The organism is Paenibacillus sp. VTT E-133291 (assembly GCF_002264395.1).
GTDB classification, from domain to species: domain Bacteria; phylum Bacillota; class Bacilli; order Paenibacillales; family Paenibacillaceae; genus Paenibacillus_AQ; species Paenibacillus_AQ nitricinens.
On sequence record NZ_NFVA01000041.1, the window covers coordinates 1 to 57,671 of the forward strand.

Below are 57,671 nucleotides of genomic sequence, written 5' to 3' on the forward strand. Positions count from 1 at the left end.
TCACATAAACGCTACCGTCCTTATAAGGACACCGAAGGCGTATTAGTTTGTTGGCTTCTATGGAGTTAAATGGGTAGACCTATCCTGAGTCCTCTGCACATGGGCAGAGCTTTAGCGCTATTCAATTAGCCGCGCAAAGTTCTAACTCGGATAAAATCTATCACACGTAACCCTCCGTTCATAAAAAGTTAAGTCGAGTTTACCACATCCTTTATTTGGTGGCAAATCTGTATTTTATATCTGTTTAGCACTTCTCTATTTTAATATCATCCAAGAATTCTAAAAATTGATTGCATAGCATATAGATATAATTTGATATGAATAGGAGGTGTGAAGACATTGCCTGTCCTCTCTACAAGCACAATCATTAATTTACCTGTCGACGGTACCCGTCCAATAGATCAAGTTGTGATCGAAGTAGTTAACAATGGATCAGCTGGAGCGGCTTGTTATTTAACGGGTTTAGCCAATAGTGCAAGTCCTCAGACAGTCTTTATTGAAGAATTATTTGAGCTGCAATATCGGGAAACGTTAAGTAAGACCTACCCTATTGTAGAGGATTTATTTCAATTTAATTTTGTGTATTCACAGGAGCAATTAAAGATTCAGGTTTTTCTTGTGGATGTGAACGGTGTCTGGACGGCTGTTAATCTGGATGTGTTTCAAGTAAGCCGTATAACCTCGGAAATACGTGATAACGTATCGGTTACATCGACTGACTTCGCAGCGATCAGCTTTATGAGGAGTCCTGCCTTTACTATTCCACAAGGTCTTGCGGCTGAAATTAGACCGGCTGCTTTAGATATTCTATCCAAGAGACCTGTGCGTTATATGGTCGTTGCAGGTGGAACTCTGGATGGGACATTTGAAAATTTCCCTACACCAACTACGGATATTCCTGTCACGGACACAGCACTGCTTGTCAATTACACCTGCACTACGGTCACGGGTGGAAAGGTGATTATGCAAGGTACAGGATCAGGGATCTCTGGTGCGTATGCGAATTTGGCCGTTAACTTGCTTAACGAGCGGCTCTCTTACGAGCTTCAGGATGAGCCGGTTACTTTGGTAGTTAACTCACTCTCAGGTGATGATGATCTCGCCGTCACTTTTAAGATGTCCGAGCAATGGTGAGCGTTCTACACTTAGATACCGCGATAGGGATACCCAAGGAACGAAAATCATATTGTAAAAAGTTTACTTATGATATAAGTTATAGGAAGTTGAATCGCAATAAACGGGTGCTTGATGAAGTCAGGCTGAGATAGCGGCCTTATGCCGCTGACCGTCAATCTGATCTGGGTAATGCCAGCGTAGAGACGTTATTGTCGAGCATCCTTTTTTTTGATGCCATGCGCAAGCCTACCCATGAATGGGTAGGCTTTTTAAAATTACTCACATCATGCGAGCAACGAATCCAAGAACCTAGAAGGGAAGTTGTTGAAGCATGGAACAAGCTAAGCAAGGACAAAGGCAAGGACAACAAGACAAAGGGACGAGGTCACGGGGATTGAAGCTGACTGATATTCTGGTAACCATCGTGATCGCGGTCGTATTCGGAATTATCTATAAAATCTGGGGACCGATGTACGACGTGGTCAAACCGCTGGGTACCCATGCGGAGCAAACGATATACGGCATGTGGTTCATTGCCGGGACGTTCGCGTTTCTCATCATCCGCAAGCCGGGAGTGGCGCTTCTGGCTGAGATTGCGGCGGCTTCCGTTAGTGCGCTATTGGGCAGTGAATGGGGGCTTTCGACCTTGTATTACGGCGCGTTGCAGGGATTGGGCGCGGAGTTAGTCTTCGCGATTTTCCTCTATCGCAACGCGAACGTCTGGGTCACGTCGCTGGCCGCGCTCGCGGCGGCGGCGGGTTCGTTGGTGCTGGATTTCGGCTACGGTTACATTGAATCGTTGTCCGCTTGGAACTATACGCTGCTGATCGGACTGAGGGGACTCGGAAGTATCGTCATCGCCGGTATCTTCGCCTTCGGACTGTCCAAAGCGCTTGAGCTCACAGGCGTAACCAAAGTGTTGAGACCGGCGTCCAAGGCGGACTATGACGCATTGACACGACTATGACGCCTGGAGTCTCCATAGCTGCGAGAGTTAAGAACCTAAAGCTTAAGTTTGCCGGAGAGGACTCCTTGTTGTTCAAGGGCATTTCCCTTTCTTTCCACCAGGGGGAGAAGACGCTGCTGCTCGGCCCGAGCGGATGCGGGAAGTCGACGCTGCTGCAGGTGTTGAGCGGTTTGATTCCCGGTTCGATCGAAGTTCCGATGATCGCTGAAGAGACATTTGTTCCCGAGCGATGGGGATACGTATTCCAAGATCCGGATACGCAGTTCTGTATGCCATATGTGGACGAGGAGATGGCTTTCGTTCTCGAGAACATGCGCGTCCCCCGCGAAGAAATGGCAGGTCTGATCCGCCTTTATCTCGCTCAAGTCGGCTTGAAAATTCCTGATATCCATATCGCAATCCAATCGTTATCGCAAGGGATGAAACAGCGATTAGCCATAGCTTCCGTTCTGGCTATGGAGCCAGAAGTGATTTTCCTGGACGAACCGACAGCGCTGTTGGATAGCGAGGGTACGGAGCTGGTATGGTCTGCGATCAGAAGCCTGTCCGAAGGCATTACCTTGATCGTCATTGAACATAAGATCGAAGGCGTAATCGACTTTTTCGATCGGATCGTCGTGTTATCCCGTGAAGGAGTAGTTATCGCTGACGGATCGCCGACGGAAATCTTTTCAGCTAAAAGGAGAGAGCTACAAGAATACGGAATTTGGTATCCGGGCGTCTGGGAGGACTATATCGAGAATAAATCCCGGAGGTCAGACTGCATTACTCGTTATTCAAACGCAAACGATCGGGAAGATGTCTATCTGGAAATGGACAGGTTTCGCGGGAAACGAGGGAACAGGGCGGTCATCGAAGTAGGGAGGGCAATCGTCACCCCTGGTCAATGGATCGGGATCATCGGCCATAACGGAGCGGGTAAGAGCTCCTTGCTGCTCTCGATCATGCGACTGATTAAGACCGAAGGGATATGCAAGATAGCAGGCCGGGAAGCGGAGCATGTTGCGCAAGCGGCCGAGCATATCGCATTCGTTTTTCAAAACCCCGAATTTCAATTTGTAACACATTCGGTACGGGAAGAGATCGAGTATTCGTTGTTGCTGGATGGCGTTCATTGCGAAATTCGGCGTGCGAAGGCGTATAAGCTAATGGAAGAACTTTATTTAGAGGACGTTGCCTCGCGGCATCCGTATCAGCTGTCGATGGGGCAGAAGAGACGATTAAGCGTCGCGACGGCGATCGTAAAAGGGCAACACATATTGCTGCTAGACGAGCCGACCTTTGGGCTGGACGCACGGAATACGTTCTCTTTGCTCGAGAAGCTTGAGCGGCTGCTTTCGGCGGGAGCCTCGATTATTATGGTCACGCATGATGCGCGGATCGTAGAAAATTTCTGCACAGCGTCATGGAGAATCGAAGACGGGAGACTTACTGATGTTATTGACCTTTCCCCACCGGGAAACCTGGCTACACCGCGTCAATCCTACGCTTAAGATCGTTCTGTTCTCTCTCTGGTTCGCGGCAATTATTCTCATCCACGACTTTAACGTCATGGTGAACGTAGCCATCGGCTCGATGCTGCTGCTTCCGTGGTCCGGGCACCCATTGCGCAGATTGCTGTTATACACCTCCCCTTTCTTGCTGATGTTCGTGTCTACATCTACGGGGATGATGTTCTTCGGCAAGGGAGAGACAGAGTGGGTCCGATGGGGATTAGTGAACATTACGGAAGAAAGCTTCTACAGAGGGCTGCATCTGGGGTTCAGGGCACTGAGCATGGCGTCGGTCGGGCTTCTGTTCGGTCTGACGACGAGGCCGGTAAACCTCTTCTACTCCTTAATGCAGCAGGGGAGATTACCGGCTAAGTATGCTTACAGCTTCTTGGCCGCGATGCGGCTGGTGCCTATTCTCGCAGAAGAATTCCAGACCTTGCACCACGCATTGAAAGTCAGGGGAATACGCAAACGAGGGAGGATATTTAACTTCTACCAGCTGTTGCAACGATACGCGATCCCTTTGCTTGCCCAAAGCATACGACGCGCCCATAGAATCGCGGTGGCTATGGAGGCGAAGCGGTTTTCCGGGCAGGCCAAGAGAACTTATTATTATGTTATTGGCTTTACGTACCGCGACGTCCTATTCACCGCATATGCGGTCGGCGTATTCTGGTTGGCATTCCTGGCCGGAATCGAATGGCCTTACGCGGACATTACCGATGTTCGTTAAGCCGTAAAGGATGACATGCACAGATTCGTTGGTGGTTAGAGAATGATTCTGATCTTATGCCATCGTTCAGTAACAAAAAAAGCAGAAACTCGGATATAAAGAGTTTCTGCCTTTTTATTGGATTAAACAAATCTTTCGCTACACTATCCAGCATCTTCTTGAGTATCTGAAAGCGGCAGGATTAGTCTGTTAAGCCTCGCCGCAATGTAAATAGGTCTGTCAAAGCCTCAGTAGACAGCTCGGTAATCCAGCCTTCGGAGCTGGAGATGACATTATCGCTTAGCTGCTGCTTACTCTCCAGCATCTCATCAATTTTTTCTTCGAGCGTCCCGAGGGCGATGAATTTATGCACCTGTACATCGCGCGTCTGGCCCATCCGATAGGCGCGGTCCGTCGCCTGGTTCTCAACGGCCGGATTCCACCAGCGATCGAAGTGGAATACGTGGTTGGCTGCGGTTAGATTCAGACCGACACCTCCAGCTTTAAGTGAAAGGATGAACACATTCGGCTGATCAGTCGGTGGTGCATCTGGACGACTGGATCCTTCGTCCACAGAAGGTATAGGCGTCTGGAATCGCTCAATCATTCGGTCACGCGCCTGTTTGGAGGTACTGCCGTTCAAATAAAGGACGGGCTCTCCCAGCTCCTGCTGTAGAACAGCCTGAAGCATTTTTCCCATCCCGACATATTGCGTAAAAATGAGACAGCGCTCATCCTCTGCACGAAGTTCCTTCACCATATCCAGCAGTCTTTCAAGTTTAGAGGAACGGTTAATGAGTGGACTGGTATCCAGTTTATTGTCCGAATCGGTTTCAGGGAGGGCCTCCTTGGTCAGAAGCATCGGGTGATCACATAGCTGCTTAAGTCCGGTCAAAGCCCCAAGAATGGCGCCCTTACGCTCAATACCTTCCAACTTCTGCATACGTTCGAGCAGTCCGTTTACGGTCTGGTCATAGAGCGCAGCTTGTTCAGCTGTGAGATGAACGTAGGTCTTCATCTCATTTTTATCTGGAAGATCGAGTTGGATGTTAGGATCCTTCTTCTTACGGCGTAGCATGAACGGCTTCACGAGATTTTGTAGGTCCGCTGTACGTTTCTCGTCACGTTCCTTCTCAATGGCATTACTGAATCGATCGTTAAAGGCTTTGGCACTACCCAGATAACCTGGGGTTATAAAATCATAAATGGACCACAGCTCAGATAATCTGTTCTCTATAGGTGTTCCTGTCAGCGCAATCCGGTGTAAAGCCGGGAAGCTACGTACAGCTACCGACTGCTTCGTTTGAGCATTCTTGATATTCTGTGCTTCGTCCAGGCAAATTGCCGCCCAAGTGAATTCCTTCAGCAACTCCTGATCAAGCGCTGCAGTCGCATAAGAGGTGAGTACCACGTCAGCTTGCGAAGCAGCGCCATAGAAGAAGCCTGCGTCCAAACGGCGGCTTCCGTAGTGCAGCATCACATTCAAAGAAGGCGCGAAGCGCTGCAATTCCTTCTGCCAGTTGCCCAACACGGAGGTAGGGCAGATGATCAGAGCAGGCCAACCCGGTGGGTCGGTCTGGCGGCGGGATGAGCTAGGATCGGTATTTTCTTTGATATGAAGTAAATATGCGATGAGTTGGACGGTTTTACCAAGCCCCATATCATCGGCTAGACAAGCCCCCAAACCAAATTGACGCAGGAAAGTCAGCCAAGCATATCCCTCATGCTGATAGGTGCGTAGCTCTGCCTGGAGTCCTGCGGGTACTGGGGGCTTCGGCCACTGTGAGCGCTGGCCGAGCTGACCAATGAGGCTGATTAAATGCTCGTTTAGTTCTACCTCGAGCCGCAGGCGCGCCGCATCCTCTTGAAGCTGCTCTTCTGTAGCCTCAGCATCTGCATCCTCACTCGCTTGTAGCAAATGAAGCTGAAGCACATCTTGGAAAGACAAGCCTTGCGACTTGTCCATACCTGCCATGGCTCTTTGAATTTGCGCCAGCAGTGCGGGATCGAGCGAGACCCATTTGCCCTTGAAGCGGACGAGCCGTTCTCCTCTTGCGACCAGCTCGGCAAATTCAGCTTCGGTGAGGTCGACGTCGCCGATGGAGATTCGCCAATCGAAATCGATGATCGAATCCAGACCGAAGAGCGACTCGCCGCCGCTGCGTTTGTCCTCGCCGGAGCTGATCTTGGCGCGCAGGCGCGGTTTTTTCCGGCTGGCGGCTTCCCACCACGCCGGCAGCAGCACTTGCCAGCCTGCTTCCAGCAGCCGCTGGCTCTCGGCGGTTAAGAACCGCCAAGCGATGGCATCGCTGAGCGGTTCAGCCAGCACGTCGCCGCCCGCCGCGAAGCGCTCGGGCGGCAGACTGCCGCGGAGGCGCTCCAGCCATCCCGCGGCGCGTTCATGCACGTGGGCCGACCATGCTGTCGGCCACAAGCCGTGCGGCTCGCCATCATCGGCGAGCCTGATGGGAACAAGCGCGGATTCATCGCGCTTGTCCTGAAGGATCAGCTGCAGCCGCCAAGGGGATTCATCCCCTTCCGGATCCAGCAGCTGAAGTGCAGGCCGGAAAGGCGCGGTATCCGCCTTCCAGCCAATGGCGATAAGCCATGCAGCGGTATCCATGCCCGCTGCAAGGGCCCCGCTTCTATCGAATAGAAGCGGGAATTCGCTCCGGAGGTCGCCTGCCTCGGCCTCCGTGCTGTAAAACCTCTGCGATACGGCGGCGGAGAACGCCGCGCGTAATCCGCGGCTAAACTCGCTGCCGTCATTTAGCGCCTCAAGGGCCCCTTTGGCAGTGTCATTCTCCACTGCCACCTGCGCAAAAGCCTCCTCATCCCAGGTCCATTGCAACCTCCCGGCGCGATAAGCGGAGATATCGGGAATATACTGTTTATTCTCCAGACATATAGCCAGAAGTGGGGCCAGTTCAGTGAGATGGGCGGCATCGCCCTCCCAGTTCCATTCGATATGCGCCAGCAGCTTCTGCTCTGCAAAGAAAGGGAGGACCTGCTCCGCAGGTAGAATCACTAGCTCCATACCTTCGCCAGTTGGTTGAACCGTTAACTCCGTACCATAAAAAGATGCCTCATGCCAGGCGAATAACCGCTGCTTAAGCTGCAAGCCGGGCACGAGATCTTCTCTTTCATTCATTCCATATATTAAAGCATCGCCATACTGGCTTAATGCAAGCCGGATGGTCAGCGTGCGCAAATGCATGTTCATGGTATTAGCTTTCCTTTCCGAAGCTCCTCTTGCAACGCACGGAGTCTGCTGTGCTTTGTGGTGAAGGCAATGAGGAACTCTTCCCACCGTTCTTCTTGTTTCATTTTTTTATACAGCTTGGATAATCGCTTCAATAGTTTCACAGCCGCTTTGTAGCTATGTCTATTCTTATCCAGCACAAATCTTTCGACGGCCTGGTGGTAGAAGGGAAGCAGAACTCCGGGTGCGTTTTTCTCCATAGGCTGGAGGTCTGTAACACGAAATTCGGAAGGCAGCTTACCGATGGACAGTTGATAATCCATCCATGTCTGCCATTTTTCATAGGTAATTAACTTCTCTTCGTATACTTCTCCAGAGATAGGTAACATGGCGGCTAATGTATTCCACATCTGAGGCTCAGCTTCAGGAAGATGGCGAACGGCCTCTTCCCATCTGTTCGAATAGGTATTCAGATTATAGAGTCTGCTGCTCAGCAGTGGACCGGTCTGAACAAGCCAGCCCACCAATCGTGACCATTCACCTGCATCCAGAAGCGGGGAGGTGAAGCTCATCAGCTCATCAGGATGGAGACCTGGGCGCTCGGCAGCCGTATTCAATAATTCCCAAGCCTTCGGGTCATCCTTCAGATAAAAATACATGCGGCTCTGGGCTAACAGCCAAGCATGGCGTGACAGGGAAGCTCCTAACTCACTCTCTGCCTGCTGAAGCTGTTTGATTTCATCAAGGTAAAGCTTAGTTCCACCTGTATTCGGATAAATCCAGTTTCTCCACAGCAGGTCATAGCATAGTGAAAAAGAGGGCTGATCCCGCAAGCGATCGCGCGACTCCGTCAACATCTCGCGCCGCAAGTAGGTGAGGGTCTCGACAATATGCGGCCACAGATCATATTCCTGCTCCTGCTCGGAAGACAGCGGGAGTGTGCTTTTTAACAGACGTGTAATTGCTTCCTGTAGCTCTGATACCGCTACTTGCGTGTAATAGCCGAGTGATGAGGTGAAGGCGACCTGACCGGGTAGATTAGCGGAAGGCTTAGCCAGCTTTTCTAGAAGAAAAAGATGGGCATGCAGAGTAAATAGCTTGTCCTTTTCCGGTGATAACTTCGGCTTAAATTTAGTAATGGAGGATAATGCTCGATCCACATATTCAGGATTCCGAGTGGTATGTGCCAGAGGCGTGATGCAGGACGCAAAATACTCGCGCCACTCCGTGATGCCTCCGTCAGCGATGCGGCTGGCATGTTCTTTTAGCTGCTGCTGGTGCTTTCCATCGGCTCCGGCTGGTGAACTACTTGATGTTTTTGGAAGAAAAGCTGCGGCCTTGGCGTTAGCTAGAACTTGTACAGACCTATTCTGTTGTTCAGCATAATGGAGCAGCACAGCTGCCATATGCTTACAATGACCTGAAACAGGGCAGTTACAATGACATCGAGTGAAGCTGTCCAGATCAATCGTAACGCGGTAATCCTCTCTACCCTCAACAAGGGCGCTGATCTTAGATGGCTCCATCATAGTGAACGAACGAATACGGCTTTGCTTATAATATTGGAACCCTCGTTTGAGGGTGAGATCATCGAAATAATAGGCGACATTCTGGATGAGTTTAGTCCACTGCGTATCATCCATAGTATAAGTTGGTTGCATACAATTGGTCTCCTGTAAGAAAAATGGTCGTTATTTGACTTTCATTATATCATTTCTTTTTGAGTAGGATGTTTTGGGGTTGTAATGAATGCGAAATTTGCGGGCTTGTATGGAATGTGGGGCCTAAACATATAATAATCGTGCTGTATTGTGAAGTATAGATCAAACAAAGGTCAAAATTGGTCAAATAAATAAAAGGAACTAATTTAGTCGTCTTAAATCAGCTAATTTACCTGAATTTGAGCAATAATCGCCTTAAATCGGTTTTGTTATTCCTCTAATAGGGGACTATAATAAGGTCATAGGTCAAATAAAGTCAAAGTTAATGAGAGGAGAATGGATCATGTTTGATTTGGTTCCTTTTGGTAAACGTAGAGAGGATGCTTTTGGTATGCTGGCTAAGTCTTTGAATGATGTTTTTAATGATGATTTTTTTGCGCCGATCAAGAGCTCCACGATGTCCTTCAGAACGGATATTCGCGAGAGTGAGCAGGCTTACCTGATTGAAGCTGAACTTCCTGGCTTTAAAAAAGAAGAAATCGACATTGATTATGCCAGTCCTTACTTGACGATTAAAGCGGTGCGGAAGGAAGAGAATGCGGAGGAGAACAAGGAGCATCAAATTGTACGTAGAGAACGTCGATATGGTGAATATGTTCGCAGATTCTATGTTCAGGATATTGCAGTGGAAGAGATTCGCGCGTCTTTAAAAGACGGATTACTGAAGCTGGAGGTTCCAAAACAGCAAAAACCGCAAGGGAAACGCATTGAGATTCAAGATGGAGATTCTAGCGCTTCGCAGTCTGAATAAGCATAATTTAGACGGAATTAGTTTCCGTTCAGCATCTTAGAGATAGGCAGCGAGCTTTAATATAGTGTTATGCATAGAAGGCGCATTGTAGTGGAGGATTCCGGCTATGGTGCGTCTTTTCTCGGAAACATACGATGAGTTGTATTTAATAAGCGTTGAAAGGAGGAATCCGAGTGGCTAACAACAGCTATTATGATGCTTTGGGCGTGAGCAAAACAGCAACTAAACAGGAAATTAAAAAGGCTTATCAAAAGCTGGCCAAGAAGTGGCATCCCGATGTGAACAAAGCCCCTGAGGCAGAGGCGAAATTCAAAGAAGCAGCTGAAGCCTATGAAGTGCTGAGCAATGAGGAGAAACGCAAGCTTTACGATGAGGAGCTGCTTTATGGGGCTCAGCGTGGCAGAGGTGGTGGAGGTGCGTCGAGCGGAGCCTCTTCGTGGGATTCAAACTTTGGTGGAAGCTGGGGCGGCGGAACTTATTCTGCAGGAGGTTCTGGTATTTCGGAGGAAGATTTGTTCGGAATGTTTTTTGGGAATCGGGGATCGGCGGATCGCGCTGGCTTTGATTTCTTTTCTAGTAGTGGTAGTGGGCGTTCGAACAGCAATCCATGGGGTGAGGCGCGCAGTAGGGCGCAGGCGCAGCTGGATATTACATTGGAGCAGGCCTATAAGGGAGCAACTGTAAGAGTGCAGATCGGTGATAAAACTGTGGACGTTCAAGTTCCGGCGGGATCTAGTGAAGGCACAATTTTAAAAATCGCAGGTAACACTCAGAATGGCATAGCTCCCGGTGGCGATATACTGCTGGCACTTCATATTCTTTCTCATGATATATACGAGCTTCGAGCTGGCGACTTATACGGCACGGTTGAAGTTGCTCCATGGCAAGCGGTATTAGGTGGAGAGGTGAAGGTTCCATTACCGGGTGGTAGTGCCGTGAAATTGAAGATTCCTGCAGGAATTCAAAGTGGTAAAACGCTGCGCATCCCGGGTAAAGGTTTGAAGCGAGAAAATGGTACGAACGGTGATATTTTATTTGGAATTGAGATTGTTGTCCCTGAGCCAATCAGCGAAGCGGAGAAGAACTTGTACCGTAAACTAGCCGAATCCAGCCTTTTCGAGGCTAGAGCTAAACGTCAAAGCGCTAGTGCGCAGCGTGAGAAGGCTAAAGTGGGTAATTAATTAGGTAGGTAAAGAGGTAGAAGTAAAGGTGATTTCGCGTGTTGGAGGTCAACTCTGGCTGGTGAATAGGGGAAATGGAATGCTAGTTGTAGAAAAGTAACTTGATTAGAAACTAACTATAGAAGAGACTTATGCTGAAACGAGTAGTGAAGGCACGTCGGGTAAAACAAAGGTAAAAATACCTTGGATCGCGTGGATTTCGGCTCGGTGAGCGAAAAGAAGAGCAAAAAAGCCTCGGATTGCACTAAATGTGGCTCAATGAGCGAAAAGAAGAGCAAAAAAGCCACGGATTGCGCCAAATGCGGCCGATTCGCCCAAATGTACGGGATTAATCCCGCTAATCAAACCGATCCCGGTCCAAACGGCCGATCCCATATATCATTCTTAAATAGAAAGGTGAGAGAGCTATGGATTTCAATAAACTTACTCAAAAGCTGCAGGAAGCAGTGGCTGCGGCGCAGTCGCTTGCTTCAGACAGCGGTCATCAGGAGATCGATAATCTCCATCTGTTAAAAGCGTTACTCCAGCAGCAAGAAGGCTTACTGCCAAGACTACTGCAAAAGATGAATGTACCCGTAGCTGAGATGCTGCGAAGCACGGATGAACTGCTTCAGCGTAAGCCAAGCATAAGCGGATCAGGGGCAAGCACGGTACGGCGTTATGCCTCGCAATCGCTGATTCATCTGCTGGAACAGGCGGAGAAAGAAGCAGCGAAAATGCAAGATGAGTTTGTTTCGGTAGAGCATGCAGTGCTGGCCATGGTGTCGGATTCGAGCAGGGAGAATCGAGAGCTGCGTGATCTTTTTGTCAGTCGTGGATTAACACGCGAGAAGCTGATGTCTATCCTTGCTGAGATTCGTGGGCATCAGCGTGTGACGAGTCGGGAGCCGGAGGCTACTTATGAGGTACTTGAGAAATACGGGCGTGATCTTGTAGCAGAGGTTCGCGCGGGCAAGATCGATCCCGTTATCGGACGAGACGCAGAGATACGCCGTGTGATCCGTATTCTGTCCCGTAAAACGAAGAATAACCCTGTCCTCATCGGTGAGCCAGGTGTAGGGAAAACTGCGATTGTAGAAGGCTTGGCTCACCGGATTGTACGCAAGGACGTGCCAGAGGGACTGAAGGATAAGACGATTTTCTCACTGGATATGAGTTCCCTTGTAGCAGGCGCGAAGTTCCGTGGTGAATTTGAAGAACGTCTGCAGGCGGTACTGAGGGAAGTTCGTGAAAGTAACGGCCGTATTATTCTGTTTATTGATGAGCTGCACACGATTGTAGGCGCAGGTAAAACCGAAGGCTCGATGGACGCGGGCAATATGCTGAAGCCGATGCTGGCCCGGGGTGAACTGCACTGTATCGGTGCCACAACGCTTGATGAATACCGCAAGTATATAGAGAAGGACCCTGCGCTGGAGCGCCGTTTCCAACAGGTGCTGGTCAGCGAACCGGATGTTGAGGATACGATCTCAATTCTGCGTGGGTTGAAGGAACGTTTCGAAGTCCATCACGGGGTCAAAATCCATGACAGCGCCCTTGTTGCTGCTGGCGTTCTGTCTAACCGCTACATTACGGATCGTTTTTTGCCGGACAAAGCGATCGACTTAGTGGATGAAGCCTGCGCCATGATCCGGACGGAGATTGACTCCATGCCAGGTGAGATGGATGAAGTGACCCGCCGTCTGATGCAGATGGAGATTGAAGAAGCAGCGCTCAAAAAAGAAACGGATGACGCCAGCAAACGCCGTCTGGAAATCTTACAACGTGAACTCGCTGATCTCAAGGAGAAGCAGCTTGGGATGACTGCACGTTGGGAGAAGGAAAAATCAGCGATTCAAGGCATCCGCGACCTCAAAAAACGGTTGGAGCAAGCCCGCAAGGATTTGGTCGATGCACAGGAGGAATACGATCTTAATAAATCGGCGGAACTTAGCTATGGCATCATTCCTGATCTGGAGCGGCAATTGAAAGCAGCAGAAGAAGCGGCACAGCAGGATCAGGATACAAGATTATTGCGTGAAGCTGTAACCGAGGAGGAGATTGCAGATATTGTATCGCGTTGGACGGGCGTTCCAGTTAGCCGACTGGTCGAAGGCGAACGGGATAAGCTGCTGCGTCTGGAAGATACGCTGCATGAACGGGTTGTGGGCCAAGATGAAGCGGTCAGCTTAGTGGCCGATGCTGTGCTCCGGGCTAGAGCAGGGATCAAAGATCCGAATCGGCCAATCGGTTCCTTCCTGTTCCTCGGCCCGACTGGCGTAGGGAAGACGGAGCTGGCTAAATCGCTTGCAGTCTCTCTGTTTGATCGCGAAGATGGCATGATTCGTATTGATATGTCGGAGTATATGGAGAAGCACAGTGTTTCTCGCTTGGTCGGTGCACCTCCGGGATATGTCGGGTATGAGGAAGGTGGACAGCTCACAGAAGCCGTGCGGCGTCAGCCTTATACGGTTGTTCTGCTCGATGAAGTGGAGAAGGCGCACCCCGATGTATTTAATATTCTACTGCAGCTGCTTGATGATGGACGGCTGACCGATTCACAGGGCCGGATGGTCGACTTCAAGAACACGATCATTATCATGACCTCAAATATCGGTTCACCACATCTGATTCAAGGCACCGATGAGAAGGGTCAGCTTACGGAGGCTGCTAAGGACAGAGTGATGAAGGAACTGAGTGGTCAATTCCGTCCTGAGTTTCTGAACCGGGTTGACGATATTGTGATGTTCAAGCCGTTGACCCTGGGCGAGATCGAGAAAATCGTGGACAAACTGGTAGATGGATTACGTTTGCGCCTTGCTGAACGGGAGATTGGTCTTGAGTTAACTGAGCCGGCGGTACGTTTTATCGCTAAGGAAGGTTTTGATCCAGTGTATGGGGCGAGACCGCTGAAACGCTTCATCCAGCGTAGTCTGGAGACCCGTGTGGCACGTGCGATCATTGCTGGTGAAGCCGCAGAAGGTACAGTGATTCAAGTAGACGAATCCGGCGGCGAGCTGACGGTGAGCATAATCAAACCAGATGTCGATGAACCACAGCGTACTGAATAAGAGGAAGTTAGCAAAACGGATTGTACTATGTGAAAATAAATGACGTCCACAAAGCCATTAAGGTTTTGTGGACGTCATTTTTATGATTACACTCACTCCACCCAAGGTATTAAATGAGGGTGTTCATCCAGAATGGACAGGTATTGCTCCTTCCAGCCGTATTGGCCATCGGGATCAAGGAGCATGTAACGCAGATATTTTTCTAAGCGGAACTCTGCCTTCGACCAACCGAGATGCTTGAGTCGCAAGTTGCTTAGCTGGTGGGGAAGCTCGAAGACATTCTCCGGGAATCGCCCACAGTGCTGTGGAGATTCGTTCCATACATAGTTGAAGTCTTCTTTATAACGAAGCAGAAAAGGACGATAGTTCATATGAGAGCGCCAGTAAATATCTTCTCTGTAATGAGTGGCGTTCCATAAATCGTAGAGACGGAAACAGAATAGATCGACCTCGTCAGCGTACAGCAAGGGTTCGATATTTGCCGCGAAACTTGCTTCAAAGATTTCGTCTGCATCCAGACTTAGAATCCACTCGGGCTTCGTCTTCAGAACCTCTTCCCATTGCTGCTTTCGCAGCTCGATTTCATTGCTGAATTTGGATATGGTATTGTGCACCAGATGAACGGGGATGCCTTCAAGTACCTCCAGGCAGATCGCTGCTGAATTATCGGTGCTGCCATCATCGATAATGACGGCCTCGTCGATGTATTTGCGATGCTCCTCCAGAACCTGTCGCAGAAAACGTCCACTTTCATTTTTCACAACCATGGTCAGGGTTAGCTTGGGCCGCTTTCTGGCTGGGGGGATTGTCTCTTTGGAGCTTTCGTTGTTTGGATTGTCTGTGGTGGGTGTCTGCATTACTGATTCAGGTACTTCGTCCGTAGATGAATTGTTCCCAGTATCAGTGGCTTCAGCTTTGGGCTCCGTAGTTTCTTTGATGAAAGCCTCAACTTTACTCAAATCACTGTCTCTATACAAGTGTAGCGCCGGATAATGGGTATCGACGAACAAGGGGATGCCAAGGGCTGCGGCACGAATGCAGAAATGACGGTCTTCCCCCCAGTATGAAATGTTGCGAATTTGATTATAGCTAACGCCGGCTTTTATCGCATGCTGACTAATCAATGTACAAGCCCCGAGTCCGCCTACCTCATAGATTCCTGGAATCCGCATCTTTGCTATGAATTCATGAAATCTGCGATTAATCTCCTCTGGTTGCAGTTTTTCACCGGGCAGTAGCTCCCATTGATTGTATTCGTCGTGCATCCATACCTGCGGCTGAAACATAGTCTCTGGCTGCCACTGCGTCCAGAACACCTCTGAAATAATATCCTTGTTCGTACCTATTAGATGTCTGAGGGTATCAGGATGGAGAATGAGATCAGAGTCAATAAGGAATAAATAATCATAGTTCAAGGTTTGAGCGCGGTTGATCATGAGATTCTTAAAATTGGCTACTTTCCAGACTAAATCGGTATTCCAGAAGTGGGTAGTATCATTGCGAATATACGCATCGTGAAAGCCGGAGCTCTGAAGATAAATATGATCACCCATACTTTTGAATTCCTGGAGCAGCCGACTAGATTCCTGATCATCATTATCATCAATTAGATGGAAATCCAGCTCGATATTGGCTACGTTCAGACGAAGCAGGGAATTCAGGAATTCTTTTAAAACCGTAGGCTTCTGGTGAATTGGACTGCCGATCAATACGCGAATCTTGTTTTCCGTCATTGCCGCCTCCTTGGGGAACGCCCCTCTTTCCTTGGATGATCCTTATGTTCTCAATATATTTACAGGAGAGCGGCAATAATCCTTATTTTTCAAAGTTCTGTAAAGTAAATGAGTGTTAGATATATTAATTCGTAACGATCTGCTGTACAATAACCGAATAATTAGATACAGATGACCAAATGAACAGCAAAGGATGAGCGCTATGGATAAATCACTGATCGATTCCCTCAATATTACATTAATGTGAAATGCTATCCATTGTAATTCCTAGTATTCCGATATACAATATAAAAAACACAAGCAACGCAGAACATAGAATACGGGGGAGAAACTTATGCGTAAAGGATTATCTGGAGTTATTACTTTGGTTTTGTTAACATTTTTGATTAGCGCGTGCTCCGGAGGGAATAACGCTGCTTCCACAAATACAAATCAGACGCCTACGGCTACTGAAGGAACGACGGCAAGCACTGAACCTAAAGATGGCGGTAACTTGATTATTGGAGTCGCTGCTGATCCTGTTATTCTAAATCCGAACTATGCGGGTGACCGTGTCAGTCTTACAATTGACCAAGCACTCTATGCTCCACTGTTCCAAGTAAATGATGGTAAGAAGACCTTCTACTTGGCAGACAGCCTGACACTGTCAGAAGATAACCTGACTTATACTTTGAAGCTTAAAGATGGTCTTACATGGCATGACGGAGAAAAGCTTACTGCTGACGATGTCGTGTTCACGATTGATAGCATCCTCGATGAGAAGCAAAACAGCATGTTGAGAGCAAACTTATTCATCGGTGATAAACCCGTTAAGGCAGTTAAGGTGGATGATCTGACTGTAGAGTTCAAGCTTCCGCAGGTCAGCCCAGCTTTTGAAGCTACACTAGTGCAAGTATTTCCGATTCCAAAGCATATCTTTGAGAATGAGACGGATCTAGAGAAAAGCACCAAGAATGCTAATCCTGTTGGATCTGGACCATTTAAATTTAAAGAATATAAAGCGGGCGAATATGTTACACTCGAGAGATTTGATAACTACTTCGGCGGCAAGCCACATCTTGATTCTGTAACGTACCGGATTGCTAAAGATACGAATGCTGCGAATCTCGCACTTCAGAGTGGTGAGATCAACATTAAATATCTAGATCCGCAGGATGTTGGAACGATTGAAGCTTCGAACAATTTCGAGATCCTTCCTTATAGTGAAGGCCGATTGTCCTACCTGTTGTTTAATGCGAACAGCGATAGAGGCGCTCTTGCGAAAAAAGAAGTTCGTCAAGCCTTGTCTCTAGCACTAAACCGTGATGAAATCATTCAGGCTGCTTATACCTCTAGCGAATATGCTGACCCGGCGAAGTCATTCTTGACTCCGGATGCATTGTTCTATACTAATGACGTACCTTCTTTCGATAATGATGTGGAAAAAGCGAAGGAGCTTCTGAAGTCAGCTGGAGTTAGCGATCTGAAATTGAGATTGATTGTATCGAGCGGAAATAAAGCTCAGGAAGCCATTTCACTATACGTGCAGCAAAAGCTAAAGGCCATTGGCGCTGAAGTTGAACTGCAAAATATGGATGCCTCGGCATATGGTCAGAAGTTCAGTGATATGAATTCAACAGATTTTGAACTTGCAATTGCAGGTTATATTATGGGTTACGATCCTGACGCTTACAGAATTTTGTATACTTCTACTGCTGATTCCAACTACTCGCATTATAATAATGCTGAGGTTGATAAGTTGTTCAATGAAGGTGCAGGAGAAGCAGATGTGACTAAACGTGGTGAGATCTATAAGAAGATCCAAGAAATCATTGCAGACGATGCACCGATTTATCCAATCGCTAATACTAAGACTATTGTAGCTGTCTCCAAGAACTACGGCGGTCTTGAAGAAGCAGTCTTGAAGCCTGTCGTTATTTTTGAAGATTTATCGAAAATCTACCTTAAATAAAAACGGGAAAAAGTAAGCTGGGTTATCCAGCTTACTTTTTTACCGATATAGAACTGGGAGAATAAACGTATGAGACAACTTATCGTCCGAAGATTACTGCAAACCCTGCCGATGTTGTTTTTTGTTTCGGTTGTGTGCTTTGCGATGATTAAGCTGGCTCCGGGGGATCCGGTATTATCCTTCGTTACGCCGAATATGCACGCGGATGATATTGAACGCATCCGGCATAACCTTGGGCTGGATAAGCCAGCCTACATTCAATATTTTATATGGATCAAAGAAGTACTGCAGGGGAATTTCGGTTATTCCCTTGTGAATCATCAGCCCGTATTAGATCAAATTCTAGAACGTCTTCCTGCAACAGCAGGTTTGATGGGTTCGGCAATTGCGCTTGCTGTCTTGCTGGCGATCCCGATGGGACTGCTTGCTGGAGCAAATCGGAATCGTTGGGTGGATAAGCTGATTAATTTTATTTCCTATATCGGAATTTCTGTGCCTTTGTTCTGGCTCGCGATTTTATTGATGTATTTATTCGCAATTAAGCTGCACTTGTTGCCCATTATGGGGATGCGTACGATTGGTGTAGAATCGGCGGTTGATGTGTTAAAGCATGGGATTTTGCCTTGTACGGTCCTTGCCTTTGGATTCTTGGCTAGCTATGTACGATATATCCGTTCCAGTACGATTGGACAGCTTAAAGAGGAATATGTACAAATTCAGTATGCCTTTGGATCGAACAAAATCACCATCTTGTTCCGTCATGTAATGAAGCATGTGCTGCTTCCGGTGATTACATTGCTCGGGATGTCTATGGGCGATCTAGTAGCGGGTGCAATCGTGACGGAGACCGTATTTTCTTGGCCGGGAATTGGGTCCTTGGGGATGACTGCGGTTAAAGGGATGGATTACCCGGTAATTATGGGGATTACGCTGTTCTCTTCTTTAATGCTGATCATCGGCAACTTGGTCGCAGATATTCTATATAGCTTCGTGGACCCACGAATTAAATTAACGAGGTGACCTCATGAATCGCAGTAAATGGAAAAGTGTTGGAGATGAGCTATTTACGAACAAATTAGGCGCCCTTGCCCTCATTACTTTAATCATCTTCACACTAGGCTCTATATTCGCTTTTTTATCTGGACATGATCCGAATGCAATGGATGTTCTGGCACGTCTGAAAGCACCGGGAGCCGATCACTGGTTCGGGACGGATGACTATGGCCGGGATTATTTTGCCCGCGCATTGTATGGTGGCCGGGTATCTCTATTAGTTGGTTTTGCTTCAATGATCATTGCTACTGGCATTGGTGTGACGGTGGGGGTAATCAGTGGATATTTTGGCGGGTGGATTGATAATCTATTGATGCGGATGCTTGATGTAGTAATGTCCATTCCGTCTTTCCTGGTTCTGCTGCTGCTCAGCGTATTTCTGAAGCCAAGTGTAGGAAACATCATTATCATCATTGCACTATTAATGTGGATGAACATTTCCCGTGTGATTCGAGCGGAGACGATGACGATTAAAGAACGGGAATATGTACTTTATGCAAAAGCCTCCGGCCAGAGCAATTTCGGAATTATCTGGCGTCATATTCTTCCGGGGCTAGTGCCTGTTGTGATTGTAGGGGCGACGAATAGCATCGCTTCGGCGATTATGATGGAGTCCTCCTTAAGTTTCCTTGGGTTCGGGGTGCAGCCGCCGAATGCTACATGGGGCAGTATGCTAAATAACGCGCAGGGCTATATTGCTCAAGCGCCTTATCTGGCTTTATTCCCTGGGTTATTGATTCTATTAACGGTATTGAGCTTTAATGTTCTGGGCGATATTTTGCGGGTTGGCTTTGAACCAAAGCTGATCCGAAGATAGGAGTGTGAAGACATCATGACAGAACGGCTATTGTCTGTTGAGGATTTGAAGGTTTCCTTCCAAACCCGAGACGGAGAGAATCAAGCAGTTCGTGGCGTTAGCTTTCATATAGATGCTGGAGAAACCGTAGGGATTGTTGGTGAATCCGGAAGCGGGAAGAGTGTAACTGCGAAGGCGATTATGTCGTTAATTACACCTCCAGGTAAAATTATCGGTGGAAATATTCAATTTCGTGGTGAGAATTTATCTAATCTTTCGGAAAAAGAGTGGAGAAAGCTGCGCGGTAACCGCATAGCAATGGTGTTTCAGGACCCTATGACCTCTCTTAATCCTGTAAAAAAAATCGGCCAGCAGCTTACGGAAGTCATCCGTCGGCATCGGGGTTTAAATAAGCAAGAAGCGCTTAAAGAGGCGGCAAGCATCCTGCGTCAGGTAGGGATTAATAATCCTGAACAGCGTCTACAGCAATATCCGCATGAATTCAGCGGCGGGATGCGCCAGCGGGTCATGATCGCCATGGCTCTTTCTTGTAAGCCAGAGCTATTGATTGCGGATGAGCCGACGACTGCGCTCGATGTAACGATACAGGCGCAAATTCTCGATCTTTTTAAAGAGTTGAAAAATAATACTAGTACAGCCGTAGCGCTGATTACCCATGACTTGGGTGTGGTCGCTCAGGTATGTACACGGGTTATCGTAATGTATGGTGGACTCGTGATGGAGGAAGGTACGGTAGAGGATATCTTTTATCGCCCACAGCATCCTTACACGAAAGGTCTGCTACGTTCGATTCCAAAACGCGAAGGCAAATCGCGGGAACGTCTGATTCCTATCGAAGGTACACCTCCGGATTTGTTGAATCCTCCTTCGGGCTGCCCATTTATGGAACGTTGCCCTAATGCTTTTGCCCATTGCAGTGAACGTCCTCCGGTTATCGAATTATCGCCCGGTCACCGTTCAATGTGCTGGCTAGCAGACGGTATGCAGGAGACTCCAGCCGTAGCTGGTGTTGAAGGGAGCGGTTCGGTTGAGTGAGAATAAGATTCTAGTGGACGTAAATAATCTGAAAAAACATTTCTCCAAAGGCAAGGATATGTGGGGACGCGATACCTCTGTGCTTAAGGCGGTAGATGGCGTAAGCTTTCAGATACGCCAAGGTGAAACCTTTGGGCTGGTTGGAGAGTCAGGAAGCGGAAAGTCCACAGTTGGGCGCTGCTTGCTGCGATTATATGATTATACAGATGGTGAAGTGTCTTTTGACGGGCAGCCGCTCAGCAAGCTTGGAGAGAAGCAGCTAAAGCCTTTTCGCAGACGCATTCAGTCGATCTTTCAAGATCCCTATTCATCACTCAATCCAAGTCTGAATGTACTTGATCTGATCAGTGAGCCTATGAAGATCCACGGCATCCACGAAGGTGACGAACGAAAAGAGGCTGTTGCGGCACTGCTGGAGAAGGTGGGTTTGAAAAGAGAACATCTGTACCGTTTCCCGCATGAATTCAGCGGCGGGCAACGCCAGCGGATTTCGATTGCCAGAGCCTTGTCTGTAAAACCGGAATTTGTCGTATGTGATGAACCGATTTCAGCACTGGACGTCTCTGTTCAGGCTCAGGTAGTAAATATGCTGGAGGATTTGCAGTCCGAATTCGGGTTGACCTATCTTTTTGTCGCACATGATCTATCGATGGTACGGCATATTTCAGACCGGATCGGTGTGATGTATGGCGGTCGTCTAGTAGAGGTAGCTGAAAGTGATGAACTGTACGAGAATCCTATTCATCCTTATACGAAGGCACTGCTGTCTTCGATTTTGGAGACGGACCCTAGACGCGCTAATCAAAGAATTATTCTAGATGGATATTCGCAAGAGTACGGCAGGGCTGAGACTTCTACACTTCAGGAAATAAGTCCGGGCCATTATGTTGCTTATGATTTCATGGAATAAGTAGACTCTATATACAGGTAGGGGAGGAATCAGGATGTCAGACAATTTGAACACAGTAAAGTTATCCCAGTGGGATGCTTTATTAATAGAATCACTTCGCGCCTTGGGCTGGTCCAATGAGGATATTATTCGTAAAGTAGCGGAGGGCGACTTGCCCGTTGACGAGAGTGAATACGAGTTTGATTATAAACAGCTGAGCACATTGCAGTCGGAGCAGCCGGAGCTGTTCGAGCAAGCGGTGAAGACAGGCTACCAGATCAAATACAACACGATTCGTGGCATTCGCAGCTGGATTTGGGTAGCTCTGGGCAAAGAGGCAGTTCTGGAGCTTGAAGAGGGCAAGGAAGCGGTTGAGGCGACTTTGACCGTGGCTGAAAAGGGACGTTTGGCATCGGTGTTATCCTTTGGTTGGCAGATCGAAGGCGAGACGAATGCTGCAGATGAAGATATAGCGGTTTACCGGGTTGCCCCGATTGGACGCTAAGCTAAATAACTACAGCAAAAAAACGATTGATGCGTGGGAGGACTCCTTGTGCACAATCGTTTTTTTATTGAAAATTATATTACGTTTACCGCTGGATAAGCTACCTCATATTGTGCAGCTTCAATCCAGGTTCCTGTTTTGAAATCTCTGCCCCGGACAAGCACTTTATCTCTATACACTTCCACATAAAAGCCTTGGCTGCCTGTCTTATGCTTATCTTCATTCGTCCAAAGGTAGGCGACAGAAGCAGCATTAAACATCGTGGCGATTTCTCCTTGGCCAGGGAACATAGTGTTGTCCACCTCCAGCTCCCAATGGGTATGTCCAGTGAATAACAGGGCCTGAGGGTATCTTGAAAGAATCGCTTTTAATTCCTTATCTTGTGTAACCCCGTACCAATCTTGTGATTCCAGCGATCCAGCTACGGTGTCTTTGAGTGGTTGGTGCAGGAATAGAAAGATCGGTTGATCGGGCGAAGATTGCTCTTCGAGCTTATGATCCAGCCAATCCAGCTGTGCAGAGGAAAGATCACAGAATTTGAGCAAGCCTTGTTCTGTCCCTAGAAAAATAAAGTGATAACCATTGATCCAGTGATCATGATAAGGCCCAGACATGCCAGTCTGCGAAGTATACATCCCTAAGCGTGACTCCCAATTTCCAAGGGCTACATCATGGTTCCCTAAGGTAAAGGTAATATTGGGCAAGTCAGCTTTGTACGGATGGAGAATACGAAGCATTTCTTCGTATTCCGCAGGGAATCCGTGGTCTGTGACATCACCGATATGCATAATCCCGCTACTGCCTTCTCCATGCGCTGCTATATCACGGAGTGCCAGCTCAAAGTTAAGATTGTACTCATGATTTCGGTCAGCGGTGACATGGGTATCCGTGATGATTTGAAAAGTGACAACAGGTTTTTCCTCAGGTGTGATGTTCGTACTCATGTTTAGGCATCCTCCTTGATCTATGAACCTATGAAATATTGTTGCTGTTCGCTAATGTGTCTTGCCGCTAATGTTCAGCCCTATGATCCCGGTAATGATAACGGCTATCCATAGCAGGGAGGATAGGGTTAGCTTTTCATCGAAAAAGAGGGCCCCTATGAAGGATATAAGGATAATTCCCGCCCCTGACCATATCGCATAAGCAACGCCTACCTTAATAGAGGTAAGGGCATAATTCAGAGAGGTGAAGCTGGCTCCATAGAACAGGAACATGAGCACGGAAGGCCAGAGCTGCGTGAACCCTTGAGATATTTTCATCGAGATGGTCCCTGAGAGCTCGAACACAATAGCTAGCGTCAGAAACATCCATGCCCATATTCCTTCTATTTTCACTAGGGAGTAACCTCGATTCTAAGCTCGGCATAAGATCTCACAATGAGATCTGCATCCGGGAGAATATGCGACGAAGCAATAATGTCTTCATTTTCAGAGATTCCTATGGCTAACTGTACGCCCGCTACTTTAGCCATTCGCATATCCCCATTAGTATCACCGATAACTGCTGTGTGCGCAGGTTCTACGGCCAACCTTTCGCAGGCCAGTCGCACCATGTCAGGGAAAGGTTTACCCTGATCCACGAGGTCTGTTCCAATGACCTCAGAGAAATAGTGCCTTATACCGAGCCATTGAAGATGTTTCTCTGCGGCATCTGTTTCATCAGCGGTCACCACAGCGAGAGGGATGCCTGCACTCACACACTCATCAAGAAAACGATGAAGTCCGGGAAGCGAGTGAACAGGGCGTTTCTCTTCCAGCATAACATCCGCTTCCAGACGGCACTGATGAACAAGCTCCATGGACTCCGCCCAAGATAAACCTTGCAGATAACCTTGCCAAGACAGGATGGCATAGAGATCACTCATAGTTCCCATAGCCAGCGGTCCGTTGCGATCATAATCGGTAATGCTCCCCTGGGTATTGTGTACCGTTCCCATTAGTGCAGGGAGCTGTTCTTCTGTAATCTTTAGTCCTTTTTGCTTCATATACGCTGTGAATCTCTCTAAAAAATATTCGCCCCAGCTGCCCCAGAGGGATACGAACTGGAGCAGCGTACCATCCTTATCGAATAGAATAGCGGCTACAGCGTATCTGCCTTGTGGAGTGATGAGCTCAGACATAAGGTCCACCGCCCTTTATTTTAATTTATCAAGTGCTGCTTGCGCCGTTTCTTGCGCTTCCTTTAGTGCTTGTGCGGCAGGGATATTCTCAATTTGTACCTTATCTGCGGCGATTTTCAGTGCATCGTTGATTTTGCCGCCAGTTGGGTCTTGGAAGGGTGCAGAACCATGAGACGCTTGCATCAACGGAACCTTAATCTGTGGATTGCTTTCGCTGAACGACACAAACGCCGGGTCTTGCAAAGCGGATTGGCGTACCGAAATATAACCCGTATTAATCGACCAGAAGGCAGTATTCTCAGCACCCGTGAAATAGGTTAGCCATTTCATAGCAGCTTCCTTCTCGCTGTCGCTAGCTTTGGATAAAATTCCGGCCATCAATGCTTGGGCTACCGGTTTTCCCTCGCCAACCCCTGCCCAGCCTGGCTGCTCCATAGCTGATACAATGCTGAAGTCCAAGTCGCCCTGATCGCCACTGGAGCCGGTGTAACCTGCGGATTGACCCTTCATAACATCGTCAATTGTCTTGTACCAATACTCCCAGCCTTGGCCCCCAGAATGAATCCGCATGATCTTATCCTCGTGAATCCACTTGCGGAACAAATCCCAGGTTTCGATCCACTCTTTGGAGTCGATCATGACCTGTTTCCCATCCTCACTAAGGATAGTACCTCCTTTGCTAAGCGCGGCATCAATCATGTTCCCTGAACCCCACATAGGCTCCCAACCGAAGAAGGTGGTTTTACCGCCGTCCTTCACGGTCATTTTCTCAGCTGCAGCAGCTAGGTCTTCCCAAGTCTTTAGAGTGCTCGCATCAATGCCATTCTTCTCAAAAGTATCTTTACGATAGTACATAACCTGCGTCGTTCCATACATCGGCAGGAAATATTGCTTGCCATCGATTTGGCCCTGATTTAGAAAGGTTTGGACAAAATCCTCTTTATTAAAATCTGGCTGCAATGCCATAAGCTCATCTATCGGAGCGAAATATCCTTTGCGGGCCCAATCTACATTGGAGGAGAGAGCAGCAGCGGGCACTTTTCCTGTAGCAATCGCCGCTTGCAGCTTCTGCTCGGTTTCAGTGTAGTCTGCCTGCGCGATACCTTTGACAATGACCTCTTGCTGAGAGGCGTTGAATTTCTGAATCAGTGCCTCCATATTCTCACCAAGCTTGCCGCCGAGACCATACCAGAATTCGATTGTTACCGGTGCCTTTTGTGTGGGTGAAGCCTCTGTGGAGGGGGCGGAAGAAGCTCCATTCGCCGCTGTAACATTGTCCGTATTCGTATTCCCTCCGCAAGCTGTTAACATTGTAAATCCGGCAACCAAAGATAGGGCGGACAGTCTCTTCAATACGTTCATCATCATTCTCCTCTTATAAAATAGAATTGTTAACTTATCCTTTGCTGGAACCAGCGGTCATGTTGACGCTTTGCATGATCGTTTTCTGAGCTAATAGAAATACAAGCAGCAACGGGGCGATGGTGAATGCACTAGCGGCCATGATCAGCGGCCATTTCAATCCGTAAGCACCTCCTTGAGTGAAGAAACTACGCAGACCGGCCGAGACCAGCTGTAGATTAGGATCTTTGGTGATGAGCATTGGCCAGAAATAGTTATTGTACTGATCAATGAAGGTGATCAGGGCTAGCACTGCAAAGGAAGAACGTGTAATGGGGACAAGAATGGTCCAGAGAATCCGCATATGCGAGGAACCATCTACTTCTCCAGCCTCCACCAGCTCATGGGGAACCTGAAGGAAGGCTTGCCGAATTAGAAAGATGGAGAAGACACTTACACAGTTAGATAGAATCAACCCGGCATATGAATCCAGTAAGTGAAGCTGGGATAATACCAAATATCCGGGAAGATAAACGGCGGTGGCAGGAACCATATAGCCGAAAAGGATAACCCCAGCGAACAGCCCTCTGAAGCGGAATTTCATATGCGTAAGCGCATAAGCCATCATCCCGGAATTTATCACCTGCAAAATAACAATCGACACGGCGACAAATACGCTATTGCCCATATATCTGAAGAAAGGGGCTTCGTGCCAGGCGGCTGAAAAGTTACTCCACAGCGGCTCTTTCGGCCAGATCGTGGGTGGAGACTGCCAGATTTCATCATTGGTTTTTAAGGCGCTGGTGACCATCCAATAGAAGGGGAAGGCCATGATCAGTGCAATAGCTGCAAAAAATAGATGGCGGGCCAGTGTGCCCACGCGTACGATCGTTGCATTCATCAGTCGTTCTCCTTTCAGCAGTTGTTATTGATAATGGGTTGTCCGTTTACTAACCTCTAGTGAGACTACGGAGAGCAGCATGCATATAAATACCAGAACCATTGCGACACTTGAGGCTTCTCCAATCTGAAAAGCTTCAAAGGCAGACTGATAATACATATAGAGTAAAGTGCGTGTTGAACCCGACGGTCCGCCTTGTGTGAGTACGTTAATCTGGTCGTAAGCCTGTAATGCCCCGATGATCTGTACGATGAACAGAAACAGTGTCGTTGGCGAGATTAGCGGTAAAATAATGCGAATGAATTTCTGAACAACATTTGCTCCATCCAGTTCAGCAGCTTCCAGCAGATCAGAAGGAACATTACGGAGTGCCACCAAGTAAAAAATCATTGCCCAACCGACCGATTTCCATATGGTCACGAGCAGAACGCCGAGCAGCGCCCATTTCGGGTCTTGAAGCCAACCGATTTTTTCTAGACCTAAGAAATCAAGTACGGTATTGGCCAAGCCAATTTCCGGTTCATAAATCCAGGACCAAACAATCGATACCGCCACTGTCGGCGTGACCCAAGGGGAGAAAAGCAGCACCTGATAGAGAGTGGAGCCTTTCAGTTTCCCATTCATCAGGAGTGCTAGTCCTAGTCCGATCAGAATAACGGGCAGTACACTTCCCGCACAGAATAACAGGGTTACTCTTAGTGCTTTATAGAAGGCAGGGTTGCTGAACAGATCCAGGTAGTTGGTTAGTCCGACAAAGGTTTTCTCAGGGCTCATGAAGTCCCATTCATTAAAGCTGAGATAAAATACATAAAGTAATGGCGCAAGCCAAAATACAACGAATGGAATCATTGCCGGCAAGGTAAAGAGCACCGGTTTCAACTCACCTATAAATCTTGAGCGTTTCATATTTCTGTCGATACCCCATTCCATCTTCTGTTTTTTGCGGTATAATTCTGAGGAAAGCTCCTCCGTTCAAAAAAAATTGTACACTCATATGGCGGCTACGTGGTCAAGCGGGCGTAAAGATCGATGCGAGATTATGTAAAAATTTAAGAGATTAGCGAAAGTACTTGCTATTTTGTGTAAAATAAAAGGACAGATTCTAAGTGGAATGAAGGTGCAGCTATGAAACAGGTAGCCTATGGTGAAGAGAATAGAGACTTATCTCCACGTGAGCAGCTACTGCGTCCGATGATCGATGCGATTGCTCAGACGATGGACTTATATGGTGCCAATTACTCATTTGGGCAGCTTTATGGGATTATGTTCTTTGAAGACCGGCCGATGACGCTTGAAGAAATGAAGAAAGTGATGAATATGAGCAAGAGTAATATGAGCTATGGAGTTCGTTCTTTGATGGCTTCCAAGATGGTCACCAAGCTGGAGGAGAAGCAGGATCGAAAGGATCTATATGCAGTGGAAACGGATTTCTTTCAGACTTTTAAGAACTTTTTCGGGATGAAGCTGCAGCGGGAGATTGATGTCATGAGGCATGCTTTGGATATGGTTATTCCTGAGCTGGAGGGATTGGTTCAAGCTGTGGATACATCGGAGGAAGAGCGGCAATTCTGTCTGAAGGATCTGGAAAAGCTGGAGCATGCCGTTCAGTATTATCATTGGCTGCAGCAGTTTGTGGACGAGCTTGGCGAAGAGAATTACTTTGCAGATAAGAATAGGCCTTAGACTGTCTATAATTACATATAGATGTATATAATTATTTATAGATCTCCATTTGCAGGAGGTGTTCCTCAAGCCAGTTCGGGCTTAAGGTTCGCCTCCTATTTTTATTGTATGAACCCAAATAAAAAGAAAATGTAACCAAAAGTAGGTGGAACTGTCACCGAATATGTAGTTACATAGTGAATAAGAAATCATTTTAAGGAGATTCAAAGAGTGCATACGAAAAAATATATGATTCTTTTAGTCATCGTTCTGCTAATAAGCCTCGCTGCTATTATCAACAATCAACGTGAGTCTTCTGCAGTTACTATAAATGTGAACGGTCAAATCATTAAGACGGTAGCTACATACCCGGCCTCGCCTGATGAGCTTATGATTCCCAAGGCTGTTGCCGAACAGGCGCTTAATATGCGTATCGACTGGCAGAAGCAGGGACCACTTCCGAAAGGCATTTACTACAGAGACAATGTAGTTGTGCTGATGTACCATCATCTTTCAGAGAAGCCGATGCCACAGTTTCCCTGGATATTATCGGTTGATCGGTTTGAGGATCAAATGAAGCTGCTAAAGGAAGAAGGCTTTCATGTGATTACGATGGAACAATATCGAGCATTTATGCTGAATAATGGCTCGATTCCAGATAATGCGGTGCTGCTGACTTTTGATGATGGATATGAGAGCTTCTATGAGTTTGCCTTTCCTATCTTAAAAAAATATGGTTATACGGCAGTTAATTTTGTTATCGTGTCTACGATCGATCACCCCAATCCGAACAGTGTGCCGAAGCTTACCTGGGAACAGATGCGGGAAATGAAGCGGGACGGGATGGGATTCTATAGTCACACGTATGACTTACACCATTATGGTATCGTGGATGCTGAAGGTGGGGAGCGGCCAGCGGCCAGTGCCTTATTATATATCGACGATGAGAACAGAAACGAAATGAATACGGAGTACTACAGCAGAGTTACTCGTGATTTGGCCAAGGCAGAGCAAAGGCTGAAGGAAGAGCTGGGGAATACCGATTCAGCGATTGCCTTTCCTTATGGATCTTACAATGACCGATTGCTATCCGCCTGTGACTCACTCGGAATTACGCTGACTTTTAAAATTCAGGATGGGATCAATGCGAGAACAGACCGGAACGCCTCTCGAATCAACGGGGGAAGTCAGAATCTAACCGCAATTCAAACCCTTGAGCAGATCAAACATGTAGATTCGCCCATGGAATTAACCCTGAATAACCAAAGAGTAGCTCTGATAGGAAGTGCGCCCGAAATGAGGAAAGGGACCTTGATGGTTCCATTTATACAATTATGCAAAGATCTACATATTGATCTCAACTATGATCAGAAGAGTCGGATCGTTAATTTATTACACACCACTGGGGGAATATAAAAGGCTGAGGAACTGTATGGAATGGATGTCATCTACCCTTATGTTCCTTAGGAGTTTACAAAAAGTGAGAAATTTCGCCAATTTAGGCGAATCACTAGTTGCTATAAGTGAATTCCTTACTGTAGACTATAAAAGAGTACTAATTGGTAGGCGAATGGAGAGAACTGATGGAAGTATTTAAGCGTTATTACGCGAATTTAACGGTCCGGCGTTTTTTTATTTTGGGTCTTGTTGCCCTGCTGCTATTCAGTATTAGAGATATGCTCAATTTAGTACTGTTAACATTTTTGATTGCTTATGTAATGAATAGCTTTCAAGTGCTGCTTACGAAGCGGATCAATAAATATGTGGCAGTCAACAGTAAGGTCATTATTGTTATTCTGTATTTAGCTCTGATTGCGCTGATCGTAGTGACCTTAGTGAATTATTTACCGAAGGTCTTTACGCAGATTAAGCAGTTAACAAATTTTCTAACCAGTTTAACCCCTGCAAATATTCCGCAGAACGATATTGTGCAGTATTTATTTGCGCAGCTTAAGGATTTGAACTACCAGTCTTATGTGAAAGATGGTCTTGAATACGTCCTGAAAATAAGTAATTGGGGCACCAGCTTCGTATTATCTACTATTCTGAGCTTTGTCTTTATTCTTGAGAAGAACAGAATTGTCAATTTTACTACACGTCTTAAAGATAGCAAGATCTCCTGGTTCTATGTTGAGCTTGAGTATTTCGGTAGAAAATTCATCTCATCTTTTGGTAAAGTGATCGAAGCGCAAATACTGATCGCGCTGTTTAATACATGCTTTACGGTGATTGGACTCTGGATCTTAGGTTTTCCTTATCTATTCGCCTTGTCGATCATGATCTTCCTGCTTAGTCTGATACCGGTGGTAGGCTTTGTAATTTCACTAATTCCGCTGTGTATTATTGGCTACAATATTGGTGGTCTGGCTATGACGATCTATGTACTCGTTATGATTGCTGTACTACATTTTGTTGAAGGCTACTTCTTGAATCCTAAGCTGATGTCATCCAAAATGAACCTGCCGATGTTCTATACCTTTATCGTTCTGTTATTCTCTGAGCATTATTTGGGTGTATGGGGTCTAATTCTCGGTATTCCAATTTTTGTGTTCTTCCTGGATATACTGGAGATCAATAGAGACAGCAAGATAGAAATTAAGAATTCAATTAAATAGCTCTGAATATAAGAAGAGGGTGATCCGATAGCCATTTAATGGCTATCGGATCACCCTCTTTATGGTTGGCGCGGAGCAATGTTGTACGGCCACTGTATGTATCTTTGTTAGCCGAAAGAAGTGAGAACGCTCTCCGTAACGATGTCCCTCAGCTCGGCTGTATGTGCTGCATACTGCTCGGCTGTAATGCTTCCGGAAGCTAGCCTTGAATCTAGCTGTTCTGTTAGCTGTGCTACCTGTAGATTGATCACATCTTCAATATCTGTGTTTTGCTCTGAGGCAATATCTTGAAGTGACTTGCCATCATATAAGGCATCGTACAGATCTTCATCTGTAGGTTGGTTAAGGGCTTTCAATAATAATTCGTCTGGATCTGCAGCTTTTACAGTGGACCATTGGGCAGGCGAACTCGCGCTTGCAGTAAGGCTACTCCAAGCATTTCCGAAAGACATCACTATAACTACGGTTCCTACTATAATCACTCTTTTTATATCCATTAGAGTCCTCTTTTCTTATTTTACAAATAACGTTTTATGGTTTTCTGTTGAATGTGTTTGTGATGGTTGTGATTTAACCTATTTCTATTGTAACCCGCAAACCTGAGTCCAAGCTTAAGCAATATTTAAGATAACCTAAAGATTTAACATTGAAATGATATAGCGATAATATATCCTTAGTATACTTTCCAGATGATCTTCAATGCATATTTATGCACTGGGTCACAACTAAACAAATGGGGAGTGTTCGGAGTTTTGAGAATAACAGCAAAAGCTAAACGTTTTCTATCCAGCGTAATTGCAAGTAGTCTGATGTTGGGGATAATGGTTCCAGCAGGATATGCTGAAGAACAGCAGCTGGACACAGAGCAGACCTCTTCCGAATTAGGAGCACATTTTGACGAGCAGGTTGAGCTCGATACGCTTTTAAATCAACCGACAGTAGTGGCAGATGTGTATGCGACACCTGCTCATCCAGGAGCATTACTTATTACAGAGGTTGTTCCAGATACTAAAAATGTCAAAGGTGCGGATGGATCCTCTGTTGATGGTTATGAATTTGTTGAGGTCTATAATAATACGGATGAGCCAGTAAACTTTAAGGATTATTATTTTTACTATTATAACAGAGATAAATGGATAACCAACGGCGATGCTGTAATCCCGGCGCATGGAAATATCGTCTTCTGGATTATGAACGGCAATAATCTGAATGTTCCTGCCGAGGATTTCATCAAAAATTTTAATCCTTCAGCATCCTTGAAAGAAGGCGTAAACCTGTTCCGTATCAACGGTGGCGGTGGTATGGCTAACACTGATACGCGTAGCTTACAAATTAAAAGCAAAGCAGGAGATGCCCTAATTATCTCTTCTTCTTATGGAAAAGAACAGGTGAAGGAAAACAACGGGATTTTCTATCAATTTTCACAAGCTGACAGCTCTACGATGAGTCTCATGGCGATTTCGGGAAAGGCTGCGGCGACACCTGGAACCGTAGAACCCGAACAACTTCCTATACCAGTGCCTGGAGACAAACAGCCGTTGATTGAACACCATACGCAGAGCAGTGTAGATCCAGCTGATCTTCCTATCACCGCGAAGATTACGAACCTAGAGATTGGCCCAGATGGAGCATTGCCGGTAGTGAAGCTGCAATACGGCTCTCCTTCCCAGGCAAAAGATACGGTAATCACTATGACATCAAAGGGGGATAATCAGTTCACTGCGTTGATTCCTGCGGCTGCGCTGGAAGAGCCGGAACTGCACTACAGCATCCGTGTAAACAATGTTACGGAGCATTATTCTGTTCAAGTGAACCTGCCTGCGTTTGATTCGAACAATGTGCCGCCGCTGTTAGTTACTGAGCTGCTGCCGAATTCGACGAATGTAAAAGGAACGAGCACCGATGCTTTTGAATTCATTGAGGTGTATAACAATACGGATGCACCGGTTGATTTTAAGAACTATAAGATCTATTATCGCTATCCTGATAAAGGCAACGCTTCTGATGTGAAGTGGCCCTCTACGAAAGAGAGTTTCGTCATTCCTGCACAGCAGTCTGTGGTGTTCTGGATTATGAATAGTGCTAACAGTACATACACTGCTGATGATTTTAATACAGAATTCAATACGAATCTGATCGATGGCACGAACCTCTTTTTAATTAAAAGTGATGGGATGGCGAACTCTGGCCGCCGGGCAGTCGTAATCAAGAGCAACACGGAGAAAGAAATTTCCTCTGCGTATTATGATGCTGACCTCACCTATGAGGGTGGAGCTAAAGGTGACGACACCAAAGAAAATAAAGCGCTTCTATACAAGTATCCTGTGAATGGGCAAAGTAAAATGCTTAAGATTAGCACAGGATCAGCCGTTCCGTCACCAGGGCAAGTGGATGTAGGATTGGTTCCTAGTACACCGATCCATGTAGAGCCGGATACTGAAAATCCGACGGTGAATGATCTGACTGCTGTGACGGAGATTGATCAGTCGATGAGTTTGGATTTGAAAGCTTTCGCTGATGACAATAAAGCCATTACATCTGTAGAAGTAAGGGTAGCGTCGGACAAGCAGCCTGATTTTGTCAGCCATAATCTATCCCAAGACTTCAACGATAGCTTGTATCATTATAAGTTATCATCGGCTGATTTGATTGGCAGAAATGAAATACAGTATTATTTCGTCGTTTCCGATGGCACCAATGAGGTCGAATCTCCGGTAATGAAAGTGAAAATTACGGGAGGGCCTGATCAATCAGCGCTTCGTTTGAATGTGAAGGATGGGCAGTTCATCCATGGTTCTATGACGGTAAAAGGAACCTCTGCCACCGCAAAGGCTGATGCAGTGGACCTGAGCATCGATAATAAGGTACTCAGCAATCATGAGGCATATGCCGCGCTTGAGAATGATGCTTACTTTGTATTTGAAGCTAAAAATGTGGATTATTATTTTAAAAACGGCATCACAATGGGACCAGAAGAATTAGGGGATGCGAGCATTCTATACACCTTTATGGACCCGATTACTTCATATACGACATTGACCTTCCCGATCTCCTCTGCCGCTTTACAGGTGGGCACGGATAATGTGATCTACATTCGGGCGGGCTCTAAATCATCACCTTTTGACCCACGTCCCGAGGAGAATAAAGATGATTTCGAAGTGAAAAATGTACGCCTACTACTTGCAGACGGCACTGAAATTTGGGACCCTGCTTATGCAGAACGTGATAAAGAAATTAAGATGGGGGACAGCGCAGGTAAGCATGAATCTATCGGTTTCCGGTTCGATTTGAAATCGGATTTGTTCCGTTCGAAAGCGTATGACTGGAATACTAAAGAAGCCGCTGATGGAGAACATAAAGTAACACTGACTGAAGGTGGATCTAAGGTATCGTCAAGTGTAATTGTAGACAACACGCCGCCATCCATCAAAGCATCGATTGAAGATGGAAAGACTTATCGTGGTAATTTCGAAATTGCTGCTCAGATTACGGATACTTACGCAGGTGTAGACAAGGTCAGCGTGAAGCTCGATGGCAAAGGTATTGAACTTCCATATGCTACTTCCTCCGGAAAGCTAACGGCTGGAGAGCATACGCTTTCTATCACTGCCTTGGACAAGATCGGCAATCAGGCAGAGAAAGTAGTTATCTTCGATGTGCCGAATGAGAATCCATTTGCACCCCAGCTTATTTCTCCTACGAACTGGGAGACAGGTGTAGGTACTAATCCGACTTTGAGGGTTAAGGTTGAAGATCCTAACCAAGATAAGATGAATGTTACTTTCTTTAGAGGATTTAAGTATGATGCTAACCATCCTGAGCAAGGTTTCGCTGGGTTTATAAATGCATCCGATACAGAGCCGCCGAAACAATCCGTACCTGCGGGTGAAACAGCACTTAGCGGTGATGATTACAGTAAAATAAGCGCGGTGGACGGACAGTATTTAATCAACGATGCTGTAGAGCAATTCCCGTATCAGCGTTATGAAATTAAGCTTGATGATTCCGTTAAGGCGACAGATCGTGTGGATATTGAATGGAAGGGGAATTCACTTCCAGGTCGTAAAGTAAGTCTCTATGCTTGGAGTCCTGCTGAAGAGAAGTGGGTGCAGCTGGATCATTTGATCGCCGGAACAGAGGATTTTGAGCTGAAATCGACGGTGACCGTAGGACAATTTGCTAATGCACATAGCATTGCTGTTATGGTTCAGGATGAGATTGCGTCTGTGGCTAAGACTGCACCCACAGTAACGCAAGACACCTATGATTTCTCTTTTGTATGGATGTCGGATACACAATATTATTCCCAAAGCTACCCTTACATTTATCGTAAGAACGTGAAGTGGATAGCCGACAACAAGGATAATTTGAACCTGAAATATGTAATTCATACAGGGGATGTAGTGGATAAATCCTATCAAGAGTACGAGTGGAAGGAAGCGGACCAGAACATGAAGGTTCTGGAGGATGCAGGTATTCCTTATGGTGTGCTTGCGGGCAACCATGACGTAGGTCATCAAACCGGGGATTATACGAAGTTCTGGGAGTATTTTGGAGAGTGGAGATTCAAGAATATGCCGACCTTCGGTGGCTCTTATGATAACAACCGGGGCCATTATGATTTGGTTTCTGCAAATGGAAATGATTTTATTATCGTATATATGGGCTGGGGATTGGCTGAAGAAGAGATTCAATGGATGAATGAGATCGTTGCCCGTTATCCAGAGCGCAAAGCGATTCTTTGCCTCCATGAATACTTGCTGGTTTCTAATAACCGCGCACCTATTGCGGATAAGATTTTTGAGATGGTTGTAAAACCTAACAAGAACGTAATCGCAGCGTTATCCGGTCATTATCATGATGCTGAGCTGAAGATCGACGAGCTGGATGATAACGGTGACGGTATTCCGGATCGCAGTGTGTATCAAATGCTGGCAGACTATCAAGGTGCCGAAGAGGGTGGGCTTGGTTATATTAGACTGCTTCAGTTCGATGTTGCTAACAATAAGCTGCGTGTGAAGACTTATTCGCCTTATCTAGACGATTATAATTATTATGATGAAAATGAATTCCCAGGCAAAGATGAGTTCGTATTAGATCTGGATCTACAGCCTGTGACAAAACGTGTAGCTACCGATTATATCGGCGTTAAGGTCTACAGCGATCAGAAAATCGCAGCCAATCAGCAAGTAGAGAGCGGTGCGGAGACTCAGGTTACTTGGAGCAAACGGAATCCGGATAGTTACTACCAATGGTATACAAAGGTCGAGGATGATCACTCCGGCAGTGTGCTTTCAGATATTTGGGGCTTTTACACTGGAAAAGAGGATGTAACACCGACGCCAACACCGACGCCAACACCGACGCCGACGCCAGAGGTATCGCCATCGCCTGAAGTGACACCGGCACCTCCAGTAGGTTCATCAGTGCCCACAGTGTCTCCGAGTCCTACAGCTACACCTGTAGCGGAAAAAGGAAGCGTTGAACTGACCCTCGGAAGTGACGGTATGTATATTGCTAATTCTGCAGCATTAAAGAAGCTGATAGAGGAAGCTGCGACAGGTGGAAATATCAAGATTAGCTTAGGCAAAGGCGCTTTGACCCAAGATCAGATTAAACTTGCACTTGACGCAGCGAGCATCCAACAGGCTGCCGACAAGAAGCTGAGTCTGAATATTGTATCTTCCAGCATTACATTAAGCGTACCAACAAGCTCTTTACCAGCGATCCCAGCCGGAAGCGATATGCTGCTGCTGAGTGTTGATACAAGTACGATATCTGTACCAACCAATGTCGCTGGAATGAGTCCATCCAGAGCTGCCGTTACGCTGAACCTTAGTATCACAGCAGGCGGCAAAGAAACGGCTATTCACCAGTTTAAAGGTGCTGTTACCATTACATTGACGCTGACGAAGGAACAGCTTGCTAAGATCGATACTGATTTTGCAGGCGTCTATTATGTAAATGGCAGTACCTTGACATATTTGGGTGGCGTTTTTAAAGGTAATGCCGTTACCTTTACAACAGATCATTTCTCTTCCTTCGCGGTACTGGAATACCAGAAGCAATTTAGTGATACCGCTGGTCACTGGGCAGAGTCGTACATTTCCAAGCTGACGGCTAAGCATGTGATTATGGGTATCGACGATACACATTATGGTCCACAAGCTAATGTAACCCGTGCGGATTTTGTTACACTAGCCATTCGTTCACTTGGATTGGATGAGGCTAGTGGAACTATCGCACAAAGTACTTTTGCAGATGTATCTGAGGATGCATATTATGCCTCATCGATAGACAAGGCGGTCCAGCTTGGGCTCATTCAAGGCAGTGATGGCAAGTTCCGGCCTAAAGATGCGATAACTCGTGAAGAAGCGGCTGTAGTCCTCCAGAAATTGATACAGTACAAAGCTGGTTCAGACTCTTCTGGTGCTGCTACTGCAAGCTTTAAGGATATGAACAGCGTATCGGACTGGGCGAAGCAAGCGGTAAGTGAATTGAAAGCCAAGGGAATCCTTGACGGCAAGGGTGACAATAACTTTGATCCTCGTGGCAAAGTAACCCGGGCTGAAATTGCAAAACTGTTATATGGAATAATCAATTTATAAGGATAGTTTGGCAAAGGCAGACAGAGGGAACTCTGGTCTGCTTTTGTCATTTTTTATCCCTTTTCTTCTATGAAAGTAGGAAATTCTTACTATTTATATGATTTTTCATATATAATATTTTTGAATAAATTTTTAATAGATAATCTAACTTCCTGCTGACAGTCCTAATGATTTCTTTCGTAATTACACTTGTCATTCGCGATGATTCGGCAGTTATTCTCCTGGTTAAAGCACTTCTTCTAATTGGCACAGGAATGGGTATTCAACCATGGGTACTTGTATTCCTTATTGTTTTATCCACTGATCCCATCTTCTTTGCTTATCAATTACCAACGTATTTAAACGCTTATTATAGTGCTGGCTCGGACTCATCCTATAATACATAGATTGGAGAAACGAACCTTGAGAGTAAAGCTAGCACATATTTTACTTCTGCTAACTGTAATTTTTGCGATTCTACTGTATAGAGGGAGTCTCGACTCCATTGATCATCTGTTACAAGATCGCGTGATGCAGCACGAGCGCACAGTGGACACTACCATTGCGATTATCGGGATAGACGATCAGAGCTTGGAGGACTTCGGCAGCTGGCCGTGGAGCAGAAATGTTCATGCACAGCTGCTAGATACACTTTCCGAGGGACATCCAGCCGTAATTGGGTTTGACCTGACGTTCCCGGTGGGTTCGGAGGATCCCGAGGTGGATGCCGAGTTCGCTGCGGCTGTCGCTCGGGCGGGAAATGTTATTCTGCCCATATATGGTACCTTTGCACCTAATACCGAGCAAGGAAAGATTGAAGCACTGGAGCTGACTGAGCCGTTTGAGGCCTTGAGGGAGGCTGCCGCTGCAACCGCCCATATTAATACCATTACCGACACCGACCGTGTGGTACGTAAGGCGCTTTATTCTTTTGACTATAAAGGAAAGCCAATTCATAGTTTGTCATGGACAGTCTTTCAGAAATATCAAGAGGTGATGGGGGGCACTGCTGATCCACAGAAGCTCCCGCTAGATGACTTTGGACGTTTCTATATCCCCTATTCAGGCAGTAAAGGAGCCTTTGAGGAGATTCCTTATTCGGCAGTGCTTAACGGAGAAGTACCGCCATCTTATTTTGAGAATAGAATTGTACTTATTGGGCCATATGCTACAGGGTTTAAGGATGACTTCCTAACACCAATTAGCGGAAAAAACACATTATATGGTGTGGAAATTCATGCGAATATCATTCAATCTTTGCTGGACGATAATTATAAACGGGTACTGGACTGGAAGTGGAATGAGGCAGTATTGCTTTTTGTTGCGCTCCTAGCCTATCTACTATTCCGTAAGGTGAAGATGTTATATTCCTATGTGGTCATTGTGGTCATCATTGCCCTACTTATCTTTGCGGGTCGTTATTTTTATGACCATGGAACGGTAATTTCACTAGGTTACGTGATTCCTTTTCTAATCGTTAGCTGCATTATCGTGATAGCCTTTCAATATTTAGAAGAATTGATGGAGAAGCGTAGAGTTACGGATATTTTTGGCCGATATGTTGCCCCGCAGGTAGTGGATCAAATTCTCAAGAACGGTCAGGAAGGGCTGAAGCTTGGAGGAAGCCGCAGAGAGTTGAGCTTGCTATTCGTCGATATTCGCGGATTCACCCTGTTGTCGGAGGCTGCTGAACCGGAGGAGATTGTTGAGATTCTGAATGAGTATCTGGATTTGACCGCGAGTTGTATTTTTAAGTATGATGGCACGCTGGATAAGTTCATCGGGGATGCCACGATGGCGATTTTTAATGCTCCATTGCTGTTGGAGGATCATCCGATGCAAGCAGTAAAGGCTGCGTGGGCGATGAAGCAAGGTTCGGCGGCGGTGGAACAAAAGCTGTTCGAACGGTTTGGACTGGTCGTTAAATTTGGTATTGGGGTACATACTGGCCCTGCTGTATTTGGGAATATCGGCTCCAAGACACGGATGGATTATACAGCGATTGGAGACACCGTCAACACAGCAGCCCGATTGGAAAGCAATGCCAAGCCTGGGCAAATCCTCATCAGTGAGGCTACCTACGCTTTTGTAAAAGATAGAGTATCTGCTGTTTCATTAGGAGAGATCAAGGTAAAGGGCAAGGAGCAAGGAATCCATGTCTATGAATTGGAGGGATTGCGATGAAGGTGAAGTCGTTAAAGCTTACATTGTCGTTTATGCTGATATTCAGCATTCTTTGGCCAGCGGTTGTCACAGAGGCGAAGGACAGCGTTAAGGTGGGGAAAATAACCGCAGTCTCAGGAAAGTCTGAGGTGAAAAAGAGTGGGGGGACGAAGAAATTCAACGCTTTTAAAGGGATGGCGATTACGCAAGGCGATACGATTATAACGGGTTCTGATGGACAAGTTAATCTCGATCTCGACGCTAACAAAGAAGTTACGATTGGAGCAGGGACGACACTTACCATTAGCCAATTAGTCGAAAGCGCAAAGGCATTGGGTGGAAAAACAAGCCTGAAGCTACAAAACGGGCAAGTTTTGATTAAGGTGAAAAAGAAGCTGGATGGCGACTCCAGGTTCGAGATTGAGACACCGACGGCTATCATGGGCGTTATGGGCACAGAGTTTTTTGTTAGCGTTAATCCTAATCAAGGGAATCCAGCTCTGATTGGAGGGCTAGGAAATAATGGATATCTGGGGGTTTTGGAAGGAACCGTTCGCGTGGCTTCGCCTTTAAATCCGAATGCTAATGCGTTTTCGATTACTGCTTCCCAGCAGCTTTTAATGAATGGTCAACAATGGAATAGGGAGCCGCTATCCTTGGAAGGATTGCCGCCTTTTGCTCTGGAACAGCATATGAAATACTTACAGGAAGAACAGAAGTTAACCGAAGTTATGAAGAATCAGCTCGAACGTTTAATACAACAAAAGAAAGACGCTATGGCAGCGCTTAAACCAACACCTACGCCTGCGCCTCAGATTATCTATCCTGTATCTCCTTCTGCTAGTCCTGGCAAAGGGGTTGTGCCGACATCAGCTCCGACATTGACGCCGGAACCAACGGCATCACCAACGCCGATGCCGGAACCTGCCGAGACTCCCGTGCCAACGGAAACACCAGCTCCTATCGGTGTACCAGAGCTGGATCAGCAGGAATTTAGAGACCATATCTATGATTATCTCATCCGTGATAATAAGATTGTTGTGCCGTTTACAGCTCCACTGGCTTTTAATATAGCAGATGACTCTAATCCTAATGAGATCAGGAATATGGTGAAAGTTATGTTGGGTGAGAGTGAGAGCATGTTCGAAATAGGTGAGGTAATCATTGAAGAGAACAAGCTGGTTCTTTATCTAATGGACCGAATTTCTTATGGGTCTGTAGTTCAAATTAAAGTTAGTGGCGGTTTGTTAAAGAATGCTCTTTCCGGGGAGGTTCAGGAAGAAGATCAACAGCTATTCAATGAGGGCTTTTATTTCGAAGGACAAGTTGCTCCAAGTCATTTTAACTATACCGAGGTTGTAGGTGAAGGCGATGCTCCAGAGTTTACGATTCACTCACTGGGTTATGATACGGGGCAGATTGGATATCGGCCGGGATTGTCTGGGGGAGAACTTCATCCTCTGGAAAGCAAGGATTACACGCTGGTTCGAAACGATGAGAATACCTTTGTACTCAAACTTTTGCCAGAATTCTTGAACGCAATGGGTTCTGAGCCTTATATCGTGATCATTCCCATAGTGAAAAATATAGTAGCAGATGAAGGTTCTATGCAAATTGTAATAGACGAGCTCAGGCTCTATGTAAATATGCAATTCTAAGGGTGCGGTAACCCTTGAGAGGAGAAAATAACGCAATGAACAAGAAACTTATCTCCATCGCTTGCGGATTTATGCTTATAAGCGCAACATTTTCCAATATCGTAGCGGCGGAAACAGCACAAAACACGAAGGACGGCATTCAAGGGAGTATCGTCAAGAATGGTTCGTCGAATGCTGTATCCTCTCTTAAGCAGCCGTTGGGCGTGGTTACCGTACCTGGTAGCAACGATCTCATTATCGTGCAATCTGGAAGTGGTACTATCAGCAAGTGGAGTAATGGCGATCTACAGACGGTAGTTGGACATGATGCTGAAGGGTATACCGATGGTAAGAGCGAAGAGGCCTTGTTTAATCATCCGACATACACTGCCGCTGATAGTAAAGGCAATATCTATATCAGTGATACCGATAACCATGTAATCCGTAAAATAGAGAACGGAAAAGTGTACACCCTCGCAGGAACGGGAATCGCTGGCTATAAAGATGGACAACCCAATGTGGCGCAATTTAACGCCCCAGGCGGATTAGCGATAGATAGCAATAACAATGTATTCGTAGCCGATACGCTGAATCATCTGATTCGCAAAGTTACACCGGAAGGTGTTGTGAGTACTTTTGCGGGTCAGCAGAGCAACGATGGTGCTTATTTGGACGGTGCGGTGACTTCGGCCAAGTTTAATGAGCCTGTGGGTCTTGTGTTCGATGAAACCGGTAATCTCTATGTGGCAGACAGTGGAAATCAGATGATCCGATGGATTAAAGGCGATAAGGTTGAGACCTTTGCAGGCAAAGCAACCCCTATTGATCCAGTGACTGGTTATATGGCTGGAGGGTTCCAGAATGGCGATCGCCAGACGGCATTGTTCAATCGTCCTCGTGGTCTGGCTTATGCCGATGGAGTGTTGCTGATTGCTGATAGTCTAAATCATCGGGTTCGGGCCATTCAGAAGGATGGAAGAGTCATCACAGTTGCAGGACAGGGCATCTCGGGAGATCAGGTTGGAGCATTGGATCAAGTGATGTTTAATCAGCCTTCCGGTGTTGCGCTTGGCTCCGGGAAATTGTATGTGACAGATACGCTGAATAATAAGTTAAAGGTATTAGAACTCGACTTGCAAGCCCTTAAGCCACTTCGTAGCGAAGCTGATCTGCTTGATGCAGTCTCGCTAATGCCAGCAGGTAAGGACATCCAAGTATGGTTGGACAGAGTGCAGGTGAAGTTAAACACTGCCACTCTACCAATTAAGGAGTCGGGTAAAATATATTTACCGGTTAGAGCGTTATTTAGCTCATGGGGAGCGGATATTCGTTGGGATGCGGGAAGTAAAGAGACGATGATTAGCAAAGGGGAGTGGACACTTTCCCTAAAGCCAAACGGGGGGCTTAATGTGCAAAACATAAAGGGTACTTTGTATGTAGCAGCCGATTACTTGCCGACCGTTTCATCTTTTATGCAGGTTTATGATGAGGATAGTCAGGCAATTGTAATCGAAACTGGACGATAATTATCCGCTATGTCCTTTACAGGAGTTAAGGCTGTCGAGAAAATTCTCGACAGCCTTTTTTATGACGCTAATCCTTCAATAACTTTATCGATATTCCATTTAATCATTTTAAGGTAAGTGTCGCCTTCTTCGCCTTTCTTCGCTAAAGAATCGGTAAAAATCTTGGAGTGTATCGGTACTCCTGTTTCATTGGAGATCGTTTCCATTGTTTTCGGATTCACGCTCGTTTCCAGAAACAAAGCGGGCACTTGATTCTCCTCAATAATGTTAATGATGTTTTTCATTTGTTCTGGCGTACCTTGACTATCCGTATTGATCTCCCATATAAATGCGGATTTAAATCCGTAGGCTTTTGAAAAATATTTAAATGCCCCTTCGCTTGTAACCAAAATACGTTTCTCCTGCGGGATTTTTTCTACCGCTTCTTTTGCATATTGATCCAATTCATTAAGCTTCTTTACATATTCTGATTGGTTATTCAGATAAAAATCTTTGTTGTCCGGATCTTTTTCGATGACATGTTTAGTGATGATATCTACATATTTAATCGCATTCTGAATATCGAGCCAGGCATGAGGATCTTCTTGAGTTTCTTTGCCTTTTTCTGTTAGGAACATTGGGGTTACTTCATCTGAAACAGCAAAGGCAACCTCTTTTTTGTTGGTGACATCTAATAGATCTTTAAACCATCCCTTACCCGTTTCCAGGTTTAATCCGTTATAAAAAACTAAATCTGCGTTAGATACTTTACTTGTATCCTTCGGTAATGGATCGTACATATGCGGGTCTGTTCCGATGGGAACCATACTGTATACCTCAGCTTTTTCCCCTACAATGTTTTCAGTCATATCCGCGATAATGGAGTATGTGGCAACAATTTTTAATTTGTCGTTGTTTCCTTCTCCCTCACTAACGTTTGAACATGCAGTAAATAGTAAGATGAACATTGTCAAAGAGAGCATCTTTATTGTTTTTTTCATCCTTGTTTAACCCCTTTTCTTAGAAAATTATTTTTGGGCGAGATAATAAATGATATAGCAAACAAACTTACGCCTACCAGAACAATGGTGGCACTTGTAGGTAAATTGAATCTAAAGCTTAGGATCACACCTATAATTCCAGATACAGCACCGATGGTAGAAGCAACGAGAATCATGTGGAACAGCTTATTTGTCCAAAGATACGATGTAGCTGCTGGAATAACCAGCATTGCAATCACAAGCACAATACCTACTTGAGATAGCGAGGACACGGTAACCACGGATAGCAGCATCATCAATAGATAATGATAGAACCCTGTTTTCAAACCGAAGGCCTTAGAGACGACAGGATCAAACGAACTAATCAAAAGCTCTTTGTATAACAATGAAATGATGGCTATAACAACAAGCATGATAATAAAGGATTGCGTTAACTCGGACTGCGGGACGGCCAAGATATTACCAAATAAAATATGAGTTAAGTCAAGCCCACTTTTGGCGAAAGTGATGAGGACAATTCCTAGAGCAAAAAATGAGCTGAGAATAATCCCGATCGAGGTATCACTTTTAATATTGCTGCGACTTGTAATAAATTGAATGAGAATTGCCGCTAACAGTCCAAACAATGAAGCGCCCACAAGAATGTTGATCCCTAGAATATAAGAGAGCGCCACACCTGGTAATACAGCATGAGATAAAGCATCGCCCATTAATGACATCTTTCTGAGCACAATAAAGCTTCCTAGAACGCCTGAGACAATGCCAAGAATGATAGCAGACAATCCCGCATTAAGTGCATAGATTGGAATGTTTAATAACTCTGACAAATAATTAATCATTCGCTGTTCCTCCCATCCCTTTGATCACCAGATTACCTAAGGAGGCCCCGTATGCGTTGAGGATATTATCGGCTGTAAAGGTGTCTTTCACATCACCAAAGGCAATGAGTTTTTTATTAAGAATGATTACTTTATCAAAATATTCTTCCACCTCATGCAGATCGTGATGAACGATAAGTATAGTTTTTCCTTCTTCGCGGAGCTGTTTAAGCAGCTTTACAATAATTTTCTCACTGACTAGATCTATGCCGACAAAAGGTTCATCTAAAAAAAATACATCTGCCCGTTGTGCAAGCGCTCTGGCAATAAAAACCCTTTGTAGTTGTCCCCCAGACAAATTGCTGATTTGTTTATTCGCAAGATCACTGATATCGACCATGGCCATACATTCCTCAACGGTTTGCCGCTCTTTTTTGCCTGGGCGCTGGAAGATTCTCAAATTTGGGTAGGTTCCAGTTAGTACGGTATCTTTTACTGTGATTGGAAAAGTAAGATCAATGTCATTCTTTTGTGGCACATATGCGATCTTCCGTTTGTACTCAGCAATATCTCTACCTTCCACCATAACGGATCCTGTTCTCTTTTTTATCACCTCTAACAACGACTTAATAAATGTAGATTTCCCTGCACCATTGGGCCCGATAATTCCGATCGTATACCCAAAAGGAATATCTATGTTTACATCTTCTAGCGCTGAATTACCGAAATAATCCACGTTTAGGTTTCTGATTTGGATCATAAAAAAACTCCTCGTCTTATATTCAATGATTTGTTTCCTGTTGGAAACATTTATTTTAAATATCTAATTTGTTTCCCTAGGTAAACATTTATTCTTAGGTACAATATATTTAACAATGGGCAAAATGTCAATGAAAAAGCTTGAATTTTATTTGATTTTGGATTGGAACAAGCTTTTGATCTGCGTCGTTATGGGTGCTCTTTTTTCTATATTTTAAAATACTTACTTGACAGGTAGGAATAAAGGGGTATATGATATCACCAATCCTTAAACACTAATTAAATGAACAGTGAAATAATTTATCCGAGCCGATTGGACCGCCAAAGGCTCCCGCACTTTTACCTTGACAGGGGTATGTGCTGGGAGTCTTTTTTTGTTGGCCGATAAGGAGAAAGATGAGGTAGGCATGAGCGATACGTATTGGAGACAGGTGGAGGAGACAGATTGGATATTCCGCAAGGTGGTCCGCAGGTTCGTAAAGGAGCGGGATAAGGTCACTGTGGAAGGGATCTCCTTGCCAGGTATGCTGATTCTGCAAAAAATCATTCGCGAAGGCGAACAGCGGCTTGGTGATTTAGCGGATGAACTGGACTTTACGTCAGGTGCGATCACTGCATTGAGCGATAAGCTTGAGGCAGGTGGATTTACTGTACGCAAACGTAAGGAAGGGGACCGCAGGACGGTGATGCTGGACATCACAGACAAAGGCCGGGAAATGGCGGAGCTTAACAGCAATATTGGGGAACGATGTATCTCGCTTCTGTTTGAGGGGTTTACGGAAGAGGAATTGACGCAGCAAAGTCACTTTTATCAGCGAATCATCAGCAATCTTGAAGGATTCTCAGATACCTTGCTGAAGCTGGCGAAGGAGAATGCGGAGGCCGAGTCCTCACCGAGCCTTGAACAGAAGCCACGGGCAGTCACCAAGAAAAGCAATTATCTTAGCTATTAAAATAAATCAAATGTAGGAGAGATGAATTATGGGACATTCAACGATATATCCAACTGGAGCAACCGTATATAATCCGGGCAAAGCATGGAGTGGTTATACCGTATTTCAAGCGGGTGAAGAGGGCGTTGTTCTGATTGATATGAACGGTAAAGAAGTGCATCTGTGGAAGGGGCTGCTCGGGTTTCCGGCTAAAATCTTCCCTGGTGGTTATGTGCTAGGCAGCACTGGCAGAAGAGATCCGAAATTTGGTATTCAGGATAATGTAGATCTGGTGCAGGTCGATTGGGATGGTAACATCGTGTGGAAATACAACAGCTACGAGCATATAGAAGATCCGGGTTATGAAGCGCTCTGGTATGCCCGTCAGCATCATGACTATCAGCGTGAAGGTAATCCAGTCGGTTATTTTGCACCAGGGCTGGAGCCAAAGGTAGATGGCGGCAATACCCTAATCCTCGCTCACAAAAATATTTACAACCACCAAATTTCCGACAAGCAGTTGCTGGATGACACGATTATCGAGGTGGATTGGGAAGGGAATATCGTTTGGGAGTGGGCTCCAAATGAACATTTTGCAGAGTTGGGCTTTGATGAAGCGGCAAAAAATGTCCTATTCCGTGATCCTAACTCACGTTCCTTCGGAAATTTGGGGGGCGGTGTGGGTGACTGGTTGCATATCAATTCAGCTTCCTATGTAGGACCTAATAAGTTTTATGATGCAGGTGATGAGCGTTTCCATCCAGATAACGTGATCTGGGATGCGCGGGAAGCGAATATTATCGCAATTACAGATAAGCGTACCGGGGCCATCGTGTGGAGAATCGGTCCAGACTACTCAATACCAGAATTGAAGTCTATCGATTGGATCATTGGCCAGCATCACGCCCACATCATTCCGAAGGGCTTGCCGGGAGAAGGAAACTTACTCGTATTTGATAACGGAGGTTGGGGCGGTTATGGTCTTCCCAATCCATCTTCACCCTTTGGGCAAAAAAATGCACTCCGCGACTACTCACGAATTCTGGAGATTAATCCAGTAACACTCGAAATTGAATGGCAGTATACCGCGGCAGAAGCAGGCTTCTCCGTTCCGACGGATTCTTATAAATTCTACAGTCCTTATATCAGCTCAGCCCAGCGGCTGCTGAATGGCAATACCTTAATTACAGAAGGATCTAACGGTAGACTTTTCGAGGTTACGCCAGAACATGAACTGGTGTGGGAATACATCTCACCTTTTATTGACTCCAGAAATACGAACATGGTTTATCGTTCCTATCGTGTGCCATATGCATGGGTACCACAGCTGGAGAAGCCGGAAGAACAAGCGATTGAGCCGATAGATGTAACGCAGTTCAGAGTACCGGGGGTCGCACCTAAAGGTTCGGATTCCGTAGTGAGTGTAGCGACAACCCTGCCGTTTGTTGAGGGAGCTGCTTGTGTGGCGACGACAGATGAAGGTAGTAGCCGCAAAGCCAATTGACAAATTTGAGGGGGATGTTGTTTTGAAAAAATCATGGATCAACTCTAGCTTTCTGCTCTTATCCTTATCCGTTGTTATCCTTTTATCAGGCTGCAGCTCCAAAGGTGATGCGTCGCCCGCTAAAGATGGAGCAGCAAGCGGCAAAGAAGAGACATTGAAGATTAAAATCGCCGACATCAATACGAATCCAACTTTTCGTGTGGCGTTAGATAAAGGTATCTTTGCCAAACACGGGATAGATGCTGAACTAGTTAACTTTGGTTCTCCGGCAGAAGGTGTGAATGCACTCTTCATTAAACAGGTGGATGTGGCTTTCGGGGCGGATTTCCCCTTGCTGAACGCAGTGTCGAAAGGGGATTACTCTATCATCGCCTCGGCAGGTCTAGCGACAGACGAAGCTTCAACAGAATGGAAGCTGTTCGTACAGGATGACATCAAGACAGCTGAGGAATTGAAGGGTAAGAAGCTAAGCTTTATTCGCGGAACCTTTATTCCATACCTTTGGGATGAATATTTGAAAGAACATGAGCTTGCTCTAAGTGATGTGGAATTGATAGGACAGGGAGCCTTTGATGAATCTTATATTGCTTTGAAGCAGGGGGCTGTGGATGGGGCATGGTTCTATGGTTCTGTTCTTAATGATAAGCTGGGTGCCCTTGCTGGCGTACATGAGCTGACGGATATGTCCAAAACAACCGTACGGTTAGGTATGGGCATTGTAGCAGGTAATGATTTTGTAACCAACAATCCAGAGGGGATCGCGAATTTTCTCGCAGCAGTGGATGAAGCAGGGAGTTATGCACAGGCTCATCCGGATGAGGTGGCTGATCTGATGTACGAGGAAGTGAAGCAGCCTAAGGAATCCACGATCAAAGATCTTCCAAATAATCCTTGGGCCCTTGGGTTCACGCAGGAAGCATATGACAGTCTGACTAAACAGAAGAAATATATGGTCGACACTGGAATCATCGAAAAGGACTTCGATCTGGATAGCAAGCTTAATCTTGAACCGCTGACCAAAGCTTTGCCGGATGAAGTCACGTATAAGAAATAGGAGGGTTCAGCATGTCATTACCTGCTAAGCAGCACACCATTCATATTGAGCAGCTTCGCAAGAGCTACAGTGAGCCAGTCGCCGGAGATGTTCATTATATTATTAAAGACGTGGATCTTGTAATCAAAGGTGGGGAGTTCTTCGTTCTACTCGGCCCAAGTGGCTGCGGAAAATCGACGCTGCTGAATATGATCGCCGGATTTGTTTCCAAATCTGGTGGTAACCTTCGGGTGGATGACGAAGAGGTGAATAAGCCGGGCAGAGATCGGGCAGTAGTGTTCCAGCAAGCAGATTCCTCTTTATTTCCTTGGCTAACGGTTCGAGAGAATGTGGAGTTCGGACTGAGAATGAAGAAAATCGCGAAGGCAGAACGACATACAATATCGGATAGGTTCATCGGGCTTGTTGGGCTAAACGGGCATGAGCAGAAATTCCCTAAGGAGCTGTCAGGTGGTATGAAGCAGCGTGTCCAGCTGGCACGAGTGCTCGCCAATGATCCGGCGATCCTGCTGATGGATGAGCCATTTGGTGCGCTGGATGCGATGACTCGGAGGACGATGCAGAAGGAGCTGGTCAATATCTGGCAACAGACGCATAAGACGGTGATTTTTGTAACCCATGATATTCAGGAAGCTTTGCTGCTGGGGGAACGGATCGGCATTATGTCTGTGGGGCCTTCCTCTAACATCACGAACATTTATGACAACACGCTCCCTTATCCGCGGGATATAAGCTCACCGGAATTTTACTCGCTATACAATCAAATTCAGAGCCATTTCGAAGAATAGGATAAGGTGGAACAGATGATGAAATGGGTGGAAAAGAAATGGGTCTCCGTATCCATACTATGGATTGCCGCACTCTGCATCTGGCAGCTTGGAGCGGTGATCTACGGTCCTGATGTGATCCCTGGGCCATGGAGTACGTTCAAGGGTGGACGGGAACTGCTGGAAGATGGCACCTTGATGCAATATATCGGCATTAGCTTTTACCGGGTGCTCATTGGCTGGGTACTCGGCAGTTTAATAGCGATTCCCGTAGGATTGGTAATTGGAAAAGTGAATGTGATTCGTATCTTTGCAGAGCCTTTTCTGAACTTCATCCGGTTTATCCCGCCGATTGCGTTTATCACATTGTTTCTAGTGTGGTTTGGGATTGGGGAGCAGTCGAAGATTGCGTTGATTATGTACGCTACCTTTTTTATTGTGGTGCTGAATACCTTGACCGGTGTCATGTCTGTGGAGGAGGATAAAATCCGCTCAGCCCGCAGTATGGGCGCTAGTGAGTGGCAAATCCTGATTCATGTGATCGTTCCGGCGACGATACCGTACATTTTTACAGGCATCCGGCTAGCAATGGGAACTTCGTATATGGCGATTATCGGGGCGGAAATGATTGCTTCGAACGAAGGTGTAGGTTATCTGATTTGGAATTCACGGTTATTTTTTCGTACCGATTGGATATTTGTTGGTTTGTTCTGCCTTGGTTTTATGGGCTTTTTCACGGATCGGCTATTTGGTTGGTTCGGTAAGAAAGTGCTCTATAGATACGGTGTGGTTAGTATGGCGGCACGTAGAAGGTAAGATGGCTTTAATAAAATAACGTAAACACCAAAGCTGCCTGAGTGGATCAGGTGGCTTTTTGGCATGTCTTCCTTTTTATTTACAAATATTCCTATCTTCCTTAATGTCACGAAAATAGTACACGCCTATACTGCAATTGGGTGCCTAACAGTTTGAGCATAAAGAAGCCCGCAAATAAGAAATAGGAGTGAAGGGGAAATCATGAAAAAAGGGATCAAAAATCAATTGTCGATGGGTCTAATGTTATCCTTGCTCGTCCTGTTGCTTGCTGCTTGTGGAAATTCGGCTAAGGCTGACGAATCAACGAATGGAAATGCTGGCACCAAAGAATTAAGTCTGACCGAGATCGAGAGTAAAGCTAAAGAAGAGGGCAGTGTTATCAGTGTGGGAATGCCGGATTCCTGGGCGAACTGGAAAGATACATGGAGTGATATGAGTAGTAAGTATGGTCTTACACATTCAGATACCGATATGTCGAGCGCGGAGGAAATTGCCAAGTTTGATGCGGAAAAAGACAAGCCAACGGCTGACATTGGAGATGTAGGGATCGCTTTTGGATCGGTTGCTGTAGATAAAGGGGTAACGCAGCCTTATAAAACGACCTATTGGGATGAGATCCCCGATTGGGCTAAGGATAAGGACGGAAATTGGATTGTGGGCTATCAAGGGACGATTTCGTTTCTGACGAACACCAAGCTCGTGGCTAATCCACCGAAGAGCTGGGAAGATCTGAAGAACGGCAGCTACAAAATCATCGTTGGCGATGTAACCAAAGCTGCTCAAGCGCAGATGGCTGTATTGGCCGCAGCGATTGCTTTTGGTGGCGATGAGTCGAACATTGAGCCGGGGATTGCTTTTTTCGAGGATTTGGCTAAAAAAGGGCGTCTCTCCAATGCAGAAGCTTCCCTTGCTAACATTGAAAAAGGGGAAGTAGAAGTTACCCTGCTGTGGGATTTCAACGCTTTGAACTATAGAGACCAGATCAACAAAGATGGCTTCGCGGTAGCCATTCCAAAGGAAGGCAGTGTAGTGAGCGGCTATGCAACGATCATTAACAAATATGCGCCGCATCCTAACGCTGCGAAGCTGACACGTCAATATATCCTTAGTGATGAAGGACAGGTTAACCTTGCCAAAGGGTACGCTCGTCCGATCCGTGACAGTGTAAAGCTGCCTGATGATGTTGCGGCTAAGCTGCTATCCAAAGAAGAGTATGTCAACGCTAAACCTGTAGGTGATTACAAGGTTTGGGAAGAGACGGCGAAGACTATTCCGCAGCTATGGCAGGAACGTGTACTTGTGCATTTGAACTAGGATTGTTCTCCCCCTAAAAAAAGAAACAGGGCGCCTTCGTCACGATGCCGTAAGGTGCCCTTGTTCTATTCCCGCGACAAGGAGTGAGTAAGTTGAAACAGAAAAGCCGCGGTGTGATCCTGGCACTCCTTCCGTTTGCACTGATGGTGTTGGCATTTCAGCTGGTACCTGTATTGTCCATGCTGACGGGAAGCTTCCAAAAGGCAGATGGGACTGGGTTTACGCTAGGTAATTATCTGCACGCACTGCAAAGTGCCTATTACATGCAGGCAATTAAAAACAGCTTGCTGATCGCTTTAACCTCAAGTCTGATAGGGATCATTGTCGGACTTTTTTGTGCCTATTGTATTACTCGGTTCACTCCAAGGGTAAGGGACAGACTCTTAATGCTGTCGAATATGACCTCTAACTTTGCAGGGGTTCCCTTAGCTTTTGCATATATTATATTGCTCGGAAATAACGGGGTGTTTACGCTCTTATTCAAACAGTGGGGCTGGAGTGTTTTTACCGATTTTGATTTATATAGCTGGTCTGGTCTGATTTTGGTGTATGTATATTTTCAGGTTCCGTTAGCCTTACTGCTCTTGTATCCGTCTTTTTATGGCATCCGTGAGCAGTGGAGAGAGGCGGCCTCCTTGCTGGGGGCCGGACCGTGGCAGTTCTGGAAGACGATCGGGCTACCGATCCTAACGCCTGCGATCTTCGGCACACTGGGGATATTGTTTGCCAATGCGATGGGGGCTTATGCTACGGCATACGCTTTAGTTGGCGGGAATTATAATCTGCTGGCGGTACGTATCGGTTCGCTCGTTGCCGGAGATGTGGTGACTCAGCCAGAAATGGGCAGTACGCTTGCTGTTCTGCTTGGCTTGACTACGATTTTGGCCGTCTATTTGAATCACCTGATGGTTCGGCGTACGGAGAGATTCGGAGCTAAAGCGGTCAGTAAAACGAATGTAAAAGCCAAATCTTCTCGGCGCTTATGGACAGCAGCTAATGAGGAGGCTCAGCAATGAATATACGTAAAGCGGGCTTCGCGCCACGCACCTTCATGTTATTGCTCATGGTGTATTTATTACTTCCCCTGTTAGCAACCGGTATGTATGCTTTTGCGTTGGACTGGCAGAATACGTTATTGCCTCAAGCTTGGACACTGAATTGGTTTAGCGAGATGTTTAAGGATATTCGTTTTTTAGAAGCGCTTTGGACGTCGCTGTATTTATGCCTGATTAGCGTGGTGCTTAGTCTGGCCGTGATGCTGCCAGCTGTTTTTGTCATCACGATTTATTTTCCACATTGGGAGAGCTTTATGAAAGTGATTGTTGTTCTGCCCTATGCCGTGCCCGGTGTAGTGGCTGCGGTGGGACTTATCCGTACCTATTCCACGGGTCTCTTTGACATCGCTGGAACAGCTTACTTACTGGTAGGAGCGTACTTTGTGGTCATCCTTCCCTATATGTATCAGGGCATTCGCAATAGTCTGTTGACCGTTAACGCTGTAGAACTGCTGCATGCTGCGGAATTGCTTGGTGCCCGCCGCAGAACGGCCTTTGTGAATGTGATTTTACCAAATATCTGGCCTGGGGTTATCGTCTCCACCCTGTTATCCTTCTCCGTTCTATTCGGCGAATTTGTCCTTACAAACATGCTAGTTGGAGGGCATATTCAGACGATTCAGGTATATCTTTATCAAAGAATGGGCGAAAGCGGACATTTAGCCAGCGCGATTGCAATCTCTTATTTTCTGTTTATTCTAGTCCTTTCGATGGTACTGATGAAGCTTGGCAAAAAGATGGGAGGAGGCGTTAAGGGATGAACGATTATCTGAAGCTGCAGGGGATACGCAAAATGTTCGGTGATACCTGTGTGCTAGACAATATAAATTTGGAGATTCGCGAAGGAGAGCTTGTGACGCTGCTGGGACCCTCCGGTTGTGGAAAAAGCACTTTACTGCGCTGCATAGCTGGCCTTTCGGAGCTGGATGGCGGAAAAATTCTCTTGGAGAATAAAGATCTGGCCAATCTGCCGCCTCGTAAACGCGAGGTAGGCATGGTGTTTCAGTCCTATGCTCTGTTCCCTAATCTGACGGTGAGCCAAAATATTGAGTATGGCATGAAGATGCGCGGCTTATCCAAATCTGCCCGACGTAGTCGCATTGCGGAATTGCTGGCTTTGGTTGATCTGGAGGAGAAGCGGGACGTCTATCCGCAGTCACTCTCCGGTGGACAGCAGCAGCGGGTAGCGCTGGCCCGTTCTCTAGCCGTGCAGCCCAAAGTGTTACTGCTGGATGAACCCCTGAGTGCACTCGATGCTAAGATTCGTAAGAATCTACGTGCCGAAATTCGCGATATTCAGAAGCGCTTTAACATGACGACACTATTCGTTACGCATGATCAGGAGGAAGCACTGATTCTATCCGACCGCATCTGTATTATGAACGGGGGACGAATTGTTCAGGATGGAACACCGGAAGGACTGTACACTGCGCCGCGCACAGAGTTCGTTGCCCGGTTCATGGGCAGTTATAACGTATTAACTCGGCCCGAAGTAATGGCACTGTTCCACGGAATAGATAGTGGGATGGACAGCTTTGCTATTCGCCCTGAGGCCGTAACCCTACTGCATGAGGGAGCAGGTCCACAGGAGGCTGCTGCCGGAGCACAGCTGGTGAATGGGATAATTAAATCGGTATCTGTGCTAGGAAATATTATTCGATGTGCGGTTGAGGCTGAAGGCATCCGATTAACGGTTGATCTTTTAAATGACGGACGCTGGCTGCGGGTTGGAGAAGGGGATAAAGTCACGCTGGCGCTGAACCCTTCCGAGCTTTTACATTTAGAGCGAGAAGGAGCGTGAGTAGAATGACGGAAATGACCAATAAGCTTATTGTGGTTGTCTTAGACGGACTTAGATATGATGCAGCTCGCACATACATGGGGTATCTGGAGCATCTTGTGGAGCAGGAACTCTTATCTTGTTATCGGGTACAGTCGGAATTACCCAGTTTGTCACGTCCGCTTTATGAGGTGCTCTTAACGGGTACACCCGTGTCCAAAAATGGAATTACGGCTAACCATATTGTCAGACCAAGCTATGAAGAGAGCGTATTCCATCTGGCAGTGAATGCTAATCTGCGTACAGCTGCTGTCGCCTATCATTGGGTCAGTGAGCTTTATAATTCAGCCCCCTTTGATCCGCTGGCTGACCGCCATCAGCACAATGTGATGAAGCCGATTCAGCATGGCAGCTTTTATTTCGAGGACCACTATCCTGATAGCCATGTGTTTGCCGACGCTGTATATTTACGGAGTGCTTTTGATCCGCATTTTCTATACATTCACTCCATGAACATAGATGATGCCGGGCATCGTTATGGCGGGGAGAGCAAGGAATATGAGCTTTCCGTGCGTACTGCCGATGGTCTGCTAGCCACTGTTTTGCCCATTTGGATGGAGCAGGGATATAAGATTCTGATTACGGCAGATCATGGGATGAATGCCAATGGGTACCACGGTGGAAAAACCACTTCTGAACGGGATGTGCCGTTATATACGTTTGGAGTAGATCGATTACCGCGGGAAAAAGAGGATCAAATAATCCCCCAGTTGCGGCTAGCTCCGCTAATGTGCCACTGCTTAGGTCTTGCTCCTTCGGCTGCAATGAGTAAGGAAGGATTGCCTCCTTTTGTACAGAAGCAATTACAGCATGAAGTAGAGGAACCCACACTATTCATATGAACCTAAATAGTTAAGAACGACAGAAATCATATGCGATAAGCATGGATTTTTTGTATACTAAATAGTATATTTTTCCTATTTAGGAGGTTATCTATTGAGTTCTTCTAAATCGATGAAATGGATTACAGGTTCGTGTGAGATTATTTTGGCGATTCCATTTCTGGGTGCTGCTATTGTAATGTTCAGTGGATACTCTGTACTGGGATTGATGTTTATTCTTCACCTGGTTACTTTGATTTTATCTTCAAAAAACCAGGAATCTATTTATGGTTCAGTACTCGGAATTATAACTTCTTTACTCGCTTGGATTCCATTCGTGGGCTGGGGATTACACTTAATCACAGGAATTCTGCTGATGGTAAGTGGTGGACAGAAGATTCGTTATCCTTCGAATCGTAACTATCTACAATAATTAGAATCAGCCCAATACAGCCCGATTCGGACGTTTGTCCGGTCGGGCTGTATTCATGTTATAATGAGGGCACATTTTAGCAAGAAGTACACACGGAAGGGGTATATCCATATGGAGATAACTGCGCAAGACGTAGCCGAATGGATGGTTAAGGAAATTCGTTTTACGGGTACCTTGTACCAGACTGCGGCGATTGAATATGTAAAAGAGAATTTTGGGGAACAATTTGTATTTGTGAATGAGAATGGCAATGCCTCACTGTCCAAGGAAGTAAAGAAAGCTTTCCGGAAGCTGCACGGCGGCAAAATTGCATGGGATCGGGATGGATTTTTGTGGGCGTGGACTTAAGCTGAACCCTGGCGTGTTATATTAAAAAGCAAGTTTCCAAGGAAGTGGAAACTTGCTTTTTTGCGTATAAATTATACAGGAACTTCTCTTTGATCTTTCGTCATAGGTGAGCTACAGAGTGGGCAGGGTTTTGAGGTCAAGTGATCCTCAGCTCCGCCAGCTTTCATCCGTGTCCAACCAGGACAACTGCTGCTCGTGCAATTCCATACTGGAACGACATGGGTTTTTGTTGTGGTTGTTCGGCTGGTCGGCAAGGCTCTTGTCGTTACCGCTCTTGTCGTTACAGTTCTGCCCACCGAAGTCGCTGCAGAAGCAGAAACGGCAGATCGGAAGGCGGATAACATGAAGCGGGAGACCTCCGCTTTTTTACCCCGATGTTGTGCGGGCGAGCTGATAAATAGCTCCTCTCGGGCTCTCGTAACGGCTACATACGCCAGTCTCCGTTCTTCCTCCAATGCTGCTAAGCTTGAAGCTCCGCTGCTTCCGGCCGCAAGCTTGCGGTCTTTTAGCCGGTCGCCCTCCAGTGCAGAGCTATGCGGAAGGATTCCCTCAGACGCTCCAATTAAAAAGACTACAGGGAACTCAAGTCCCTTTGATTTATGAATGGTCATTAATGCAATCCGGTTGCCTTGCTCTTTCGTACCAGGTTGACGATTATGCTCGTTGCGCTCGGTAACATTATCTATGAAATCAAGAAAGGCAGGGATGCTGTCAAAACGCGCCGCGGAGGATTCTAGCTCATCTAGCATTTCTTTTAACGTCTCTCGGTGCAGCGTCGCTTGATGCCGTTCATTCGCCTCGATGAAATAATCATAGAATTGGGTACGAATCTGACGGATCGCTTGTATCGGGGTCAGTTCACGTATATTCCGAATGAGATCGAGCCGATCTCTTAGCTTACCTCCCTTAAAGTCTTCCATGCCAGGCATAGACAACAGGTGGATCAGCGGTCCTTGCTTGGGCTGTCTCGCTTCCATCTGGCGGATGTGATTCATGCCTTTTTCACGGTTCATATACAGCGTTGGCAGGATATTCTCCATCGCTGCAAAATTCCGCCGATTTACGGAGAGTCTCAAATGATCCACTACCGGCGAGATCAACCAGTGCTCGTACAATAATTGTCCTTCTCCGTAATCAATATAAGGAATATCGCGTAAAAGGAGCAGTTCGAGAACGGCCCGATTGCTGCTGGACGCTCGGTACAACATGGCGAAGTCTCGATATTCTCTTTTGCCGGTAGAGACCTCATTTAAAATATGCTCGACCATCTGCTCAGCTTCCTCGTCTGCTGTCTGCGGACGCATATACCGGGGCTGATTTCCGCTGCCTTTGGCCGCTTGCAGGGTTTTGGAGCGCCGACGTGTATTGTGCCGGATAATGCCGTTGCCGAGTCCGACTATGGCTGGACCAGAACGGTAATTAATATCGAGAGTAATCACCTTGGCTCCCGGATAGAGCTTCTCGAACTCCAAAATGAACTCGCTGCGCGCCCCGTTGAAG

At 46.3% G+C, this 57,671-nt stretch carries 47 protein-coding genes and 1 riboswitch (1 of these 48 running past the window's edge); of the genes, 33 read left to right on the plus strand and 14 right to left on the minus strand.

Translation table 11 applies throughout. From position 1 onward, the window contains the following. Nucleotides 1–330 precede the first annotated feature (330 nt). From CA598_RS17010 to CA598_RS17025, 4 genes are all read left to right on the plus strand, one after another. Nucleotides 331–1,134 carry a hypothetical protein gene (locus CA598_RS17010; RefSeq protein WP_143812228.1) on the plus strand — a complete coding sequence of 268 codons (804 nt, stop codon included), beginning with the start codon at nt 331–333 and terminating at the stop codon, nt 1,132–1,134. A gap of 93 nt (nt 1,135–1,227) precedes the next feature. Continuing rightward, nucleotides 1,228–1,339, plus strand: a riboswitch (TPP riboswitch). Nucleotides 1,340–1,447: 108 nt separating this feature from the next. Further along, nucleotides 1,448–2,083 carry an ECF transporter S component gene (locus CA598_RS17015; RefSeq protein ID WP_094877237.1) on the plus strand — a complete coding sequence of 212 codons (636 nt, stop codon included), beginning with the start codon at nt 1,448–1,450 and terminating at the stop codon, nt 2,081–2,083. After that, a complete protein-coding gene (locus CA598_RS17020) occupies nt 2,080–3,576 on the plus strand; it encodes an ABC transporter ATP-binding protein (protein WP_094877238.1) in 1,497 nt (498 codons plus the stop codon). Before CA598_RS17015 ends, CA598_RS17020 begins: the two co-directional genes overlap by 4 nt. Further along, nucleotides 3,518–4,309, plus strand: coding sequence for an energy-coupling factor transporter transmembrane component T family protein (locus CA598_RS17025; protein ID WP_094877239.1), 792 nt, complete (start codon nt 3,518–3,520; stop codon nt 4,307–4,309). Before CA598_RS17020 ends, CA598_RS17025 begins: the two co-directional genes overlap by 59 nt. 181 nt (nt 4,310–4,490) lie before the next feature. On the opposite strand, the gene CA598_RS17030 is transcribed toward CA598_RS17025, so the two are convergent. Both CA598_RS17030 and CA598_RS17035 read right to left on the minus strand, forming a co-directional pair. Then, entirely contained in the window at nt 4,491–7,511 is a 3,021-nt protein-coding gene (locus tag CA598_RS17030; RefSeq protein ID WP_094877240.1) for a DEAD/DEAH box helicase, read from the minus strand. Beyond that, on the minus strand, nt 7,508–9,151 hold the full coding sequence (locus CA598_RS17035) for an SWIM zinc finger family protein (protein ID WP_094877241.1): 1,644 nt from the start codon (nt 9,149–9,151) through the stop codon (nt 7,508–7,510). The genes CA598_RS17030 and CA598_RS17035 overlap by 4 nt, the downstream gene beginning before the upstream one ends. 343 nt (nt 9,152–9,494) lie before the next feature. Here CA598_RS17035 and CA598_RS17040 point away from each other — a divergent pair, with 343 nt between their 5' ends. The 3 genes from CA598_RS17040 (at nt 9,495) to clpB (ending at nt 14,193) form a co-directional block, all read left to right on the plus strand. Next, nucleotides 9,495–9,962: an Hsp20/alpha crystallin family protein gene (locus CA598_RS17040; RefSeq protein WP_094877242.1), complete on the plus strand. Its 468-nt coding sequence runs from the start codon at nt 9,495–9,497 to the stop codon at nt 9,960–9,962. 173 nt (nt 9,963–10,135) lie between these two features. Beyond that, entirely contained in the window at nt 10,136–11,143 is a 1,008-nt protein-coding gene (locus tag CA598_RS33345) for a DnaJ C-terminal domain-containing protein (RefSeq protein ID WP_179283690.1), read from the plus strand. 407 nt (nt 11,144–11,550) lie between these two features. Continuing rightward, nucleotides 11,551–14,193 (plus strand): ATP-dependent chaperone ClpB, encoded by a 2,643-nt coding sequence (gene clpB / locus CA598_RS17050; RefSeq protein ID WP_094877244.1) that lies wholly within the window; start codon nt 11,551–11,553, stop codon nt 14,191–14,193. 92 nt (nt 14,194–14,285) lie between these two features. Here clpB and CA598_RS17055 read toward each other — a convergent pair whose 3' ends face one another. Further along, complete coding sequence (locus CA598_RS17055) at nt 14,286–15,926, minus strand: glycosyltransferase family 2 protein (RefSeq protein ID WP_094874206.1); 1,641 nt, start codon at nt 15,924–15,926, stop codon at nt 14,286–14,288. A gap of 334 nt (nt 15,927–16,260) precedes the next feature. On the opposite strand from CA598_RS17055, the gene CA598_RS17060 reads away from it, so the two are divergent. The 6 genes from CA598_RS17060 (at nt 16,261) to CA598_RS17085 (ending at nt 22,176) form a co-directional block, all read left to right on the plus strand. Then, nucleotides 16,261–17,877, plus strand: a complete 1,617-nt coding sequence (locus tag CA598_RS17060) for an ABC transporter substrate-binding protein (protein ID WP_094874207.1) — start codon at nt 16,261–16,263, stop codon at nt 17,875–17,877. Between the two features lie 69 nt (nt 17,878–17,946). Further along, nucleotides 17,947–18,897: an ABC transporter permease gene (locus CA598_RS17065; RefSeq protein ID WP_094877245.1), complete on the plus strand. Its 951-nt coding sequence runs from the start codon at nt 17,947–17,949 to the stop codon at nt 18,895–18,897. 4 nt (nt 18,898–18,901) lie between these two features. After that, entirely contained in the window at nt 18,902–19,747 is an 846-nt protein-coding gene (locus CA598_RS17070) for an ABC transporter permease (RefSeq protein ID WP_094874209.1), read from the plus strand. 15 nt (nt 19,748–19,762) lie between these two features. Further along, nucleotides 19,763–20,782, plus strand: a complete 1,020-nt coding sequence (locus CA598_RS17075) for an ABC transporter ATP-binding protein (protein ID WP_094877246.1) — start codon at nt 19,763–19,765, stop codon at nt 20,780–20,782. Next, on the plus strand, nt 20,775–21,692 hold the full coding sequence (locus CA598_RS17080) for an ABC transporter ATP-binding protein (protein ID WP_306440471.1): 918 nt from the start codon (nt 20,775–20,777) through the stop codon (nt 21,690–21,692). The genes CA598_RS17075 and CA598_RS17080 overlap by 8 nt, the downstream gene beginning before the upstream one ends. A 34-nt stretch (nt 21,693–21,726) precedes the next feature. Continuing rightward, nucleotides 21,727–22,176: a hypothetical protein gene (locus CA598_RS17085; RefSeq protein WP_094877247.1), complete on the plus strand. Its 450-nt coding sequence runs from the start codon at nt 21,727–21,729 to the stop codon at nt 22,174–22,176. A gap of 74 nt (nt 22,177–22,250) precedes the next feature. Here CA598_RS17085 and CA598_RS17090 read toward each other — a convergent pair whose 3' ends face one another. Genes CA598_RS17090 through CA598_RS17115 form a run of 6 tightly spaced genes read right to left on the minus strand, consistent with a single transcriptional unit; the run spans nt 22,251 to nt 27,446 of the window. After that, on the minus strand, nt 22,251–23,120 hold the full coding sequence (locus CA598_RS17090; RefSeq protein WP_094877248.1) for a metallophosphoesterase family protein: 870 nt from the start codon (nt 23,118–23,120) through the stop codon (nt 22,251–22,253). Between the two features lie 51 nt (nt 23,121–23,171). After that, on the minus strand, nt 23,172–23,513 hold the full coding sequence (locus CA598_RS17095) for a DMT family transporter (RefSeq protein ID WP_373455835.1): 342 nt from the start codon (nt 23,511–23,513) through the stop codon (nt 23,172–23,174). Continuing rightward, a complete protein-coding gene (locus CA598_RS17100) occupies nt 23,513–24,298 on the minus strand; it encodes an HAD family hydrolase (RefSeq protein WP_094877250.1) in 786 nt (261 codons plus the stop codon). Before CA598_RS17100 ends, CA598_RS17095 begins: the two co-directional genes overlap by 1 nt. Nucleotides 24,299–24,313: 15 nt before the next feature. Next, on the minus strand, nt 24,314–25,660 hold the full coding sequence (locus CA598_RS17105; protein WP_094877269.1) for an ABC transporter substrate-binding protein: 1,347 nt from the start codon (nt 25,658–25,660) through the stop codon (nt 24,314–24,316). A gap of 34 nt (nt 25,661–25,694) precedes the next feature. Next, nucleotides 25,695–26,540 (minus strand): carbohydrate ABC transporter permease, encoded by an 846-nt coding sequence (locus CA598_RS17110; protein WP_094877251.1) that lies wholly within the window; start codon nt 26,538–26,540, stop codon nt 25,695–25,697. Between the two features lie 24 nt (nt 26,541–26,564). Next, the gene (locus tag CA598_RS17115; RefSeq protein WP_094877270.1) at nt 26,565–27,446 is read right to left on the minus strand and encodes a carbohydrate ABC transporter permease; all 882 of its coding nucleotides are present in this window, start codon (nt 27,444–27,446) and stop codon (nt 26,565–26,567) included. Nucleotides 27,447–27,665: 219 nt separating this feature from the next. Here CA598_RS17115 and CA598_RS17120 point away from each other — a divergent pair, with 219 nt between their 5' ends. The 3 genes from CA598_RS17120 (at nt 27,666) to CA598_RS17130 (ending at nt 30,817) form a co-directional block, all read left to right on the plus strand. After that, the gene (locus CA598_RS17120) at nt 27,666–28,223 is read left to right on the plus strand and encodes a GbsR/MarR family transcriptional regulator (RefSeq protein ID WP_094874216.1); all 558 of its coding nucleotides are present in this window, start codon (nt 27,666–27,668) and stop codon (nt 28,221–28,223) included. Between the two features lie 210 nt (nt 28,224–28,433). After that, nucleotides 28,434–29,618, plus strand: coding sequence for a polysaccharide deacetylase family protein (locus CA598_RS17125; protein ID WP_094877252.1), 1,185 nt, complete (start codon nt 28,434–28,436; stop codon nt 29,616–29,618). 167 nt (nt 29,619–29,785) lie between these two features. Further along, nucleotides 29,786–30,817, plus strand: a complete 1,032-nt coding sequence (locus tag CA598_RS17130) for an AI-2E family transporter (RefSeq protein WP_094874218.1) — start codon at nt 29,786–29,788, stop codon at nt 30,815–30,817. Between the two features lie 107 nt (nt 30,818–30,924). Here CA598_RS17130 and CA598_RS17135 read toward each other — a convergent pair whose 3' ends face one another. After that, the gene (locus tag CA598_RS17135) at nt 30,925–31,314 is read right to left on the minus strand and encodes a hypothetical protein (RefSeq protein WP_094874219.1); all 390 of its coding nucleotides are present in this window, start codon (nt 31,312–31,314) and stop codon (nt 30,925–30,927) included. A gap of 255 nt (nt 31,315–31,569) precedes the next feature. On the opposite strand from CA598_RS17135, the gene CA598_RS17140 reads away from it, so the two are divergent. The 5 genes from CA598_RS17140 to CA598_RS17155 all read left to right on the plus strand — a co-directional run bounded on the left by CA598_RS17140 (nt 31,570) and on the right by CA598_RS17155 (nt 42,730). Beyond that, the gene (locus CA598_RS17140) at nt 31,570–37,425 is read left to right on the plus strand and encodes an S-layer homology domain-containing protein (protein ID WP_179283691.1); all 5,856 of its coding nucleotides are present in this window, start codon (nt 31,570–31,572) and stop codon (nt 37,423–37,425) included. A gap of 167 nt (nt 37,426–37,592) precedes the next feature. Continuing rightward, on the plus strand, nt 37,593–37,811 hold the full coding sequence (locus CA598_RS31990; protein ID WP_143812418.1) for a hypothetical protein: 219 nt from the start codon (nt 37,593–37,595) through the stop codon (nt 37,809–37,811). Nucleotides 37,812–37,827: 16 nt separating this feature from the next. Then, nucleotides 37,828–39,588 carry a CHASE2 domain-containing protein gene (locus tag CA598_RS17145; RefSeq protein ID WP_143812419.1) on the plus strand — a complete coding sequence of 587 codons (1,761 nt, stop codon included), beginning with the start codon at nt 37,828–37,830 and terminating at the stop codon, nt 39,586–39,588. Next, entirely contained in the window at nt 39,585–41,225 is a 1,641-nt protein-coding gene (locus tag CA598_RS17150; RefSeq protein WP_094877255.1) for a FecR family protein, read from the plus strand. The genes CA598_RS17145 and CA598_RS17150 overlap by 4 nt, the downstream gene beginning before the upstream one ends. Nucleotides 41,226–41,260: 35 nt before the next feature. Continuing rightward, on the plus strand, nt 41,261–42,730 hold the full coding sequence (locus tag CA598_RS17155; protein WP_094877256.1) for a stalk domain-containing protein: 1,470 nt from the start codon (nt 41,261–41,263) through the stop codon (nt 42,728–42,730). 59 nt (nt 42,731–42,789) lie between these two features. On the opposite strand, the gene CA598_RS17160 is transcribed toward CA598_RS17155, so the two are convergent. From CA598_RS17160 to CA598_RS17170, 3 genes are read right to left on the minus strand one after another with little or no spacing between them, the layout of a single operon-like run. Next, a complete protein-coding gene (locus tag CA598_RS17160) occupies nt 42,790–43,710 on the minus strand; it encodes a metal ABC transporter substrate-binding protein (protein ID WP_094873829.1) in 921 nt (306 codons plus the stop codon). Beyond that, the gene (locus CA598_RS17165) at nt 43,707–44,549 is read right to left on the minus strand and encodes a metal ABC transporter permease (RefSeq protein WP_094873831.1); all 843 of its coding nucleotides are present in this window, start codon (nt 44,547–44,549) and stop codon (nt 43,707–43,709) included. Before CA598_RS17165 ends, CA598_RS17160 begins: the two co-directional genes overlap by 4 nt. Beyond that, complete coding sequence (locus CA598_RS17170; RefSeq protein ID WP_094877257.1) at nt 44,542–45,288, minus strand: metal ABC transporter ATP-binding protein; 747 nt, start codon at nt 45,286–45,288, stop codon at nt 44,542–44,544. Before CA598_RS17170 ends, CA598_RS17165 begins: the two co-directional genes overlap by 8 nt. A 406-nt stretch (nt 45,289–45,694) precedes the next feature. Between CA598_RS17170 and CA598_RS17175 the strand changes: the two genes are divergently transcribed. The 12 genes from CA598_RS17175 (at nt 45,695) to CA598_RS17230 (ending at nt 56,171) form a co-directional block, all read left to right on the plus strand. Next, the gene (locus tag CA598_RS17175; RefSeq protein WP_094877271.1) at nt 45,695–46,240 is read left to right on the plus strand and encodes a MarR family winged helix-turn-helix transcriptional regulator; all 546 of its coding nucleotides are present in this window, start codon (nt 45,695–45,697) and stop codon (nt 46,238–46,240) included. Between the two features lie 28 nt (nt 46,241–46,268). Beyond that, nucleotides 46,269–47,723 (plus strand): aryl-sulfate sulfotransferase, encoded by a 1,455-nt coding sequence (locus tag CA598_RS17180; RefSeq protein WP_094877258.1) that lies wholly within the window; start codon nt 46,269–46,271, stop codon nt 47,721–47,723. 22 nt (nt 47,724–47,745) lie between these two features. After that, on the plus strand, nt 47,746–48,777 hold the full coding sequence (locus CA598_RS17185; RefSeq protein WP_256990006.1) for an ABC transporter substrate-binding protein: 1,032 nt from the start codon (nt 47,746–47,748) through the stop codon (nt 48,775–48,777). A gap of 11 nt (nt 48,778–48,788) precedes the next feature. Next, entirely contained in the window at nt 48,789–49,565 is a 777-nt protein-coding gene (locus tag CA598_RS17190) for an ABC transporter ATP-binding protein (RefSeq protein WP_094877260.1), read from the plus strand. Between the two features lie 18 nt (nt 49,566–49,583). After that, complete coding sequence (locus tag CA598_RS17195; RefSeq protein WP_094873842.1) at nt 49,584–50,360, plus strand: ABC transporter permease; 777 nt, start codon at nt 49,584–49,586, stop codon at nt 50,358–50,360. Between the two features lie 201 nt (nt 50,361–50,561). Next, nucleotides 50,562–51,674, plus strand: a complete 1,113-nt coding sequence (locus CA598_RS17200) for an ABC transporter substrate-binding protein (RefSeq protein WP_094877261.1) — start codon at nt 50,562–50,564, stop codon at nt 51,672–51,674. A gap of 92 nt (nt 51,675–51,766) precedes the next feature. Continuing rightward, nucleotides 51,767–52,690 (plus strand): ABC transporter permease, encoded by a 924-nt coding sequence (locus tag CA598_RS17205; protein WP_094877262.1) that lies wholly within the window; start codon nt 51,767–51,769, stop codon nt 52,688–52,690. Beyond that, entirely contained in the window at nt 52,687–53,490 is an 804-nt protein-coding gene (locus CA598_RS17210; protein WP_094873848.1) for an ABC transporter permease, read from the plus strand. Before CA598_RS17205 ends, CA598_RS17210 begins: the two co-directional genes overlap by 4 nt. Further along, nucleotides 53,487–54,530, plus strand: a complete 1,044-nt coding sequence (locus CA598_RS17215) for an ABC transporter ATP-binding protein (RefSeq protein ID WP_094877263.1) — start codon at nt 53,487–53,489, stop codon at nt 54,528–54,530. Before CA598_RS17210 ends, CA598_RS17215 begins: the two co-directional genes overlap by 4 nt. Before the next feature lie 5 nt (nt 54,531–54,535). Beyond that, nucleotides 54,536–55,411, plus strand: a complete 876-nt coding sequence (locus CA598_RS17220; RefSeq protein ID WP_094877264.1) for an alkaline phosphatase family protein — start codon at nt 54,536–54,538, stop codon at nt 55,409–55,411. A 94-nt stretch (nt 55,412–55,505) separates the two neighbouring features. Continuing rightward, nucleotides 55,506–55,823, plus strand: a complete 318-nt coding sequence (locus tag CA598_RS17225; protein WP_094877265.1) for a hypothetical protein — start codon at nt 55,506–55,508, stop codon at nt 55,821–55,823. 111 nt (nt 55,824–55,934) lie between these two features. After that, nucleotides 55,935–56,171, plus strand: coding sequence for a DUF6953 family protein (locus CA598_RS17230; protein ID WP_094877266.1), 237 nt, complete (start codon nt 55,935–55,937; stop codon nt 56,169–56,171). A gap of 71 nt (nt 56,172–56,242) precedes the next feature. Here the strand turns inward: CA598_RS17230 and CA598_RS17235 are convergent, their stop codons facing one another. Then, nucleotides 56,243–57,671, minus strand: partial view of a UvrD-helicase domain-containing protein gene (locus CA598_RS17235; protein WP_256990526.1) — the 3' portion only. 884 nt of this gene lie beyond the right edge of the window; the window shows 1,429 of its 2,313 coding nt (coding positions 885–2,313); the start codon falls outside the window, past its right edge — the gene reads right to left on this strand; it ends in the stop codon at nt 56,243–56,245.

Bases quoted from the DNA above. Each gene is read 5' to 3' on its own strand.
- CA598_RS17020 (WP_094877238.1), top strand. From the start codon at position 2,080: ATGACGCCTGGAGTCTCCATAGCTGCGAGAGTTAAGAACCTAAAGCTT.
- CA598_RS17190 (WP_094877260.1), top strand. From the start codon at position 48,789: ATGTCATTACCTGCTAAGCAGCACACCATTCATATTGAGCAGCTTCGC.
- CA598_RS17230 (WP_094877266.1), top strand. From the start codon at position 55,935: ATGGAGATAACTGCGCAAGACGTAGCCGAATGGATGGTTAAGGAAATT.
- CA598_RS17220 (WP_094877264.1), top strand. From the start codon at position 54,536: ATGACGGAAATGACCAATAAGCTTATTGTGGTTGTCTTAGACGGACTT.
- CA598_RS17110 (WP_094877251.1), bottom strand. From the start codon at position 26,540: ATGAATGCAACGATCGTACGCGTGGGCACACTGGCCCGCCATCTATTT.
- CA598_RS17070 (WP_094874209.1), top strand. From the start codon at position 18,902: ATGAATCGCAGTAAATGGAAAAGTGTTGGAGATGAGCTATTTACGAAC.
- CA598_RS17130 (WP_094874218.1), top strand. From the start codon at position 29,786: ATGGAAGTATTTAAGCGTTATTACGCGAATTTAACGGTCCGGCGTTTT.
- CA598_RS17160 (WP_094873829.1), bottom strand. From the start codon at position 43,710: ATGAAAAAAACAATAAAGATGCTCTCTTTGACAATGTTCATCTTACTA.
- CA598_RS17165 (WP_094873831.1), bottom strand. From the start codon at position 44,549: ATGATTAATTATTTGTCAGAGTTATTAAACATTCCAATCTATGCACTT.
- CA598_RS17040 (WP_094877242.1), top strand. From the start codon at position 9,495: ATGTTTGATTTGGTTCCTTTTGGTAAACGTAGAGAGGATGCTTTTGGT.
- CA598_RS17210 (WP_094873848.1), top strand. From the start codon at position 52,687: ATGAATATACGTAAAGCGGGCTTCGCGCCACGCACCTTCATGTTATTG.
- clpB (WP_094877244.1), top strand. From the start codon at position 11,551: ATGGATTTCAATAAACTTACTCAAAAGCTGCAGGAAGCAGTGGCTGCG.
- CA598_RS17175 (WP_094877271.1), top strand. From the start codon at position 45,695: ATGAGCGATACGTATTGGAGACAGGTGGAGGAGACAGATTGGATATTC.
- CA598_RS17180 (WP_094877258.1), top strand. From the start codon at position 46,269: ATGGGACATTCAACGATATATCCAACTGGAGCAACCGTATATAATCCG.
- CA598_RS17115 (WP_094877270.1), bottom strand. From the start codon at position 27,446: ATGAAACGCTCAAGATTTATAGGTGAGTTGAAACCGGTGCTCTTTACC.
- CA598_RS17100 (WP_094877250.1), bottom strand. From the start codon at position 24,298: ATGTCTGAGCTCATCACTCCACAAGGCAGATACGCTGTAGCCGCTATT.
- CA598_RS17195 (WP_094873842.1), top strand. From the start codon at position 49,584: ATGAAATGGGTGGAAAAGAAATGGGTCTCCGTATCCATACTATGGATT.
- CA598_RS17065 (WP_094877245.1), top strand. From the start codon at position 17,947: ATGAGACAACTTATCGTCCGAAGATTACTGCAAACCCTGCCGATGTTG.
- CA598_RS17215 (WP_094877263.1), top strand. From the start codon at position 53,487: ATGAACGATTATCTGAAGCTGCAGGGGATACGCAAAATGTTCGGTGAT.
- CA598_RS17090 (WP_094877248.1), bottom strand. From the start codon at position 23,120: ATGAGTACGAACATCACACCTGAGGAAAAACCTGTTGTCACTTTTCAA.
- CA598_RS17060 (WP_094874207.1), top strand. From the start codon at position 16,261: ATGCGTAAAGGATTATCTGGAGTTATTACTTTGGTTTTGTTAACATTT.
- CA598_RS17015 (WP_094877237.1), top strand. From the start codon at position 1,448: ATGGAACAAGCTAAGCAAGGACAAAGGCAAGGACAACAAGACAAAGGG.
- CA598_RS17075 (WP_094877246.1), top strand. From the start codon at position 19,763: ATGACAGAACGGCTATTGTCTGTTGAGGATTTGAAGGTTTCCTTCCAA.
- CA598_RS17135 (WP_094874219.1), bottom strand. From the start codon at position 31,314: ATGGATATAAAAAGAGTGATTATAGTAGGAACCGTAGTTATAGTGATG.
- CA598_RS17155 (WP_094877256.1), top strand. From the start codon at position 41,261: ATGAACAAGAAACTTATCTCCATCGCTTGCGGATTTATGCTTATAAGC.
- CA598_RS17085 (WP_094877247.1), top strand. From the start codon at position 21,727: ATGTCAGACAATTTGAACACAGTAAAGTTATCCCAGTGGGATGCTTTA.
- CA598_RS17150 (WP_094877255.1), top strand. From the start codon at position 39,585: ATGAAGGTGAAGTCGTTAAAGCTTACATTGTCGTTTATGCTGATATTC.
- CA598_RS17055 (WP_094874206.1), bottom strand. From the start codon at position 15,926: ATGACGGAAAACAAGATTCGCGTATTGATCGGCAGTCCAATTCACCAG.
- CA598_RS17105 (WP_094877269.1), bottom strand. From the start codon at position 25,660: ATGAACGTATTGAAGAGACTGTCCGCCCTATCTTTGGTTGCCGGATTT.
- CA598_RS17170 (WP_094877257.1), bottom strand. From the start codon at position 45,288: ATGATCCAAATCAGAAACCTAAACGTGGATTATTTCGGTAATTCAGCG.
- CA598_RS17120 (WP_094874216.1), top strand. From the start codon at position 27,666: ATGAAACAGGTAGCCTATGGTGAAGAGAATAGAGACTTATCTCCACGT.
- CA598_RS17200 (WP_094877261.1), top strand. From the start codon at position 50,562: ATGAAAAAAGGGATCAAAAATCAATTGTCGATGGGTCTAATGTTATCC.
- CA598_RS17025 (WP_094877239.1), top strand. From the start codon at position 3,518: ATGTTATTGACCTTTCCCCACCGGGAAACCTGGCTACACCGCGTCAAT.
- CA598_RS17030 (WP_094877240.1), bottom strand. From the start codon at position 7,511: ATGAACATGCATTTGCGCACGCTGACCATCCGGCTTGCATTAAGCCAG.
- CA598_RS17035 (WP_094877241.1), bottom strand. From the start codon at position 9,151: ATGCAACCAACTTATACTATGGATGATACGCAGTGGACTAAACTCATC.
- CA598_RS31990 (WP_143812418.1), top strand. From the start codon at position 37,593: ATGATTTCTTTCGTAATTACACTTGTCATTCGCGATGATTCGGCAGTT.